The 54810-nt window shown below is 70.9% G+C and carries 58 protein-coding genes; 34 read left to right on the top strand and 24 right to left on the bottom strand.

All coding sequences use genetic code 11. The features are described 5' to 3' along the window. The coding region (locus tag DMB66_RS34645) for an ATP-dependent Clp protease ATP-binding subunit (RefSeq protein WP_125808333.1) at nucleotides 1-1760 on the top strand (1760 nt) is incomplete at its 5' end. Between the two features lie 52 nt (nucleotides 1761-1812). On the opposite strand, the gene DMB66_RS34640 is transcribed toward DMB66_RS34645, so the two are convergent. Then, entirely contained in the window at nucleotides 1813-1992 is a 180-nt protein-coding gene (locus DMB66_RS34640; protein WP_125808332.1) for a hypothetical protein, read from the bottom strand. A 349-nt stretch (nucleotides 1993-2341) separates the two neighbouring features. Here DMB66_RS34640 and DMB66_RS34635 point away from each other — a divergent pair, with 349 nt between their 5' ends. The 4 genes from DMB66_RS34635 (at nucleotide 2342) to DMB66_RS34615 (ending at nucleotide 6412) form a co-directional block, all read left to right on the top strand. After that, the gene (locus DMB66_RS34635) at nucleotides 2342-3367 is read left to right on the top strand and encodes a hypothetical protein (RefSeq protein WP_199752790.1); all 1026 of its coding nucleotides are present in this window, start codon (nucleotides 2342-2344) and stop codon (nucleotides 3365-3367) included. 92 nt (nucleotides 3368-3459) lie between these two features. Beyond that, on the top strand, nucleotides 3460-4428 hold the full coding sequence (locus DMB66_RS34630; protein ID WP_125808331.1) for a hypothetical protein: 969 nt from the start codon (nucleotides 3460-3462) through the stop codon (nucleotides 4426-4428). An 826-nt stretch (nucleotides 4429-5254) separates the two neighbouring features. Then, nucleotides 5255-5632, top strand: a complete 378-nt coding sequence (locus DMB66_RS34620; RefSeq protein ID WP_092549981.1) for a helix-turn-helix transcriptional regulator — start codon at nucleotides 5255-5257, stop codon at nucleotides 5630-5632. A 108-nt stretch (nucleotides 5633-5740) separates the two neighbouring features. Next, nucleotides 5741-6412, top strand: a complete 672-nt coding sequence (locus DMB66_RS34615; protein ID WP_233625051.1) for a class II aldolase/adducin family protein — start codon at nucleotides 5741-5743, stop codon at nucleotides 6410-6412. A 63-nt stretch (nucleotides 6413-6475) separates the two neighbouring features. On the opposite strand, the gene DMB66_RS34610 is transcribed toward DMB66_RS34615, so the two are convergent. From DMB66_RS34610 to DMB66_RS34590, 5 genes are all read right to left on the bottom strand, one after another. Beyond that, complete coding sequence (locus tag DMB66_RS34610) at nucleotides 6476-7156, bottom strand: hypothetical protein (RefSeq protein ID WP_125808329.1); 681 nt, start codon at nucleotides 7154-7156, stop codon at nucleotides 6476-6478. Beyond that, the gene (locus tag DMB66_RS34605; protein WP_125808328.1) at nucleotides 7149-7637 is read right to left on the bottom strand and encodes an RNA polymerase sigma factor; all 489 of its coding nucleotides are present in this window, start codon (nucleotides 7635-7637) and stop codon (nucleotides 7149-7151) included. Before DMB66_RS34605 ends, DMB66_RS34610 begins: the two co-directional genes overlap by 8 nt. 67 nt (nucleotides 7638-7704) lie before the next feature. Then, nucleotides 7705-8484, bottom strand: coding sequence for a DedA family protein (locus DMB66_RS34600; RefSeq protein ID WP_125808342.1), 780 nt, complete (start codon nucleotides 8482-8484; stop codon nucleotides 7705-7707). A gap of 96 nt (nucleotides 8485-8580) precedes the next feature. Then, nucleotides 8581-11079: a polynucleotide kinase-phosphatase gene (locus tag DMB66_RS34595; RefSeq protein WP_125808327.1), complete on the bottom strand. Its 2499-nt coding sequence runs from the start codon at nucleotides 11077-11079 to the stop codon at nucleotides 8581-8583. Further along, entirely contained in the window at nucleotides 11076-12509 is a 1434-nt protein-coding gene (locus DMB66_RS34590; protein ID WP_125808326.1) for a 3' terminal RNA ribose 2'-O-methyltransferase Hen1, read from the bottom strand. The genes DMB66_RS34595 and DMB66_RS34590 overlap by 4 nt, the downstream gene beginning before the upstream one ends. A gap of 96 nt (nucleotides 12510-12605) precedes the next feature. Here DMB66_RS34590 and DMB66_RS34585 point away from each other — a divergent pair, with 96 nt between their 5' ends. Together DMB66_RS34585 and DMB66_RS34580 are read left to right on the top strand one after the other, a co-directional pair. Continuing rightward, on the top strand, nucleotides 12606-13088 hold the full coding sequence (locus tag DMB66_RS34585; RefSeq protein ID WP_125808341.1) for a SigE family RNA polymerase sigma factor: 483 nt from the start codon (nucleotides 12606-12608) through the stop codon (nucleotides 13086-13088). Beyond that, nucleotides 13085-14116, top strand: coding sequence for an LCP family protein (locus tag DMB66_RS34580; RefSeq protein ID WP_125808325.1), 1032 nt, complete (start codon nucleotides 13085-13087; stop codon nucleotides 14114-14116). Before DMB66_RS34585 ends, DMB66_RS34580 begins: the two co-directional genes overlap by 4 nt. A 9-nt stretch (nucleotides 14117-14125) precedes the next feature. Here the strand turns inward: DMB66_RS34580 and DMB66_RS34575 are convergent, their stop codons facing one another. Beyond that, nucleotides 14126-14314 (bottom strand): hypothetical protein, encoded by a 189-nt coding sequence (locus DMB66_RS34575; protein WP_199752789.1) that lies wholly within the window; start codon nucleotides 14312-14314, stop codon nucleotides 14126-14128. 186 nt (nucleotides 14315-14500) lie between these two features. Here DMB66_RS34575 and fbaA point away from each other — a divergent pair, with 186 nt between their 5' ends. Beyond that, nucleotides 14501-15526, top strand: coding sequence for a class II fructose-bisphosphate aldolase (gene fbaA, locus DMB66_RS34570; protein ID WP_125808323.1), 1026 nt, complete (start codon nucleotides 14501-14503; stop codon nucleotides 15524-15526). A 104-nt stretch (nucleotides 15527-15630) separates the two neighbouring features. Further along, nucleotides 15631-16161 carry a hypothetical protein gene (locus DMB66_RS34565; RefSeq protein ID WP_233625049.1) on the top strand — a complete coding sequence of 177 codons (531 nt, stop codon included), beginning with the start codon at nucleotides 15631-15633 and terminating at the stop codon, nucleotides 16159-16161. Nucleotides 16162-16170: 9 nt separating this feature from the next. On the opposite strand, the gene DMB66_RS34560 is transcribed toward DMB66_RS34565, so the two are convergent. Further along, nucleotides 16171-16689, bottom strand: coding sequence for a TetR/AcrR family transcriptional regulator (locus tag DMB66_RS34560; protein WP_125808322.1), 519 nt, complete (start codon nucleotides 16687-16689; stop codon nucleotides 16171-16173). 62 nt (nucleotides 16690-16751) lie between these two features. Here DMB66_RS34560 and DMB66_RS34555 point away from each other — a divergent pair, with 62 nt between their 5' ends. Continuing rightward, nucleotides 16752-17237 carry a GNAT family N-acetyltransferase gene (locus DMB66_RS34555; protein ID WP_125808321.1) on the top strand — a complete coding sequence of 162 codons (486 nt, stop codon included), beginning with the start codon at nucleotides 16752-16754 and terminating at the stop codon, nucleotides 17235-17237. Here the strand turns inward: DMB66_RS34555 and DMB66_RS34550 are convergent, their stop codons facing one another. Continuing rightward, on the bottom strand, nucleotides 17238-18431 hold the full coding sequence (locus DMB66_RS34550; RefSeq protein ID WP_125808320.1) for an LOG family protein: 1194 nt from the start codon (nucleotides 18429-18431) through the stop codon (nucleotides 17238-17240). It abuts the gene before it with no gap. 18 nt (nucleotides 18432-18449) lie between these two features. Here DMB66_RS34550 and DMB66_RS34545 point away from each other — a divergent pair, with 18 nt between their 5' ends. Continuing rightward, a complete protein-coding gene (locus tag DMB66_RS34545) occupies nucleotides 18450-19439 on the top strand; it encodes an ADP-ribosylglycohydrolase family protein (RefSeq protein WP_125808319.1) in 990 nt (329 codons plus the stop codon). A gap of 61 nt (nucleotides 19440-19500) precedes the next feature. After that, nucleotides 19501-19923 (top strand): DUF3151 domain-containing protein, encoded by a 423-nt coding sequence (locus DMB66_RS34540; RefSeq protein WP_125808318.1) that lies wholly within the window; start codon nucleotides 19501-19503, stop codon nucleotides 19921-19923. 119 nt (nucleotides 19924-20042) lie between these two features. Here DMB66_RS34540 and DMB66_RS66125 read toward each other — a convergent pair whose 3' ends face one another. Beyond that, nucleotides 20043-21797 carry a MinD/ParA family protein gene (locus tag DMB66_RS66125; protein ID WP_370319756.1) on the bottom strand — a complete coding sequence of 585 codons (1755 nt, stop codon included), beginning with the start codon at nucleotides 21795-21797 and terminating at the stop codon, nucleotides 20043-20045. A gap of 373 nt (nucleotides 21798-22170) precedes the next feature. Here DMB66_RS66125 and DMB66_RS34530 point away from each other — a divergent pair, with 373 nt between their 5' ends. Next, nucleotides 22171-22458 carry a hypothetical protein gene (locus DMB66_RS34530; protein WP_125808316.1) on the top strand — a complete coding sequence of 96 codons (288 nt, stop codon included), beginning with the start codon at nucleotides 22171-22173 and terminating at the stop codon, nucleotides 22456-22458. A gap of 265 nt (nucleotides 22459-22723) precedes the next feature. On the opposite strand, the gene DMB66_RS34525 is transcribed toward DMB66_RS34530, so the two are convergent. Both DMB66_RS34525 and DMB66_RS34520 read right to left on the bottom strand, forming a co-directional pair. Further along, the gene (locus tag DMB66_RS34525) at nucleotides 22724-23695 is read right to left on the bottom strand and encodes a hypothetical protein (RefSeq protein WP_125808315.1); all 972 of its coding nucleotides are present in this window, start codon (nucleotides 23693-23695) and stop codon (nucleotides 22724-22726) included. A 3-nt stretch (nucleotides 23696-23698) separates the two neighbouring features. Next, nucleotides 23699-24991 carry an adenylosuccinate synthase gene (locus tag DMB66_RS34520; protein WP_125808314.1) on the bottom strand — a complete coding sequence of 431 codons (1293 nt, stop codon included), beginning with the start codon at nucleotides 24989-24991 and terminating at the stop codon, nucleotides 23699-23701. A 195-nt stretch (nucleotides 24992-25186) separates the two neighbouring features. Between DMB66_RS34520 and purD the strand changes: the two genes are divergently transcribed. Then, nucleotides 25187-26428: a phosphoribosylamine--glycine ligase gene (purD, locus tag DMB66_RS34515; RefSeq protein ID WP_125808313.1), complete on the top strand. Its 1242-nt coding sequence runs from the start codon at nucleotides 25187-25189 to the stop codon at nucleotides 26426-26428. 246 nt (nucleotides 26429-26674) lie between these two features. Here purD and DMB66_RS34510 read toward each other — a convergent pair whose 3' ends face one another. Then, the gene (locus tag DMB66_RS34510) at nucleotides 26675-27127 is read right to left on the bottom strand and encodes an SCP2 sterol-binding domain-containing protein (RefSeq protein WP_125808312.1); all 453 of its coding nucleotides are present in this window, start codon (nucleotides 27125-27127) and stop codon (nucleotides 26675-26677) included. Nucleotides 27128-27257: 130 nt separating this feature from the next. On the opposite strand from DMB66_RS34510, the gene DMB66_RS34505 reads away from it, so the two are divergent. The 3 genes from DMB66_RS34505 (at nucleotide 27258) to purB (ending at nucleotide 29562) form a co-directional block, all read left to right on the top strand. Beyond that, nucleotides 27258-27800: a transcriptional regulator gene (locus tag DMB66_RS34505; protein WP_233625048.1), complete on the top strand. Its 543-nt coding sequence runs from the start codon at nucleotides 27258-27260 to the stop codon at nucleotides 27798-27800. Nucleotides 27801-27928: 128 nt separating this feature from the next. Further along, complete coding sequence (locus DMB66_RS34500) at nucleotides 27929-28144, top strand: hypothetical protein (protein ID WP_199752788.1); 216 nt, start codon at nucleotides 27929-27931, stop codon at nucleotides 28142-28144. Further along, nucleotides 28141-29562: an adenylosuccinate lyase gene (purB, locus tag DMB66_RS34495; protein WP_125808311.1), complete on the top strand. Its 1422-nt coding sequence runs from the start codon at nucleotides 28141-28143 to the stop codon at nucleotides 29560-29562. The genes DMB66_RS34500 and purB overlap by 4 nt, the downstream gene beginning before the upstream one ends. 98 nt (nucleotides 29563-29660) lie before the next feature. Here the strand turns inward: purB and DMB66_RS34490 are convergent, their stop codons facing one another. After that, nucleotides 29661-30344, bottom strand: a complete 684-nt coding sequence (locus tag DMB66_RS34490; RefSeq protein WP_125808310.1) for a trypsin-like serine protease — start codon at nucleotides 30342-30344, stop codon at nucleotides 29661-29663. 323 nt (nucleotides 30345-30667) lie between these two features. On the opposite strand from DMB66_RS34490, the gene purS reads away from it, so the two are divergent. The 4 genes from purS (at nucleotide 30668) to DMB66_RS34470 (ending at nucleotide 35137) form a co-directional block, all read left to right on the top strand. Then, nucleotides 30668-30934 (top strand): phosphoribosylformylglycinamidine synthase subunit PurS, encoded by a 267-nt coding sequence (gene purS / locus DMB66_RS34485; protein WP_125808309.1) that lies wholly within the window; start codon nucleotides 30668-30670, stop codon nucleotides 30932-30934. Then, nucleotides 30931-31644, top strand: a complete 714-nt coding sequence (gene purQ, locus DMB66_RS34480) for a phosphoribosylformylglycinamidine synthase subunit PurQ (RefSeq protein ID WP_125808308.1) — start codon at nucleotides 30931-30933, stop codon at nucleotides 31642-31644. Before purS ends, purQ begins: the two co-directional genes overlap by 4 nt. Continuing rightward, the gene (purL, locus tag DMB66_RS34475; RefSeq protein ID WP_125808307.1) at nucleotides 31641-34448 is read left to right on the top strand and encodes a phosphoribosylformylglycinamidine synthase subunit PurL; all 2808 of its coding nucleotides are present in this window, start codon (nucleotides 31641-31643) and stop codon (nucleotides 34446-34448) included. Before purQ ends, purL begins: the two co-directional genes overlap by 4 nt. Before the next feature lie 98 nt (nucleotides 34449-34546). Further along, a complete protein-coding gene (locus tag DMB66_RS34470) occupies nucleotides 34547-35137 on the top strand; it encodes an HAD family phosphatase (RefSeq protein ID WP_125808306.1) in 591 nt (196 codons plus the stop codon). Between the two features lie 99 nt (nucleotides 35138-35236). Here the strand turns inward: DMB66_RS34470 and DMB66_RS34465 are convergent, their stop codons facing one another. Beyond that, entirely contained in the window at nucleotides 35237-37399 is a 2163-nt protein-coding gene (locus tag DMB66_RS34465; protein WP_125808305.1) for a carboxypeptidase-like regulatory domain-containing protein, read from the bottom strand. A 160-nt stretch (nucleotides 37400-37559) separates the two neighbouring features. On the opposite strand from DMB66_RS34465, the gene DMB66_RS34460 reads away from it, so the two are divergent. The 5 genes from DMB66_RS34460 to amcA all read left to right on the top strand — a co-directional run bounded on the left by DMB66_RS34460 (nucleotide 37560) and on the right by amcA (nucleotide 42327). Beyond that, on the top strand, nucleotides 37560-37922 hold the full coding sequence (locus DMB66_RS34460) for a sterol carrier family protein (protein WP_125808304.1): 363 nt from the start codon (nucleotides 37560-37562) through the stop codon (nucleotides 37920-37922). Nucleotides 37923-38000: 78 nt separating this feature from the next. After that, on the top strand, nucleotides 38001-39611 hold the full coding sequence (gene purF, locus DMB66_RS34455; RefSeq protein ID WP_125808303.1) for an amidophosphoribosyltransferase: 1611 nt from the start codon (nucleotides 38001-38003) through the stop codon (nucleotides 39609-39611). 101 nt (nucleotides 39612-39712) lie between these two features. Beyond that, nucleotides 39713-40864, top strand: a complete 1152-nt coding sequence (gene purM / locus DMB66_RS34450) for a phosphoribosylformylglycinamidine cyclo-ligase (RefSeq protein WP_125808302.1) — start codon at nucleotides 39713-39715, stop codon at nucleotides 40862-40864. 166 nt (nucleotides 40865-41030) lie between these two features. Beyond that, complete coding sequence (amcB, locus tag DMB66_RS34445; RefSeq protein ID WP_125808338.1) at nucleotides 41031-42134, top strand: cyclophane-forming radical SAM peptide maturase AmcB; 1104 nt, start codon at nucleotides 41031-41033, stop codon at nucleotides 42132-42134. Then, nucleotides 42103-42327, top strand: coding sequence for a multiple cyclophane-containing RiPP AmcA (gene amcA / locus DMB66_RS34440; RefSeq protein WP_125808301.1), 225 nt, complete (start codon nucleotides 42103-42105; stop codon nucleotides 42325-42327). Before amcB ends, amcA begins: the two co-directional genes overlap by 32 nt. A gap of 203 nt (nucleotides 42328-42530) precedes the next feature. Here amcA and DMB66_RS34435 read toward each other — a convergent pair whose 3' ends face one another. Both DMB66_RS34435 and DMB66_RS34430 read right to left on the bottom strand, forming a co-directional pair. Further along, nucleotides 42531-42749, bottom strand: a complete 219-nt coding sequence (locus tag DMB66_RS34435; protein ID WP_125808300.1) for a DUF3073 domain-containing protein — start codon at nucleotides 42747-42749, stop codon at nucleotides 42531-42533. A 179-nt stretch (nucleotides 42750-42928) separates the two neighbouring features. Continuing rightward, entirely contained in the window at nucleotides 42929-44008 is a 1080-nt protein-coding gene (locus DMB66_RS34430; protein ID WP_125808299.1) for a Glu/Leu/Phe/Val dehydrogenase, read from the bottom strand. A gap of 551 nt (nucleotides 44009-44559) precedes the next feature. Between DMB66_RS34430 and DMB66_RS34425 the strand changes: the two genes are divergently transcribed. Together DMB66_RS34425 and DMB66_RS34420 are read left to right on the top strand one after the other, a co-directional pair. Beyond that, entirely contained in the window at nucleotides 44560-45399 is an 840-nt protein-coding gene (locus DMB66_RS34425; RefSeq protein WP_125808298.1) for a hypothetical protein, read from the top strand. A gap of 301 nt (nucleotides 45400-45700) precedes the next feature. Continuing rightward, a complete protein-coding gene (locus DMB66_RS34420; protein ID WP_014687221.1) occupies nucleotides 45701-45910 on the top strand; it encodes a BldC family transcriptional regulator in 210 nt (69 codons plus the stop codon). 73 nt (nucleotides 45911-45983) lie between these two features. Here the strand turns inward: DMB66_RS34420 and DMB66_RS34415 are convergent, their stop codons facing one another. Then, on the bottom strand, nucleotides 45984-46355 hold the full coding sequence (locus DMB66_RS34415; RefSeq protein ID WP_125808297.1) for a PPOX class F420-dependent oxidoreductase: 372 nt from the start codon (nucleotides 46353-46355) through the stop codon (nucleotides 45984-45986). A gap of 18 nt (nucleotides 46356-46373) precedes the next feature. Here DMB66_RS34415 and DMB66_RS34410 point away from each other — a divergent pair, with 18 nt between their 5' ends. The 4 genes from DMB66_RS34410 to DMB66_RS34395 are packed head-to-tail and all read left to right on the top strand — an operon-like array spanning nucleotide 46374 to nucleotide 49628. Continuing rightward, nucleotides 46374-47150 carry a bifunctional 2-polyprenyl-6-hydroxyphenol methylase/3-demethylubiquinol 3-O-methyltransferase UbiG gene (locus DMB66_RS34410; protein ID WP_125808296.1) on the top strand — a complete coding sequence of 259 codons (777 nt, stop codon included), beginning with the start codon at nucleotides 46374-46376 and terminating at the stop codon, nucleotides 47148-47150. A 5-nt stretch (nucleotides 47151-47155) separates the two neighbouring features. Then, a complete protein-coding gene (locus tag DMB66_RS34405) occupies nucleotides 47156-47710 on the top strand; it encodes an RNA 2'-phosphotransferase (RefSeq protein WP_125808337.1) in 555 nt (184 codons plus the stop codon). A gap of 56 nt (nucleotides 47711-47766) precedes the next feature. Next, entirely contained in the window at nucleotides 47767-48336 is a 570-nt protein-coding gene (locus DMB66_RS34400) for a hypothetical protein (RefSeq protein ID WP_125808295.1), read from the top strand. A gap of 14 nt (nucleotides 48337-48350) precedes the next feature. Continuing rightward, the gene (locus DMB66_RS34395; RefSeq protein ID WP_233625047.1) at nucleotides 48351-49628 is read left to right on the top strand and encodes a PrsW family intramembrane metalloprotease; all 1278 of its coding nucleotides are present in this window, start codon (nucleotides 48351-48353) and stop codon (nucleotides 49626-49628) included. Between the two features lie 23 nt (nucleotides 49629-49651). Here DMB66_RS34395 and DMB66_RS34390 read toward each other — a convergent pair whose 3' ends face one another. After that, on the bottom strand, nucleotides 49652-49900 hold the full coding sequence (locus DMB66_RS34390; RefSeq protein WP_125808293.1) for a hypothetical protein: 249 nt from the start codon (nucleotides 49898-49900) through the stop codon (nucleotides 49652-49654). Nucleotides 49901-50092: 192 nt separating this feature from the next. On the opposite strand from DMB66_RS34390, the gene DMB66_RS34385 reads away from it, so the two are divergent. Beyond that, nucleotides 50093-50491 (top strand): PaaI family thioesterase, encoded by a 399-nt coding sequence (locus tag DMB66_RS34385; protein ID WP_125808336.1) that lies wholly within the window; start codon nucleotides 50093-50095, stop codon nucleotides 50489-50491. A 37-nt stretch (nucleotides 50492-50528) separates the two neighbouring features. Further along, the gene (locus DMB66_RS34380; RefSeq protein ID WP_125808292.1) at nucleotides 50529-50921 is read left to right on the top strand and encodes a hypothetical protein; all 393 of its coding nucleotides are present in this window, start codon (nucleotides 50529-50531) and stop codon (nucleotides 50919-50921) included. An 82-nt stretch (nucleotides 50922-51003) separates the two neighbouring features. On the opposite strand, the gene DMB66_RS34375 is transcribed toward DMB66_RS34380, so the two are convergent. From DMB66_RS34375 to DMB66_RS34355, 5 genes are all read right to left on the bottom strand, one after another. After that, entirely contained in the window at nucleotides 51004-51321 is a 318-nt protein-coding gene (locus DMB66_RS34375; RefSeq protein WP_125808291.1) for a hypothetical protein, read from the bottom strand. 155 nt (nucleotides 51322-51476) lie between these two features. Continuing rightward, a complete protein-coding gene (locus DMB66_RS34370; protein WP_125808290.1) occupies nucleotides 51477-52538 on the bottom strand; it encodes an SGNH/GDSL hydrolase family protein in 1062 nt (353 codons plus the stop codon). A gap of 114 nt (nucleotides 52539-52652) precedes the next feature. Next, the gene (locus DMB66_RS34365) at nucleotides 52653-53915 is read right to left on the bottom strand and encodes an RNA polymerase sigma factor (protein ID WP_199752791.1); all 1263 of its coding nucleotides are present in this window, start codon (nucleotides 53913-53915) and stop codon (nucleotides 52653-52655) included. Beyond that, nucleotides 53903-54274 (bottom strand): YciI family protein, encoded by a 372-nt coding sequence (locus tag DMB66_RS34360; protein ID WP_125808335.1) that lies wholly within the window; start codon nucleotides 54272-54274, stop codon nucleotides 53903-53905. Before DMB66_RS34360 ends, DMB66_RS34365 begins: the two co-directional genes overlap by 13 nt. A 69-nt stretch (nucleotides 54275-54343) precedes the next feature. Continuing rightward, the coding region (locus DMB66_RS34355) for a transposase (protein ID WP_148112785.1) at nucleotides 54344-54810 on the bottom strand (467 nt) is incomplete at its 5' end.

The raw sequence follows: 54810 nt of genomic DNA, 5'->3' as shown, positions 1-54810 counted from the left end.
CCTTCCTCGACGAGCTGCACACCGTCGTCGGCGCCGGCAAGGGCGAGGGCTCGATGGACGCCGGCAACATGCTCAAGCCGATGCTGGCCCGCGGTGAGCTGCGGATGGTCGGCGCGACCACGCTGGACGAATACCGCGAGCACATCGAGAAGGATCCCGCCCTGGAGCGGCGCTTCCAGCCGGTCGTCGTCGGCGAGCCCACGGTCGAGGACACGATCGGCATCCTGCGCGGGCTCAAGGGCCGCTACGAGGCACACCACCGGGTGCAGATCACGGACGGCGCGCTGGTCGCGGCGGCCGCGCTCTCCGATCGCTACATCAGCGACCGGTTCCTGCCCGACAAGGCGATCGACCTGATCGACGAGGCCGCCTCCCGGCTGCGCATGGAGATCGACTCCCGGCCGGTGGAGCTGGACCAGCTGCAGCGCCAGGTCGACCGGATGCGGGTGGAGAAGCTAGCGCTGGCGAAGGAGACCGATCCCGCCTCGATCACCCGGCTGGAGCGGCTGGAGCGCGACCTCGCCGACCGCGAGGAGGAGCTGACCGCGCTCAACGCGCGCTGGGAGCGCGAACGCAGCGGCCTGAACCGGCTCGGCGAGATCAAGAAGCAGCTCGACGAGGCGCAGGCGGAGCTGGAACGCGCCCAGCGCGACGCGGAGTGGGAGAAGGCATCCCGCTTGCAGTACCAGGAGATCCCCGCGTTGACCGCCGAGATCGAGAGCGCCTCGGCGGCCGAGGAGGAGAAGACCGAGCCGCCGATGGTCAAGGAGGAGGTCGGCGCCGACGACATCGCCGAGGTCATCGCCTCGTGGACCGGCATCCCGGCCGGCCGGATGATGGAGGGTGAGACCGCCAAGCTGCTGCGGATGGAGGAGTCGCTGCAGGCCAAGGTGGTCGGCCAGGTCGAGGCCGTGGCCGCCGTCTCCGGAGCCGTACGCCGGGCCCGCGCCGGCGTGGCCGACCCGGACCGCCCGACCGGCAGCTTCCTGTTCCTCGGCCCCACCGGCGTCGGCAAGACCGAGCTGGCCAAGGCCCTGGCGGGCTTCCTCTTCGACGACGAGCGGGCCATGGTCCGCATCGACATGAGCGAGTACGGCGAGAAGCATTCCGTCGCCCGGCTGCTGGGCGCCCCGCCCGGGTACGTCGGTTATGAGGAAGGCGGCCAGCTCACTGAGGCAGTGCGGCGCCGGCCGTACTCGGTGGTGTTGCTGGACGAAGTGGAGAAGGCCCACCCGGACGTCTTCGACGTGCTGCTGCAGGTCCTGGACGACGGCCGGCTCACCGACGGGCAGGGCCGTACGGTCGATTTCCGCAACGCGATCCTGGTGCTGACCTCCAACCTCGGCTCGTCGATCATCTCCGACTTCACGCTGGGTGAGGAGGAGCGGCGCGAGGAGGTCATGGCGACCGTGCGGGCGCACTTCAAGCCGGAGTTCCTCAACCGGCTCGACGACATCGTGGTGTTCCAGGCGCTGACCGCGCGGGACCTGGCGGCCATCGTGGACATCCAGCTCGGCCGGCTGCGGCACCGGCTCGCCGACCGCCGGCTCGCCCTGGAGGTCAGCGAGACCGCGGTGCTGTGGCTCGGCGAGCGGGGTTACGATCCGATCTACGGGGCGCGCCCGCTGCGCCGGCTGGTGCAGTCGTCGATCGGCGACTCGCTGGCCCGGGCGCTGCTCGCGGGCGAGATCGTCGACGGGGACACGGTCCTGGTCGACCTGAACGACGCCAAGGACGGCCTGTCGGTCCGCCGGGCCTGAGCAGGGCATAAAGAAGAGGGGCACCCGTCGGGTGCCCCTCTTCTTCGTTCTGTCAGCTGGCCCGTGCCTGCCGCTGCCGGTAGGCGTGGGTCATGAGAATGTCCGTGAAGGCGTGCTCGCCGTCGGACGACCAGATCCTGATGCCGTCGCGGTGCAACTGGTACCGGACGTCGGTATAGCTGGTTCTCGTGTCGTCATGGTGCACGACGGTCAGGGTGTCTGCGTGTGGCATGGGACTCACCGGTCCTTGTCGAGTCTGGGGCGGCCGCGGCGTGGTCACGCGGCCGGCGCAATCGGGAAGGTGCCCGTATCCGGTCTGCCTTGGCCCCGGCGTTCATCAGGCGGGGGCGGCGACCCGGTCGGGCAGGGGGCGTCACCGGAGGACTCTGCTGCCTTCGGCGCGCCACGAGGTGGAAGTGTATGGGTCGCGTTCGACTTCTGTCGTCCCCCTGAACGAGCGACCTAATTCGTGCGATTTCGTCCTACATCGGGCGATGTTGCCACAGGTTGTGGGCCGGTGTCGGCCGGTCGACGGATCTGGCAGCCGCCCGATACCGTGGTGGATCTAGGAGGTAGCGCCCGTGTCTGCTCCGATGTACCCCGGAACGCCCGCACCGCCAGCGCGTCCGACGGTCGTCACCGTCTCGTCGTATTTGCTCTACCTCTGCGCGGCCGCCTCGATCATCTCCGCGATCCTCTCGCTGACCACGGTCGGAACGATGCGGCGCGTCTACGGCGACCTCTACGCCGACACCACCGGCGCCGGGACGGAGAGCATCATCGTGGCGGCCAGCGTGATCGTCGTGGTGATCAACATTCTCTTCGCCGCCGGCCTGGCGATCCTGGCGATCTACAACAACCGCGGCCGGCAGCCGGCCCGGATCACCACCTGGGTGCTCGGTGGCATCTACCTCTGCTGCAGCGGCTTCGGCCTGCTCGGCAACGCGGCGACCAGCGGGATGACCATGGACGGCGGCAACTCCGGGCCCAGCGCCAGCGAGATCGAGTCGCGGCTCTCCAGCGAGTTGCCCGGTTGGTTCACGCCGCTCACCACGCTGCTGACCGTGGTGGTCGTGCTGGCGCTGCTGGCCGCGGTGATCCTGCTGGCGCTGCCGGCCGCGAACGCGTACTTCCGCAAGCCACAGCTGGCCTGGGACCCGCTGAACCCGTACCCGGGATATCCGGGGCAGCCGCAGGCCTACCCGGGCTACCCGAGCCAGTCGCCGTATCCGACGTACCCGGGCCAGCCCTACCCCGGCCAGCCGTATCCGGGCCAGCCGTACCCCGGCCAGGCCGGCCAGCCGCCCTATCCGCAGAGCCCGCCGCCCGGCGGCGTGGGGGAGGCCACACCGCCACCCCATTCCGGTACGGGTGGGCAGCCGCCCTACCCGCAGAGCGCGCCGCCCGGGGGCACCGGGGATGCCACACCGCCGCCCGGTTCGCCGCCGCAGACCGACGGAACCGGTTACGGACCCCCGCCGGGCCCGACGAGTGGCGAACCACACACCGGCAGCGTGCCACCCACCGATCCGTGGAGCGCGCCGCCGCCCCCGTCGCCCCCGTCCCCCGATGACAAGCCGGGCCGGTCGCCGACCGATCCCGCCTGACCCCCGCTCTCGTCGCGCGCCGCTGGGTATCCCCGGCGGCGCGTCGCGCGTCCGGGTAGGTTCGTCCGCAACGGATCACCCGGGAGACGTCCATGTCGTACGCAATGCAGCCGCCGGCAGTCGCACCGGCCCCTACCAGCGCACCCCGCCGGCCCGCGTCGGTGGCGTCGGCCTCGGCCCTGCTGATCCTGATGGCGGTGGCCGGCCTCGGGTATGCGATCGCCACGTTGGCGATCGCCCCGGGCACGGTCGACCGGTTCCGCGCCGCCGCCGCCGGCGGAGACAGCGTGGACGTTGACGGCTTCGTCACAGTGGTCTGGATCGGGGCCGCCCTCGGCGCCGTGCTCGCCGTGATCCTCTTCGCGCTCTACGTCGTGCTGGCGCTGGGCCTGCGGCGCGGCAGCAACGCCGCCCGGATCGCCACCTGGGTGGTCGCCGGGCTGGGCCTGCTGGCCGGCTGCGCCACGACGGCGACCGTGGCCGTGGAGCGCAGTGGTGACCCGGTGCAGGGCTCTCTGTCCGCCGCGCTGTCGGATGCCTACCCGGGGTCGTGGATCTCGCTGAACGTGGCCCTGGCGGTCGCACAGATGCTCGGCTACGTCCTCGTGGGCGTGCTTCTGCTGGCGAGCCCGGGCCCGTTCTTCGGCCGCGCGCCGAAGCCGCTGCCGCCGGACCCCTTCGCCGCGCCCGGCTACGGCGCTCCGGGTGCCGCGCCCGGTTACGGCCCTGCGGGTGCCGCGCCTGGCTATGGCCCTCCTGGTGCCGCGCCTGGCTACGGCCCTCCTGGGGTCGCGCCCGGCTATGGCCCTGCGGGTGCCGCGCCCGGTTATGGCGCTCCGGGCGGGGCCGCTCCGGCCTATGGCGCTCCGGGCGGACATCCGGCCCCGCCGGATGGTTACGGCCCGCCACCAACGGGTGGTTACTCGGTGCCACCAACGGGGGGTTTCGGGTCGCCGCACCCCTCCGCGGCGGCGCCGCCGCCGGGTTCGCCGGGCGTCCCGCGGACCGGACCGGGGCAGCCGGGTCCGGATGATGAGTACTGGTCGCGTCCCTCCAGCTGACGGGCATCCCCGCATCGACGGTGGTATGTCACCCGAACGGGTACCGTTGACGGACGAGGATGTGCCGACTTTCGCTGTCTGGTCGCTTTCGGCTTGCCGGTCGGTGGGGGTTTTGCCGCTGTACGGGCAGTCGTGGCGCGATGACAACGGTGTCGGTGCGTACTCGTTCGATGACCGTCGTTGTATGCCGCCCCGGGCGGGGTGTGGCGGAAAGGTGCTTTGAGCTGCGTCTATACCTACCTGAAACAGGTCACCCGAGGTCCTTCAGTTAACAATATTTACTGTTAGGGCTGGGCTTTGCCGTGGGTCAATAGTTCCTTTCCGCCCCGGCGGGGCAGAACGTTCCGGTTTTGGGGCAGCCAGTACGCTCGATGTGATGGAAGACCATCACGACCTGCGTAAATTCATCACTGAATTGCCCGTCGCGCAGCGTTGTGTCGTGCTTTCATCGGGTCGTGAAGTTGACTGTGATGTCGACCCACGGCGTGTGACTGTGCAGTACAGAGCAGTTCCGACGACCGGGCGGGCGTCGGACGGTCTCCGAACGGATCGCGAATCGACAATGTGGGGCGGCTCACTCCGGGGGCGGGGATCGAGAGCTCGACGGCGTTGACCAGCGACCTGACGGCGGCTGAGGCGTTGCAGGAGGCAGAGACCGAAGTCGGTGTCGCGGAAATGGTTGATCGGAGTGCGGACGCTGCCCGTGCGGGGTGCCGGACAGACGTACCGATCGGCCTACCGTTCGACCGATCTCGGCCTTACGGCCTGAAAGTTAGCCGGTTCGTTCCTGCGCACATGCAGGAGAATCGATGCAGTTGGTGGAAGGATGGAGATCGTGGGAACTGCGTTGGCGGAAATGACAATGCCTCAGATCTCGCCGCTTGCCGGCGAGCCAATTGAACGTGCCGATGCCGAGCGACTGGCGGGAGTGCTCAAGGCACTCGCCGACCCGGCTCGGCTGCGGCTGCTCAGCCTCATCCAGTCCGCTACGGACGGTGAAGCGTGCGTCTGCGACCTGACGGCCCCGCTGGGGTTGTCGCAGCCGACGGTTAGTCACCACCTGCGGATCCTGACGGAGGCCGGTCTGCTCGAGCGCGAGAAGCGCGGCGTGTGGGCGTACTACCGGCTGGTTCCGTCCGCGATCGCTACCATCGCGGACTTGCTGACCCCGCCTCGCAAGCGGGCCACCAAAAAGGCTCGCTGAAGTAGACCCGACAAAGCCTGGCGTCACCGTTAATGGGGCGTGACGCCAGGCGGGCCACCTCCATCAGGATCCACCCCCCGGACCCGAGGAGTTGACGGGTTGAACTACGTGCCCGGCGATCTGCGCGACCAGCTCGCGCACGTGGGCTATGACGTGGTCCAGGCGGGACTGGTGTGCGGCTCCGGCGGCAATCTGTCCGCCCGGATTCCCGACGAGGACGCCTGCTGGGTCACCGCGAGCGGTGCCTGGCTGGACAGACTCGGCCGGTCCAGCTTCGCCCCGGTACGCATCTCCGACGGCGCGCCCGCGACCGTCGGCACGCTGCCGGCGCCACGCATAGTGCCCACCAGCGAGATCGCCCTCCACCTGACGTTGTATCGCGCCCGCCCGGACGTGAACTCGGTGGTCCATCTGCACCCGCAGACGGCGCTGCTGCTGGATGCGCTCGGCGAGCACATCCGCATCGTGACAACCGACCACGCCTTCTACCTGAAGCGCGTCTCCACCGTGCCGTTCCGCCTGCCGGGCAGCACCGAGGTGGCGGCGCTGACGGCGGCGATGGCGGCCGACGGCACAAACTGCCTGGTGCTGAGCCAGCACGGCTGCGTGGTCATGGCCGACTCGGTCGAGCTGGCCCACAAACGGGCCCGATACCTGGAAGAGGCCGCGGCGCTGACCTACCGGGCGCTGACCCTGGGCCGGCTGGAAAACCTCCGCGAAGTCCCGGAGGAGTTCTTGGACCGGCTGGCCACGCTCCCACCCTCAGCGATCTCCGTCTGACAACCGGGAAGCGCCCCCGCAGCCGGCTCATCCGAACCAGCCGCGGGGGTGCCGGTGGCGGCCCTACGAATGGCGGGTGAGCCTGGCGAAGGCGGCGCGCCCGACAGCCGACGGATCGGCTTGGATCCGGACGTAGACGAGTTTCGGCTTGGGTGCCCGCACGCTCACCTTGATCGGTGTCGGCTTGTCGCTGCAAGTCACCGGGTGCTCGAAGGTGTCGGGAGCGGGCGAGGTTGTCGTGGCCGGCGCAGCAGCCCAGATCTGGGCGCGAATCGTGCCTTCGCCCACGCACACCACCTCGACCACATAGCCGCCGTTCTTGTTCGTGCTGCTGGCTGATCCACTGAAGCCTTCGGAGCTTCGGACCGGACCCTTGCTACTCGAGATGATCTGCGGCTTGCCCTCAAGCTTGCGTTTCTCGTTGTCCACGCGGTCGATCCCGAGTGCGACAGCCGCCGCAGCCGCCAGGTGGTCGAGCTGGGCCTTGGACAGTGCCGACGGCGACGGGCTGGGCGTGGCCGGCGGCAGGGCGGTCCGGTCGGTGTCGACCAGTGCCGCCACCGTCGCGCTGCCGGCCACCGCGATCACCACGCCGGCGGCCACCGCGGCGACGCTGGTGCGTCGTCGTCGCCGTACCGCTCGCAGCGCCTCCGCCGATCCCGGTGGGCGGATGTACGTCAGATCCTCGGCGCGCATGAGGGCGAAGGCCGCCCGGGTCTGCTCCTCAGTCAGTTCCTCAGGCATGCGGTACCTCCGTGTATGCCGGGCCGAGCCGTGCGGCGAGCGTGACGCGACCACGGTGCAGCCAGGACCGGACGGTTCCCTCGGGCACCCGCTCGCGGTCGGCGATCTCGGCGATCGGAAGATCGGCGAGGTAGCGCAGCACCATCGCCCGGCGCTGGGCAGCCGGCAGCGTGGCCAGGGCCTCGACCAGCGCAAGGCGTTCGGGCCCCGGCCCTTCGACGATCGGTTCACTGCGCTGGCGGCTGTGGAACGCACGCATCGTGCGGAGCCGCCGCCAGCGGCTGGTCGCCAGGTTCCAGGCGACGCGGCGGACCCAGGCGGCCGGGTCGTCGTAGCCGGAGACCTGCCGCCACCGGGCGAGTGCCCGGCAGAAGGCCTCCTGGACGACATCCTGCGCCTCGTGCCGGTCGCCGAAGTAGGCGTGCACCTGCACGGTGAGATCGGCGTAGTGCGCCGCGTAGAAGTCGTCGAAGTCCGTCATCGACAACTACACGCGGCGGCGATTCACATTGCTGCGACCTGCGGGGGAGAAAGTTTCTCGGCCTGGCCTACGCGGAGTGGCGAGGCTTGTGGTTGCGGTGGTCGTCCTCGTGGTCGTGGTGGTCGTGGTCGACGATCGCCTCGGCGATGCCCACCACGCTGGCCGCCGCCACGACGCCGATCGCCGTCGCCGGGCCGGGCTCCGCGGCGGCGTTCTTCTTGGCCTTCCGCTCGCGGAGCATCTCGATGATGATCGGGAGCACCGAGATCAGCACGATCAGCGCGACCACCGGCAGGATGTAGCGGTCGATCTTGTCGCCGATGGCGTCGTAGATCTGCTGGGCCAGCAGGTAGCCGATCAGGATGATGCCGTCGCACCAGAGGATCGCGCCGACCACGTTCCAGATGAAGAACTGGCGGGCCGGCATGCCCAGGGTGCCCGCCACCGGGTTGAGGAAGGTGCGGACGATCGGGATGAAGCGGGCCAGGACCACCGCCTTGGCCGGGCCGAACTTCTCGAAGTAGTACTCCGCCTTCTCGACGTACTCGCGCTTGAAGAGCTTGCTGTCCGGGCGCTCGAACATCCGCCGGCCGTACTTCGCGCCGAGCAGGTGGCCCAGCTGGGCGCCCACGATGGCGCACAGCGGCGCGCCGATCAGCAGGCCCACCAGCGAGATGCGGGTGCCGTCGCCGAAGATCGAGTCGGCCACCGGCGAGGCCGCCACCCCGGCCAGGAACAGCAGCGAGTCGCCGGGGAAGAAGAACCCGACCAGCAGGCCCGTCTCCGCGAAGAGGATCGCCCAGACGCCGATCAACCCGAAGGTCTGCAGCAGGTCCTTCGGGTCCATCGGGTTGAGGGCTAGCTGCTCGGAGAGCGCACGGATGTCCACGAGGAGCCAGGGTACCGGCCGCTGCCATGCCGGTACCTGTATGCATGCTGTGGATTACAGCCGAGGATCGACCGGCTCCGACTCCGCCGCGAGGATGGCGAAGACCAGCTCATGGACCCGCCACACCGGCGCGCCCGCGGCGAGCCGGTCCAGCGCCGCCAGGCCCAGGCCGTGTTCGCGCAGCGCAAGGCCGCGTTTGCGGCCCAGCGACCGCTGCCGCAGCCGTTCGAGCTGCTCCGGGCGGGTGTACTCCGGGCCGTAGATGATCCGCAGGTACTCCCGGCCACGGCACTTCACCCCCGGCTGCACCAGCCGGCCCTTGGCGTCGGTCACGGCCAGACCGGCGTACGGCTTCACCACCATCCCCTCGCCGCCCGCCGCGGTCAGCGCCAGCCACCAGTCGGTCGCGGACTGTTCCGCGGCCGGATCGCTCAGGTCGACCACCATCCGCCGGGTCGGCGTGAACAGCGCCGGGTCCGCAGCGACCAGCTTGTCCGCGATGTCCAGGTGCCAGCCGTGGTCCTTGTCCCGGTACGAGACGCCCGCCCCGGCCAGCACCGCGAACGGCGCCAGCGTCACCCCGGTCAGGCCGTCGGTCGGCTGCACGTAGGCGCGGTATGCGGCCGAGTAGCCGTCGATCTCGGTCGCCCGCAGTTCCAGCCGCTCGCGCAGCGCCGTGACGTCGAGGCCGCGCCCGGCGGCCCGGGCCAGCACCGACAGCGCCGCCGGCAGCGCCGCCCGTCCCGCGGCACCGACCCCCGCATACCGCTCGCGGATCAGGCCGCCGGCCTTGGCGGACCAGGGCAGCAGCTCGGCGTCGAGCAGCAGCCACTCGGTGTCGAGCTCGGCGAAGAGCTTCTCCGCCGCCACGCGCACGCCGGCCAGCAGCGCGGTGTTGCGCTCGGCGTCGAAGAACGGCCGGCCGGTTCGGGTCCAGATGGCGTCGCCGACGCCCGAGCGGGAGACGCGGACCACCGCCCGGGAGCCCATGTGCTTCTCCTCACACACGACCGTGCCGACCCCCGCCGCCCGCAGATCCGCGAACGCCGTCGCCGGGTGTTCGAGGTAGCCCTCCAGCGTCGAGGTCGAGCACGGCGCCATCGTCGGGGGCAGCCAGACCAGCGTCGCCGGGTCCAGCGCGAAGCGGCTCATCACCTCCAGCGCGGCGGCGGCGTTCTCCGCGGCGACCGTGGTGCGGCCGTACCCATAGTCGAGGTGCCGTCGGCCGGTGACGTCGGCCAGGTCCAGTCCCTCGTCGGGCTTGGCTCCGGCCGCGACCAGCGGGCGGACCGGGGCGTAGTACTCCCGGGCCGCGGGCACCGACACCAGCTCGCGGGCCGGCCAGCGCAGGGCGGTCAGCTTGCCGCCGAAGACGCAGCCGGTGTCCAGGCAGATGGTGTTGTTGATCCACTCCGGTTCCGGGGTGGGGGTGTGGCCGTAGACGACCGCCGCCGAGCCGCGGTAGTCACGTGCCCAGGGGTAGCGGACCGGCAGGCCGTACTCGTCGGTCTCGCCGGTGGTCTCCCCGTAGAGCGCGAACGAGCGCACCCGGCCGGATGCCCGGCCCTGGTAGGCCTCCTTGAGGCCGGCGTGTGCCACCACCAGCTTGCCGCCGTCCAGCACGTAATGGCTGACCAGGCCGTCGATGAAGGTGCGCACCTCGGCGGTGAACGCCTCGTCCTCGCGGGCGAGCTGCTCAAGGGTCTCCGGCAGGCCGTGGGTGAGCTGGACGTTGCGGCCGTTGAGCTTGCGGGCGAGCTTCTGCTCGTGGTTGCCCGGCACGCAGATCGCCGTGCCGGCCGCGACCATGCCCATGACCAGGCGCAGCACCCCGGGGGAGTCCGGGCCGCGGTCGACCAGGTCGCCGACGAAGACCGCGGTGCGGCCCTGCGGGTGCACGGCGTTGACCGGCCGCCCGGCCCCGTCGTGGGCCAGTGCGTAGCCCAGCGTCGCCAGCAGCGTCTCCAGCTCCTCGCGGCAGCCGTGCACGTCGCCGATGATGTCGAACGGACCGGTGAGCTCCCGCTTGTCGTTGAACAGCTTCTCGTAGCGGACCGACGCGGCGGCGATCTGGTCCACCCCGCGCAGCACGTGGATCTTGCGGAAGCCCTCCCGGGCCAGCTGCCCGAGCGAGCGGCGCAGGTCGCGGTGCATGCGGTTGAGGACCTGGCGGCCGAAGGTACGGTCCGCGCGGGACTGCGTCCGCTCCCAGGCCAGCGCCTCCGGCACGTCCAGCACCACCGCCACCGGCAGCACGTCGTGCTCGCGGGCGACCTTGACCAGCCCGGCCCGGGCGTGCGGCTGCAGGTTGGTGGCATCGACGACGGTCAGCCGCCCGGCGGCCAACCGCTTGCCGACCACGTAGTGCAGCACGTCGAAGGCGTCACCGGACGCGGACTGGTCGTTCTCGTCGTCCGCGACCAGGCCGCGGAAGTAGTCGGAGGACAGCACCTGGGTGGGCCGGAAGTGCTCACGGGCGAAGGTGGACTTGCCCGAGCCGGAGATGCCGACCAGCGCGACGAGCGCGAGTTCCGGGATGTCGATCTCGGTCATGCCTGCTCCTCCTTTGGCTGCGTGGTGAAGATCGCCATCTGGGTCGGGGTGCCGCGGGTCTCGTCCTCGTCGCCGACGCCCCGGAAAGCGATCCGGTAGCCGTGCGCGGACGCGGTGCGCGCGGCCCATTCCTGGAACTCGGCGCGCGTCCACTCGAAGCGATGATCCGAGTGGCGCATCCCGGTCAGTCCCTCGTACAGCCCGTTGTATTCGACGTTCGGCGTGGTCACGATGACCGTCGCCGGGTGGGCGTGGCCGAATACCGACGCCTCGAGGGCGGGCAGCCGCGGCGGGTCGACGTGCTCGATGACCTCCATGAGCACCGCCGCGTCGAAGCCACGCAGCCGGTCGTCGCGGTAGGTCAGCGCGGACTGCCACAGCGTGACGCGGTCGCGCTGGCGTTCGGGCACCTGGTCCAGCCGCAGTCGCCGGTGTGCCAGGTCCAGCGCGCGCGAGGACACGTCCGTGCCGACGATCCGCGTGTAGCCGCGGTCCTTGATCAGGGCGCCGAGCAGCGCCCCGCCGCCGCAGCCCAGGTCGAGGACCCGGCTCGCGCCGGACTCGCTCAGCGCGGCCAGCACCGCGTCGCGCCGCTGCTCGGCCAGCGACTGCTTGCGGGCCACCGGCAGCTCGGCCTCCTCGTCGGTCACCGTGTCGGCCGGGGCGTCGATGGAGTCCGGGTCGACCCGGTCGAGCTGCTCGAGCGCGCTGGCGGCCAGCGACCGCCGGTGCGCCAGGTAGCGACGGGTGATCAGCACCTTCTCCGGGTGGTCGGCCAGCCAGCCCGCCCCGGCGCGCAGCAGCTTGTCGATCTCGTCGGGCGCCACCCAGTAGTGCTTGGCGTCGTCCAGGACGGGCAGCAGCACGTACAGGTGGTTCAGCGCCTCGGCCAGCCGCAGGGTGCCGGTCAGGGTGAGGTCGACGTACGGGCTGTCGCCGGCCAGCGGATGCCCGTCGGGCACGTCGTCCAACGGGATCGGCGTCGCCGTGACCTGCCAGCCCAGCGGCTCGAACAGCTCCGCCGCACTGCCCCGGCAGCGCAGCACCGGCACGTGGATCTCCAGCGGGATGGCCGCCTCCGCCAGCTCCGGGCGGTCCTTCGACTCGCCGCGCAGTGCGCTGCGGAAGACCTTGGCCAGGGCGCCGGCGAGCAGGCTGGACGCCGCGTACGGGCGGTCGTTGACGTACTGGCCCAGCGCGAACGACTCCGGCGCCGACTGCTGCTTGCGACCGCCGCGCGCGGCACCGAGCCGCTGTGGATCGACGTCGAGCAGCAGCGCGGCGGTGCACCGGTCGTCGGCCGCGTCCGGGAACAGCACGTGGGCAGTGCCGGTGGGCACGTCGAAGGAGTGCACCTTGTCCGGGTGCTTGACCAGCAGGAAACCGAGGTCGGTCGCCGGCCGGTGGGTCGTGGTCACGGTGAGTAGCACCGCCTGATGATGGCAGTGCCGGCACCGGGCAGCGAGTGATTTGACGGCCGCGCAATGATTCGGGTGCTCGGACCCGTCGTAGGAGCGGAGGTGCCTGTGACCTACGAGGAGTTCGCCGACAGCCGGCTCGGCGCGCTGCTGAGGTATGCCGTCATGCTGACCGGCGACCTGCACACGGCGCAGGATCTCGTGCAGGACACGATGGTCCGCGTCCAGCTCAACTGGCGGCGCGTCGCCGGCAGTGACTCCCCGGACGGTTACGTCCGAAAGATGCTGACCAACCAGTTCATCGACCTGCGCCGCGGCTCCTGGCTGCGGCGGGTGCTGCTGCGAGCCGAGCCCGATCCGGTCCGTGCGGTGCCGTTCGACCACGCCGACGAGACGGCCGAGCGTGACCGCGTCTGGGGCATGCTGGCCAAGCTGCCCCGCCAGCAACGCGCCGCTCTCGTGCTGCGCTACTACGAGGACCTGCCGGACGCGGACATCGCCGAGGTGCTCGGCTGCGCCGTCGGCACGGTCCGCTCGTCCATCTCCCGGGCGCTCGCCACGCTCCGCGCCGACCTGGTGGAGGCCCGATGAGTGACATCGAAGAGGAGCTGCGGGCCACCTTCGTGCGGCACGAGAGCCTGGCTCCCGAGGTCGCCCCGGTGCGGGCCAGGATCGACCTGGCCTGGGTGCGCGCCAAGCGCCGGCGCCTCGCCCGCCGGATCGCCGGGGTCACCGCCGTCGTGCTGATGACGGGCGCGGCCGTTCCGGTGGCCTTGGAGCAGTGGCGGCACGGCACCCCGGCGCCGGTCCCGCTGGCCGGCGAGCTGACGCCGGCGCCGGCCGGTCCGATCGACGTGCTCCTGCTCGGCAGCGACAACAGGCTGCGCTGGGAAAATCCCGCCGAGCGGCACGCCGACACGGTCATGATGATCCACGTGCCGGCCGACCGGAGCCGGACCTACCTGATCAGCCTGCCCCGGGACGGCGAGGTACGGCTGCCCAGCGGCCAGCTGGCAAGGCTCACCGAGACGCTGTATCACGGCGGGCCGGCCCTCACGGAGAAGATCGTCACCGAGCTGACCGGGGTCGACTTCGACGCCCGGGTGACGGTTGACCTGCGTGCCCTGCGCGCGGTCACAGCGGCCGTGGGCGGCGTGGACATGTGTCTTCCCGAGGCGATCAAATCGGTGCACAGCGGCAAGAAGTTCCCGAAGGGCTGCCAGCACGTCGGCGCCGATGACATCTCGCCGCTGCTGCAGGCCCGCTACAACCTCAAGCACGGCGGCTACGACCGCGAACGCACAGCCCAGCGCTTCCTGCGCGCCCTGGCCGGCAAACTCACCGGGAACGGCACGCTCGCCGACCCCGCGCGGTTGCAGGCGTTGGTGCGGGCCGCCGAGGACGGCATCGACATCGACGGCGACATCGGCGCGCTGTTCGCCGGGGCGGCTTCGCTCGGCTCCGCGGAGGTCGTCGGAGTGAGCGAGCCGAGCTTCAACGGGACCGCCGTCGGCCGCGAGCGCATCTATCCCAAGGTCGGTCCGGCGCTCTACGCGGCGATCCGCGGCGACGCGCTGGAGGCCTGGGTGGTGGGCAATCCGCGATTTGTGATGAAATAGGGCAAACGGTCAGCGATCGTCGTCATCGAGCTGGACCACGTGGCGCTGCTCCAGGGCGTCCCACTCCGAGACCTCGGCCGACGAGCTCGCGGGCTCCGGCTCGCTGTCGTCCAGCGCACCCGGGTCCGCGGGTGTCGCCTGCTCAGCGGCGTCGGCCTCCGGTGTTTCCAGGTCGCGCTCGTTGTCCGGGTACGTCATCGCCGAACTTCCCTCCATGCCACGGGGACGATCCCATCTTGCGGCATCCCCGCCCGCGCGGTGCGCAAACCGGTGTAGGGATAACGGGGCGATTTCCGTCGCCGTCCCTCGCTGCGGAATACTGCCTGCTGGAGGACAGCGCGGTCCTGCCCTCTGCTTCCGTACCGAGATCAAGGAGCGCACCCGATGCCCATCGCTTCCCCTGAGGTCTACGCCGAGATGCTCGACCGCGCCAAGGCCGGCGCGTTCGCGTACCCCGCGATCAACGTGACGTCCTCGCAGACCCTCAACGCCGCACTGCAGGGCTTCGCCGAGGCGGGCAGCGACGGCATCGTCCAGATCTCCACCGGCGGCGCCGAGTACGCCTCGGGCCCCACCATCAAAAACATGATCACCGGCGCCGTGGCCCTGGCGGAGTACGCGACCGAGGTGGCGAAGAACTACCCGGTCAACATCGCGCTGCACACCGACCACTGCCCGAAGAACAAGCTCGACTCGTACGTGCGCCCGCTGCTCGCCCTCTCCAAGGAGCGGGTCGCGAACGGCCTGGCGCCGCTCTTCCAGTCGCACATGTGGGACGGCTCGGCCGTGCCGGTCGAGGAGAACCTGCAGATCGCCGAGGAGCTGCTCGCCGCGGCCGCCGCCGCGCACATCATCCTCGAGATCGAGGTCGGCGTGGTCGGTGGCGAGGAGGACGGCGTCTCCGCCGCGATCGACGACAAGCTGTATTCGACGGTCGAGGACGGCCTGGCCACGGCCGCCGCGCTGGGCCTGGGCGAGAAGGGCCGCTACATGACGGCCCTCACGTTCGGCAACGTGCACGGCGTCTACAAGCCCGGCAACGTCAAGCTGCGCCCGGAGATCCTCAAGGAGATCCAGGAGGCGGTCGGCGCCAAGTACGGCAAGGAGAAGCCGTTCGACCTGGTCTTCCACGGCGGCTCCGGCTCGCTGCTGTCGGAGATCCACGGCGCCCTGGACTACGGCGTGGTCAAGATGAACATCGACACCGACACCCAGTACGCGTTCACCCGCCCGGTCGTGGACCACATGCTCCGCAACTACGAGGGCGTGCTGAAGATCGACGGCGAGGTCGGCAACAAGAAGCAGTACGATCCCCGCGCCTGGGGCAAGCTGGCCGAGGACGGCCTGGCGAAGCGCGTCGTCGAGGCGTGTGAGCACCTGCGTTCGGCGGGCACCGCGCTCGGCAAGTGAGCTCTCGATGACGGCCGGTCCCCATCGGTGGGGGCCGGCCGTTCTCGTGTTGCGGCGCTACGCAGAGGCGTGGGTACGATCGTCGTCTTGTCCGGAAGAGGGCGGTGATCGTGCTCGGCATCGAGGGGTATGAACCCGACTGGCACCACGACGCCGAAGCCCTAGCAGCCCTACACAGAGCACGGTTTTCCCGGCTCATCGGCCGTGAGCTGGTCGCCGGCTGGCTGATGTGGGACCTCTCCGAGCGCGGCTGGTTCGCCGACGGCCCGGTGGTGCTCGGCTTCGGCGGCACCAACGTCGAAATCACCCACCGCAAGTTCGATGAGTGTGCAATCACCTGGAACCGGGTCGACATGAGCGCGCCCATCGACTGGTATGCCACCGGCATCCAGCTCGACTGGCGGGCCGACCCGCACGCCGCGCTGCGCAACGCCCGCGGCCGGGTGCTGCGCGAGGTCAACATCGTCGAGCGGACCACGGTCGCGGAGTGGCGACCCCGGGTCCTGCACGCGGTCGAGTTCCTCTTCGAGGGGGCCCGGCTGGCGGTCTTCAACGCGATGGACGAGAACGGGCTGACCGACGTACCGGAATTGGATCTCCCGGTGAACAGCTGGCGCCGCGTCCACGTGGCCTGACCGCCGGAGCTACCGCCGGCCGCCGTTGATGTGGATCTCCACCGCCGCCGACGTGCGCTCCACGTCGCCGGTGGCGAGGAGGTCCAGCAACGCTCCGCGCAGCACCGCGAGGGTGAGAGTGGCCGCCCGCTCGGTCCCGGGTCGCCCGGCGGTCAGCACGTCGAGCCAGTCCCGCACCGTGGCGCGGGCGAAATCGGCCCACGGCCCGCCGGGATCGACGAGCGAACGGACGTACGCCTCGGCCCAGAGCACGAGCAGCGGCCGGTGTTCGAGCGCGGCCAGCCACCGCCAGATCTCCGCCACCCGGTCGCCGGCGGCCGGCAACCGGGCCAGCATCGCCAGTTCGTCGCTCCTGGCCCGGTCGAGGAGCGCGCGCACGAGCCCTTCCTTGCTGCCGAACAGCAGCAACAGCACCCGGGGACTCGAACCGATGGCTGTGGCCAGGGGTCGCAGCGACATATCCGCCAGTCCGTGGGTCAACACGTGGTCGTAGGCGCGTTCCAGCAGCTCAGCACGTCGGGCCGACACTACGCTATCCTGACTGAAACAGTCGTTTCAGTCAACTTTTCGGTCAGCTTTTGGAGGAGTCCATGAGCGCGGTCATCCGGCGCCTGGATCAGCCCGGGGATCTGGGCTGGGTGATCTCGGCCCACGGCGAGGTCTATGCCCGCGAATACGGCTGGGACCGCAGCTTCGAGGCGCTGGTCGCCCGGATCGTCGCGGACTTCGCCTCCGGTCACGACGCCGAGCGGGAGGCCGCCTGGCTGGCCGAGGTCGACGGCCGGCGGGTGGGCTGTGTGTTCTGCGTCTCCGGGCCGGACTCGACGGCACAGCTGCGGCTGCTGCTGGTCAGCCCCGACGGCCGCGGGCACGGCCTGGGCGGCCGCCTGGTGGACACCTGCCTGGAGTTCGCCCGCGACGCCGGATACCGGACCGTGCGACTGTGGACCAATCATCCGCTGACCGCGGCGCGCGCCATCTACCTCAGCCGCGGGTTCACGCTCGTCGACGAGGAAGCACACCACAGCTTCGGCGTGGAGCTCATCGGGCAGACCTACCAGGCGCCCCTCGCGTGACTAATGTGTCAGCGCGGCCATCGCCTCGTCGATCGAGTCGGTGACCACGATCAGGTCCGACTGGTCGCCGTGCGGTGAGCGCGCCAGCAGCGGCCTCAACAGGGCCTCGACCGGCAGCGCCGACCAGTGCTCGACGCCCAGGAAGACGAACGCGCCGGACGGGCCGTCGGTGCGGTAGAACGTCTTCGTCGCCGCCTGGAACACCTCCTGCACAGTGCCGGCCCAGCCCGGCGCGAAGACGATCCCGCCGCGCGACAGCCGTAGGATCGTGTCCTCGCGAACCGCGTTGGAGAAATACTTGCCGATCTGCCCGGCGAACAGGTTCGCGGGCTCGTGGCCGTACAGCCAGGTGGGCAGGGCCAGGCCGCCATGGGTGAGCCGGCCGACCACATCGCCGGCCGCCGGCGCCGGATATGCCTCGCGCACCGCGAGGGCCGCGGCCGTGTACGGCTCGTGGTCCATGAAGCCCGGGGCGGGCGCGAGCAGATCGATGGCCGCGGAGAGCTCGTCCGCCGTCCGATCGGTGAAGAACGCACCCAGATTGGCCGCCTCCATGACGCCGGGCCCGCCGCCGGTCACGATCAACCGGCCCGCGCCGGCCAGCCGCCAGGCCAGCGTCGCGGCCATCCGGTACGCGGCCGACCCGCGCGGCTCGGCATGCCCGCCCATGATCCCGACCGCGCCCCGGGCGTCATGCCCGCCGACCCAGGCGGCCAGGGCCTTGCCCAGGGCGTTGTCGACGCCGGCGTCGTGCAGGCGCTGCCCGATGGCCTCCCGCAGATCGGGCGCTGCCCCGCCGTGCTCCAGGAAATGCTCGTAGACGCGGGTGTCGTACATGCCGGCGAAGCCGTCCTGCGCGAACCCGAACGAGAGCTCCTCGGGCGTATACAGATGCGCCGGATGGGTCGGATACGGCCGCGCCTCGAACGGCGGCACCAGATGGGCGCCGCGGGCGATCAGATCGGTCTCGACCGCCGGACCGGCCAGCCGGCACCCGACGAACAGGGTCTGCGCCACGTCGACGCCGGCGAAGTCGGGCGGGTGCTCGTCGAGCCGGAGCCCGAGCACGATCAAACCGGCAAGCGACCGCTTGGCGAGGTGAGTGTCCAACTCGGCGCGCGACTCGATCTCGAACGCGGTGGCATCAAACGGCGTCTCGCCGCCGAACACGGACTGCAGGGGATCACCGGGCATCACCGTAGGGTAGCCAGCGTGAAAAACGCGTCGGGCTCGCTCTTCGGATTGGCTTACGGGGACGCGCTGGGAAAGCCCACCGAGTTCCAGGACTACGAGACGATCGTCGCGGCCTACGGGCCGGCCGGGCCGCGCGAGCTGACCGGGAACCCGGCACTGGTGACCGATGACACCCAGATGGCGCTGGCGGTCGGCGAAGCCCTGGTCGCGGCGGTGCCGCTGACCCCGGCAAGCTTCGAACCGGTGCTCCGGCAGGCCTTCCTCGACTGGGCGATCAGCCCCGACAACAACCGCGCCCCGGGCATGACCTGCCTGCGCGCGTGCGGCGACCTCGCGGACGGCCGCCCCTGGCAGCAGGCATCGCAGATTCACTCGAAGGGCTGCGGCGCGAACATGCGCGTCACCCCGGTCGGACTGATCCCCGGCCTCACCGACACCCAGCGCGCCGGGGCCGCGCAACTGCAGGCGGGACTCACCCACGGACACGCGACCGGCCTGGCGGCCAGCGAACTGACGGCGTTCGCGGTGCGCTGGCTGAGCGACGGCCTGGCGCCGCGGGACCTGCTGCCGCGCCTGCGCGCGCACTGCGCCGACCAGCGGCGGCGCTACCACGAGGACTGGCTCGGCGAGTTGTGGCAGCGCCCGACGGTGGAGACACCGGAAGACTTCATCGCCCGCGGCTGGGACGAGAACGCCGCGGCGCTCGACCGGGTGTCCGACGCGCTGCGCCGAGGCGACCCCGGCGGCGACCCGTGCCTGGCCACCGGCGCCGGCTGGATCGCCGAGGAAGCCCTGGCCACAGCCCTGTACTGCTACCTGCTCTCGCCGGAAGAGCCGGTCACGGTGCTGCGTCGGGCCGCGGCCTCCTCGGGCGATTCGGACTCCATCGCCTGCCTGGCCGGCGGCTTCGCGGGCGCGGCCCTCGGCCTGGCGGCCTGGCCGGTGGCCTGGCAGGAGCAGATCGAGTACGCGGGCCGGCTGCGCGCGCTGGGCGAGGCGTGGGACTAGCTGTGGTGACATTCACCCTCCCGCCCCCGGCAACACCCCCGCGCCGGGGTTGAATGGTCACATGCAGAACCTTCTTCCCGAGCCGCCGGCCACCCGCCTTCCCGCCGACGCCGAGGCCGACACCGCCCTGGCCGAAGCGAAGCAGGCCGGCACCGACGACGCGTTCAAGACCGTCGCGGCCCGCTTCCCGGCATTCAGCGGCGGCTGGGCGGCGCTGGCGGAAAGCGCCCTGGCCGAAAAGCAGCCGGTCACCGCCTACGCCTACGCCCGCACGGGCTACCACCGTGGGCTGGACGCGCTGCGCCGCAACGGGTGGAAGGGACACGGGTCGGTGCCGTGGTCGCACGTGCCTAACCAGGGATTCCTGCGGTGCCTGCACGCCCTGTCGGTGGCGGCCGCGGAGATCGGCGAAGCGGACGAGGCAGCCCGCTGCGCCCAGTTCCTCCGCGACAGCGACCCGGCAGCGGCAGACGCCCTCACCTGAGTGGCCGGGTCCATTTGACGATTGGCGGTTGCCGCGAGGCCAGGCCAGGCCGGTGATTCGGCCTGGCCTGCTTGGTTGTTCGGCCCGGCCTGCCTGGTGATTCGGCCTGGCCTGTCTGGTTAGAGGCCTTCGGCTACTGCCGCGGCGATCTTCAGCCAGGAGTCGCGGGTGCCGGCGGACAGGTGGCCGTAGCGCAGGGGCTCGCCCGAGTCGATCAGCTTCTCGTAGGGCGCCAGCAGGACCGCGCGAGTGCGGGCCGCGAAGTGGCGTTGGATCGCCGGTAGATCGATGTCCTTGCGGGTCGGCGGCATCGTCACCACGCTGACCGCCTGGCGGACCAGCCGCTGCCGGCCGCTCTGCTCCAGATGGTCCAGCATGCGCGCCGCCGTCTCGGCCGAGTCGTTACGAGCCGACATCGTGATCACCAGTTGGTCGGTGGCGTCCATCGCCGCCTGCCAGTTCTGGGCCCGGACGTTGTTGCCGGTGTCCACGAAGATCAGCTTGTAGAACCGGCTGACGATCTCCCGGATCTCGGCGAACGCGCTGGCTGTGAGCATCTCGCCCGCCGTCGCCGACTCGTCCGACGCGAGCACGTCGAACATGCCCTCGCCCTGCGCCCGCACATATTGGCTCAGATCGCCGACCCGGCCGTGCGAACCCCGGAAAAGATGCAGGTCGCGCATCATGTCGCGGACGGTGCGAGCATGGAAGTCCTGCTGCGCCCGCATGCCGAGGGTGCCCTGCGTCTCGTTGTTGTCCCAGGCGAGGACGTATCCACCGCGCTTCTGCCCGAAGGTCATCGCCAGCAGCAGCACCGCGACGGTCTTGCCGGCGCCACCCTTCGGGTTGACCACGGTGACCTGCCGCAGCCCGCCGAAGTTGCGCCGGACCATCTCGACGTCCTGCTTGTATTCCTGCTCGCGCTTGCCCGGCGCCAACCGGACCAGGCCCATCGTGCCCTTCTGCAGCATGGCCCGCGCGCCCATGGTGGCGGTCGGCTCGGCCGGCTTCGCCAGCCGCCGCCGGGCGAACTCCTCCGCGGTCGGCGTGCCGTCCGAGACCCAAGGCAATTGCTGGTACGGATCGACGGGCGGCGGCTGGTTCGGTCCGGGCGGCTGCTCGCCCTGATGCGGCTGCTGAAGCTGGGGATGCGGGGCAGCGGTTCGCGGATCGATGGTCGGCGGGAACGGACCCGGCGCCGGGGGTGGCTGCCCGTTCGTCATCCACGGCTGCTGCTCCACCGGCCACTGTGCATGCTGGCCTTGGTGCGGCTGGCCTTGGTGCGGCTGGCCTTGATGTGGCTGGCCCTGATGCGGCGGAGTCGGGCCTGGGAAGGGCGGCACCGGCCCGGCTTGATTCGGCCCGGCCTGATTCGGCCCGGCCTGATTCGGCCCGGCCTGATTCGGTTTAGGCGGGATCGGTCCAGGCGGATTCGGCCTAGGCGGGGTTGGGCCGGGCGGGGGCGGACCTGCCTGGCTCGGACCTGGCTGGCTCGGGCCGGGCAGCATCGGACCGTGCTGGTTCGGACCTGGCTGGTTCGGACCTGGCTGGTTCGGACCGTGCTGGTTCGGACCGTGCTGGTTCGGTCCAGGTGGTGGTGCCGGGTGCTGCGGGCCAGGCTGGTTCGGAATCGCCACGTGGGGCGGCACAGGCACAGACGCCGAGCCGCTCTGGTGGGCAGCCGCCTGCGAGAGCGCGCCACTTTGCTGGCCGGCCTGCTGCGGGTCGCCGGGTCGAGGGCTGTTCGGGCCGACCGGCCCCGGCCGGTAGACCGCCCCCGAGTGCTGCTCGTCCACGTTCTCGGGGCTCTTTCGCGGGGTCACCGTCGGGAAGCGCGCGGGTCCGGAGCCGGACACAGCCCCATTCCGCGACACCGACCCGGAGGTCTCCGGCCCGCGCCGCGGCTCGGTCGCCGGACGTCCGTCCGTCTGCGGCGACCGCTGCGGCGGCTGCGCCCAAGGCGAATCCGCCGCCGAAGACGGCCCATCTCCGCTGGCCGTCGGGCCGGGAGGAGCAGACGGCCCGTCGGCGTGCGGCGCTCCGCTGGCCGGCGTGCCGAATGTCGGGCCGGGAGGGGCAGCGGGCGGCCCGTCGGGGTGCGGTCCTCCGCTGGCCGGCGTGCCGAATGTCGGGCCGGGAGGGGCAGCGGGCGGCCCGTCGGGGTGCAGTGCTCCGCTGGCTGGCGTGCCGAATGTCGGGCCGGGAGGGGCAGGCGGCCCGTCGGGGTGCGGTCCTCCGCTGGCCGGCGTGCCCGAGGTCGGCCTCGGCCCGGAGACCGGTGCCGCGCTGCCCGAAGCGTGCGACGGAGCGTCCGAAGTGGTCGGCGGCGGCGGAACATGGGCAGATGCGGAGAAGTGCCCCGAATCCGGCGTGGAAGGTGTGGGAGGTCCGCTGCGGGGCGGGATGTTCGGCCAGGGCTGCGCCCCGCCGGTCGCCGGCTCCTGGATCGGGCGGGGGACCTGTGGCTGGGGCGTCTGCTGGTGGTACATCGGTGGTGTCGGTGGCGGCGTCACGACCCGGTCCATCGGCCGGTAGACGCCGGGGTCACCCTGCTGCGGCGGTGCCACCGGCGGGGCCGGCTGGAGCGGGAAAGCCTGCGGTGCGTCTCTGGGCACCGGCTTGCCACCGTGCACCGGAGCGTTCAGCTCCTCCGGCGGCCAGAACGGCTCGACGTCCCGGTCGGGTTGCGTGCTGTTCGTGCCCGGGACGTAGACGCGGTCGGCGTTCTCGTCCTCCACGGATGCGACCTCCCCGTAACAAAGATTCGTACCTGAGTGCTAGTTCAGCGTCGCACAATCGGTCATCCCGCGTACACCGCCCAGGCTCCGGGCTCGGTCCACCACGAGCGCTTGCGGGTCATCGTCCCCGCCACGCCGTCGTCGAGAAACTGCAGGTCACCGTCTCGGGGCAGGACCGAAACGGCGCGACCTCGGGCTCGGCGAACCTCCACCCGTACCCTCGGCTTCTTGAAGCGCTGCTTGACCAGCACCGGGACCGCCACCGCGACCTCGACCCGGCCGTCTGCCGGGTCCGGCTGGGTGAGCAGCGGGAGGCCGTCGAACTCGGCGTAGGCGCCGGCGTTGCCGATCGCGCAGGCGATGATCTGGTCGGTGCCGTCGGAGAGCACGGCGTCGTCCACCTCGATGCGGCCACGCCACGGCACCGCCGCCCCGGCGTCGTCGGAGCCGCCGACCAGCGCGCCGTCCACGGTCACCGAACCGCCGTCGTTGCGCAGCAGGTCGAGACGGCGCACCCGGTCGCCGAGCACCGCCGCGGCGACCGCGGCGGGCTCACGGGGCAGGCCGAGCTGCGCGGCCAGGTCGGTGCGGTTGGCATGGTCCAGCGGCAAGATCGCCACCGGCGGCAGGTCGGGCACGGTGCGGTTGTCGGCGAGGTCGGCGGGGCGCTTGCTCGGCGGTGGCGCGTACCGCCGGACCAGCCGGCGCATCACCGCCCGCAGCTGGCCGTCGGTCGCTGTCGCGATGACCAGCCGCAGCTTGCTCTCCCGGTCGGGCCAGGACAGGCCGTCCGGCCTGGCCGGCGCGTCGAACCGGGCGATCACCGCGTCGATCTCCGCATCCGAGGAGGCGGTCACGGTCTCGACCCGCGCGCCGGCTGCGGCGAGCGCATCCGCGCACTTCAGCACCGGTACGCGCGGAGTCTCGCAAACCTCCGGTGCGGAGTCGGAGCCGCAGCCGCCGCAGGCCGCACCGCAGGCACCCGCGGCCGAGCCGCCACCCTCGGTCAGGCTGAGCAGGATGACGTCGTACACGGCTCAGGCCTCGCCCAGCACCGAGTGTCGCTCGATGACTTCCTCGCGGCCCGGGCCGACGCCGACCACGGAGATTCGCGCGCCGATCCGTTCCTCGACGAACTCGACGAAGCGCTGGGCATTTTCCGGCAGCTCGTCGAAGCTGCGCGCGCCGCTGATGTCCTTCTTCCAGCCCGGCAGCGTCTCGTAGATCGGGGTCGCGTGGTGGAAGTCACTCTGGCTGTACGGCATCTCGTCGTGCCGCACCCCGTTCACTTCGTAGGCCACGCAGACCGGGATCTCGTCCAGTCCGTCGTAATTGTCCAGTTTGGTCAGGGCGAAGTCGGTCACGCCGTTGATCCGCTGGGCATACCGACCCATCACCAGGTCGAGCCAGCCGATGCGGCGCGGGCGGCCGGTCGTGGTGCCGTATTCGTGGCCGACCTTTCGCAGGTAGTCGCCGATCTCGTCGTGCAGCTCGGTGGGGAACGGCCCCTCGCCCACCCGGCTGGTGAACGCCTTCAGCACCGCCACGACCCGGTCGACCCGGGTCGGCGGGATGCCGGAGCCGGTGCAGGCGCCGCCGGCGGTCGCGTTCGAGCTGGTGACGAACGGGTATGTGCCGTGGTCGACGTCCAGCAGGGTGGCCTGGCCGGCCTCGCAGAGCACGACCTTGCCGGCGTCCAGCGCCTGGGAGAGCTCGAGCGCGGTGTCGGCGACCATCGGGCGCAGCCGCTCGGTGTAGGAGAGCAGCTCCGCGATCACCTCGTCGGGCTTGATCGCGCTGCGGTTGTAGATCTTCGACAGCACCTGGTTCTTGAACGACAGGGCCGCCTCGACCTTCTGCCGCAGGATCGACTCGTCGAAGAGGTCCTGGACCCGGACGCCGAGCCGGTTCATCTTGTCCGCATACGTCGGGCCGATGCCGCGACCGGTGGTGCCGATCCGCCGGGCGCCCAGATAGCGCTCGCTGACCTTGTCCAGCGTCCGGTTGTACGACGCGATGACGTGCGCGTTCGCGCTGATCCGCAGGCGGGAGGTGTCGATGCCGCGGGCCTCGAGACCGTCGATCTCCTCGAACAGCACGGCGAGGTCGACGACGACGCCGTTGCCGATCACCGGGGTCACCCCGGGGGTGAGGATGCCGCTCGGTAGCAGGTGCAGGGCGTATTTCTCACCCTTGATCACGACGGTGTGGCCGGCGTTGTTACCGCCGTTGAACTTGACCACATAGTCGATCCGGTCGCCCAGGAGGTCTGTGGCCTTGCCCTTGCCCTCGTCGCCCCACTGGGCGCCGACCAACACGATCACCGGCACTTGACTGACGCCTTCCGTTGAAACACGTCGTACACGGAGAGGCCCGGGTACTGCCGAAGTTTACGCGACCCCGCAGCCCGCCGCCTCGCGGTTCCCACCTGTTATCCACAGCGTTATCCACAGCGCATCGCCGGTGCATTGTGGACCTGTGGACGACTGCGCACGAGATCATCCCCGGCCCGTAGGATCTGCGGCGTGCGTGTACTTCTGATCGGATCCGGCGGCCGCGAGCACGCCCTTGCCGTCGGCCTGGCCGCAGACCCCTCGGTGGAGCGACTGTTCGCCGCCCCCGGCAACCCCGGCGTCGCCGCGGTCGCCGAGTTGCGCGACGTCACCGCCGACGACCCGGCGGCGGTGGCCGCCCTGGCCGTCGAGGTCGCCGCCGACCTGGTGGTGGTCGGCCCGGAGGCGCCGCTGGTGGCGGGCGTCGCCGACGCCGTGCGCGCCAAGGGCATCGCCTGCTTCGGCCCGAGCGGGGCAGCGGCGCGGCTGGAGGGCTCCAAGGCGTTCGCCAAGGACGTGATGGCCGCCGCGGGCGTGCCCACCGGCCGCTCCGCGGCGTGCACCACCGACGCCGAGGTGACGGCCGCGCTGGACGAGTTCGGCACGCCCTATGTGGTGAAAAACGACGGCCTCGCCGCCGGCAAGGGTGTCGTGGTCACCGACGACCGCGCTGCCGCCGAGGCGCACGCCCGCGACTGCGGACGCGTCGTCATCGAGGAGTTCCTCGACGGCCCCGAGGTCTCGCTGTTCGTGGTGACCGACGGCACAGCCGCGGTGCCGCTGATGCCGGCCCAGGACTTCAAGCGGGTCGGCGACGGCGACGCGGGCCCGAACACGGGCGGCATGGGTGCTTATGCGCCGCTGTCCTGGGCCCCGGCCGACCTGGTCGAGCGGGTGATGGCCGAGACGGTCATGCCCACGCTGGCCGAGATGCGCGGGCGGGGCACGCCGTTCGCCGGCCTGCTCTACGTGGGGCTGGCCCTGACCCGCACCGGGCCCAAGGTCATCGAGTTCAACGCGCGCTTCGGCGACCCGGAGACCCAGGTGGTGCTGGCGCTGCTGGCGACGCCGCTGGGCGAGCTGCTGCACGCGGCGGCGACGGGCGCGCTGGCCGACTTCCCGGCGCTGCGCTGGCACGAGGGCTCGGCGGTGACGGTCGTCGTGGCCAGCCACAACTATCCGGGCACCCCGCGCACCGGCGACGTGATCTCCGGCGGCGAGCAGCCCGGCGTGATCCACGCCGGCACGGCCCGCCGGGCGGACGGTGCGCTGGTGTCGTCGGGCGGCCGGGTGCTCAGCGCCACGGCCACCGGCCCGGACCTGGCGGCCGCCCGCGCGGCGGCATACGCCCTGGTGGAGGGCATCACGCTGGACGGCTCCCACCACCGCACAGACATCGCGCTGAGCGCCGTCGAGGGCCGCATCACCCTCTGACAACATCCGCCTGGCCGCCCATCCGCCTGGCCGCCCGGCACGTTGGCCGGATGGCCGCCCGGCCGCCCGGCACGTTGGCCGGATGGTGACTGGGGGATGGGCAAACCGGTTGGCCCGGCGGCGGCGCAACGGCCCGGAGTCGGCTCGGGCGTCGCCTTGTCGCGGCGGGGCCGGGCTGTGTGCGTAGCTGGTAAAAATGCAACGCCCCGCCGAAATGCACTCGGCGGGGCGTGCGGAAGAGCCGGGTTAGTTCTTCGGGATGTCGAAGAGCTTGGCCACCTGGGCCGCCAGGCCGAGGTCGCCCTTCGCCTTGATCTTGCCGGTCATGAACATCATCATCGGGTTGCCGTCGCCGGTTACCACCTTGAGGAAGGTCACCGGGTCCATCGTCATGGCGAGCTTCGGCTCCCGGGCGGGCTGGTTGGTGACCGTGCAGGCGCCGTTTTCGATCACGGTCTCGTAGGTGTCCGTGCTGCCGCCGGGGCCGCCCGTGATGTTCCAGTGGATGACGGCCTGGGTGGCGCCGGCCCGGTCTGCCCGGAACAGCGTCGGCATCCGGTTGAACACCTCGTCCAGGATCTTGCTGCGGCTGTCGGAGCCCATGACCTCGGTGATCTTCGAGTCCGGGGTGGACTTGACGAGCTGCGCGAATTCCTTCGGCCCGATCGAGGCGAGGGACTCAGAGCTGAATTCAGTCATCGGTGGACCTTTCGGGATGAGCGCCAGACCTACTCGCGAGTAACCCTAGCGATAACCGCGTCGTTCCGCAGTGTCTCAACCACCCAATAAGTGTTGGACAGTGAGGTCCGTCTCTCCTAAACTCCCCAACATGTCTTTGGGAGATGCGCCGGGCCGGCGCCATGCCACGTTGCGGGCCATGGCGCACCCCGTCCGCCTGCGGATGCTGTCGCTGCTGACCGGTTCGTCGCTCACCGCCGCCGATGTCGCCCGCGAGTTGGGGCTCACCCACGCCAATGCCAGCTACCACCTGCGCAATCTGCTCAGCGCCGGCCTGATCGTGCAGGCCGGGGAGGAGCGCATCCGGGGCGGCGTCGCCAAGCGCTACCGCTACGACGCCGAGCGCGACCGCAACCGCGAGGCGATGCTCGGCCCGCACGGCGTCGACACCCAGCGTGCCCTGTTCGCGACCGTCGCCAACGAGTTGGTCCGTCGCACGGCCGAGGCCGACTGGTCCGTCGGCGGCTCGATGACCGACGCCGAGATCTGGGTCGATCCGGAGGTCTGGCGGGAGATCCGCGACCGGATCGCCCAGGCCGGCCGCGACCTGCACGACGCGGCGAGGCCGCCGCGCACCCCCGGCACCATTCGCACCAGCACCACCATCGCGATGTTCCGCATGGAGGAGCCATGAGCGTCCTCGCGCCCCTGCGCCATGCCTCGTTCCGATTCCTGCTCGCCGGCCGCACGATCAACTCGCTGGGGTAATGCGATCGCGCCCGTCGCGCTCGCGTTCGGCTGGCGCGCGTCTACTCCTACGACGTGGTCGGGTCCTTCGTCGCGATTCCCGTCGGTCAGGTCGCGGCCGGGCCGATCGCCCAGGCCGTCGGCGTCGAGCCGACGCTGGTCGGCGCCGCCGCCCTGATCAGGCTCGCCGTCGCCGGCATGCTGGCCAGCCGGGACGTGCGTAACGTGCGGCACCGTCCGCCCACGAGCCGGCAGGCCGCCGGGGCCGCCGTGGAAGAATCCATGGCGTGAGCATCCCGAACGTCCTCGCCAGCCGCTACGCGTCCGCCGACCTCGTCGACCTCTGGTCGCCGGAGGAGAAGATCCGGATGGAGCGCCGGCTGTGGCTCGCGGTCCTGCGGGCCCAGCGCGACCTCGGGGTCGCGCTGCCGGAGGGGGTCGTCGAGGCGTACGAGGCAGTGGTCGACGATGTTGATCTCGCGAGCATCGCGGAGCGTGAGCGGGTCACCCGGCACGACGTGAAGGCCCGCATCGAGGAGTTCAGCGCGCTCGCCGGGCACGAGCACATCCACAAGGGCATGACCTCGCGGGACCTCACCGAGAACGTCGAGCAGCTCCAGGTCCGGGCCTCGCTGGAGCTGATCCGCAGCCGGATCGTCACCACGCTGGCCCGGCTCACCGAGCGGGCGCTGGAATACAGCGACATCGTGCTGACCGGCCGGTCGCACAACGTCGCGGCCCAGGCGACCACGCTGGGCAAGCGGTTCGCGAGCGCGGCCGAGGAGCTGCTGATCGCGTACGAGCGCCTGGACGACCTGCTCGGGCGCTACCCGCTGCGCGGCATCAAGGGCCCGGTCGGTACGGCCGCCGACCAGCTCGACCTGCTCGACGGCGACGCGGAGAAGCTCGCCGAGCTGGAGCGCAAGGTCGCCGCGCACCTCGGTTTCGAGCGGGTGCTGACCAGCGTCGGCCAGGTCTACCCGCGCTCGCTCGACTTCGACGTGGTGTCCGCGCTCGCCCAGGTGGTCGCGGCGCCGTCGTCGCTGGCCACCACGATCCGGCTGATGGTCGGCCAGGAGCTGGTCACCGAGGGTTTCAAGGCCGGCCAGGTGGGCTCCTCGGCGATGCCGCACAAGATGAACACGCGCTCGTCGGAGCGGGTCAACGGGCTGGCGGTGATCGTTCGCGGCTACCTGTCGATGATCGGCGAGCTGGCCGGCGACCAGTGGAACGAGGGTGACGTCTCCTGCTCGGTGGTGCGCCGGGTGGCCCTGCCGGACGCGTTCTTCGCGACCGACGGCCTGTTCCAGACCTTCCTGACCGTGCTCGACGAGTTCGGCGCCTACCCGGCGGTCATCGCCCGCGAGCTGGACCGCTTCCTGCCGTTCCTCACCACCACGAAGCTGCTGGTGGCCGCCGTGCGTAAGGGCGTCGGCCGGGAGGTGGCCCACGAGGTCATCAAGGAGCACGCGGTGGCGGTGGCTCTGGCGATGCGCGAGAAGGGCATCGCGGAGAACGACCTCTTCGACCGTCTGGCGGCCGACGATCGCCTGCGGCTGTCGCGGGCGGAGATCGACGCCCTGGTGGCCGACCGTGCGGCGTTCGTGGGCGCGGCCCCGGCCCAGGTCCGGGCGGTGGCGGAGCGGGTGGCCGCGATCGTGGCGGCCCATCCGGAAGCGGCGAAGTACGCGCCCGCCCCGATTCTCTGATCCTTCGGTGGAGCCGTCAGGGAGCGGCGGAGCTAGTCTCGCCGCCCCCCGACGGAGTCTTAATTGCGAACTTGCCTGGGTTTCCGCTGCGGGTTGGCTCAGACGCCCGCGACCGAGGTGATCCACGCCCGGTTGGCGGCGACGCTGCCGTAGTACTGCCGGCTCTGGCCGTCCGCGAGCGAGGCGACGCCGACCTGGGCGCCGTTGTAGACCTGCGGGCCGCCGGAGTCGCCGCGCCACGCGTTGCCGCTGATCGCCGTCGAGCCGATCGCCCGGCCGCCGTACGCGTCGGCCTGGTTCGTCGAGGTCACCCGGACCGTGGCGGTCTTCAGGGTGGTCGACGCGTCGCAACCGCTGTAGCAGGTCCGGCCCCAGCCGTAGATCGAGTTCGTCGAGCCCACCGGCGGGTACGCGCTGGACAGCGGCATGTAGGTGGTGGTGACGGGACTGCTCAGCCGCATCAGGGCCAGGTCGTTCTGGGTGCTGGTGGAGCTCACCGAGCGGGTGATGCCACCGGACGTGCGGTTCACGCTGCCGACCCGTACGGACATCGTGCCGGCGATGCAGTGCTTCGCGGTCAGCACGTAGTTGGCCGAGATGATCGTGCCGGAGCAGGTGAAGCTGCCGTCGCTGAGGACCGCGGCGGCCCAGGGCGCGGAGGCGACGGTGCTGCCGCCGATGATCTTGTCCGGCCCGGGCTCGACCGCGCTGGCGGCCGCGGGGACGGCCAGCACGCCGGTCAGGGCGGTGGCCAGAGAGGCGACGACGATGCGGATGCGCACGCCGGGCTCCTTCCGAGATTCCTGTCGATGGGGGGATTCATCGAACTTGATCTACAAGACGCTATGGCGAGCGGTGACTCCCGGCAAGACTCCAATTGACACCTATCACGGTGGGATGGGGCTCGCGCCGCAGGGTGATCAACCGACGCCTCTGAGTGATCTTGTCGTGGCGGAGATCACGGTCGAGATTCGCTGCTCAGCGGCCATTGCGTCAGCCTGCCGACACCGGCCGATGGGCCCATCGCGGGCAGTACAAGGTAGGCTTTGGCCGCTCGCCCCTTAGAGGGCCACCCAACTGCGCACCTACACAGTCAGGAGTGCCCGTGGCTCGCGTCGTCGTCGACGTCATGCTCAAGCCGGAGATCCTCGATCCGCAGGGCCAGGCAGTCGCCAACGCGCTGCCGCGGCTCGGTGTCAGCGCGATCTCCTCCGTACGCATCGGGCGCCGGATCGAGATCGAGTTCGACGGTGAACCCGACCTCGAGACGGCCCGCGAGATCGCCGACAAGCTGCTCGCCAACCCGGTCATCGAGGACTTCTCGATCCGGGTCGAGCAGCCTGCCGGTGACGCCGCTCAGATGAGCGCGTGACCATGCGGATCGGAGTCGTCACCTTCCCCGGTTCGCTCGACGACGGTGACGCGGCCCGCGCCGCGCGGCTCGCCGGCGCCGAGGCCGTCCGCCTCTGGCATGGCGACCCGGACCTGCACGGCGTCGACGCCGTGGTCCTGCCCGGCGGCTTCTCCTACGGCGACGCCCTGCGCTGCGGCGCGATCGCCCGGTTCGCCCCGGTCATGGAGACCATCGCCGACGCCGCACGCGGCGGCCTGCCCGTGCTCGGCATCTGCAACGGCTTCCAGATCCTCTGCGAGGCCCACCTGCTGCCCGGTGCGCTCACCCGCAACCAGCACCTGCACTTCCGCAACCGCGACCAGCACCTGCGGATCGTCAGCGCGTCGACCGCCTGGACGAACGGCTTCACCGAGGGCAGCGAAATCCTGATCCCGGTGAAGAACGGCGAGGGTTGCTTCGTCGCCGACGAGCGGACCCTGGACGAGCTCGAGGCCGAGGGCCGGGTCGTCGCCCGCTACACGCGCGACAACCCGAACGGCTCCCAGCGCGACATCGCCGCGATCACCAACGCGGCCGGCAACGTGGTCGGCATCATGCCGCACCCGGAACACGCGGTGGAGGCGCTGACCGGTCCGTCGCTCGACGGCCTCGGCTTCTTCACCTCCGCCCTGCGGTACCTGGCCGGGTCGGCCGCGGGCGGGCAGCTCACAGGGGGAGCCCAGCGATGACCACCCAGCACGACACGGCACCCAGCGGCGCGGCGTCGCCGCCGGGGACGCCCAACCAGCCGCCGGCCGTGTCCGGCCTGGCCGGCAAGTCGACCGGCTTCGCCGCCACCGACGTGCTGATCAACCAGTTCGACGGCGGCCCGGACACGGTTGAGCGCGCGCTGAACACCGGCGAAGAGCTGCAGCCGCACACCGAGCTCGGCCTCAAGGACGACGAATACGACCGGATCCGGCAGATCCTCGGCCGCCGTCCGACCGCCTCCGAGCTGGCGATGTATTCGATCATGTGGAGCGAGCACTGCTCGTACAAGTCGAGCAAGGTGCACCTGCGCCAGTTCGGCGAGAAGGCTCCGAAGAACACCCGGATGCTGGCCGGCATCGGCGAGAACGCGGGCGTCGTGCAGATCTCCGACGAGCTCGCGGTCACCTTCAAGGTCGAGTCGCACAACCACCCGAGCTTCGTCGAGCCCTACCAGGGCGCGGCGACGGGCATCGGCGGCATCGTCCGCGACATCCTGGCCATGGGCGCCCGCCCGATCGCGGTGATGGACCCGCTGCGCTTCGGCGCCGCGGACCACCCCGACACCGCGCGCGTGCTGCCCGGCGTCGTCGCCGGCATCGGCGGGTACGGCAACTGCCTGGGCCTGCCCAACATCGGCGGCGAGATCGTCTTCGACCCCTGTTACCAGGGCAACCCGCTGATCAACGCGCTGAGCATCGGCGTGCTCCCGGTCGAGCGCCTGCAAAAGAAGGAAGCGGCCGGCGTCGGCAACGTCGTCGTGCTGCTCGGCGCCCGCACCGGGCGGGACGGCATCGGCGGCGTCTCCGTGCTGGCCTCGGCGACCTTCGACGAGGGTGCCGAGCAGCGCCGCCCGTCGGTGCAGGTCGGCGACCCGTTCATGGAGAAGCTGCTGATCGAGAGCTGCCTCGAGCTGTACGACGCGGGCCTGGTCGTCGGCATCCAGGACCTCGGCGGCGCGGGCCTGACCTGCGCGCTCACCGAGACCGCCGCGGCGGCCGGCACCGGCATGCGGGTCTACCTGGAGCGGGTGCCGCTGCGCGAGGCCTCGATGTCGCCCACCGAGATCCTGGCCAGCGAGTCGCAGGAGCGCATGCTGCTGATCGTCGCGCCGCACAAGCTCGACGAGGTGCTCAAGGTCGCCGAGAAGTGGGGCGTCTGGGCCACCAACATCGGCGAGGTCACCCCCAGCGAGACCGACGGCCAGCCCGGCCGCCTGGTGATCAGCTGGAACGACCACATCGTCGTGGACGTGCCGCCCGGCTCGCTCGCCGACGACGGCCCGGTCTACGCCCGGCCGATCCGCGAGCCCGCCGACCTGATCCTGCTGCAGGCCGACCGCGCCGAGACGCTGCCGCGTCCGTCCACGCCGGACGAGTTGCGCGCGACGGTGCTGCGCATGATCGCGTCGCCGAACCTGTGCGACAAGAGCTGGGTCACCGAGCAATACGACCGGTACGTGCTCGGCAACACCGTGCTCGCCCAGCCCGAGGACGCCGGCGTGCTGCGCATCGACGAGCGCACCGGGCTCGGCGTGGCGCTGGCCGTGGACGGCAACGGCCGGTACGCACGGCTCGACCCGTACGAGGGCGCCCGGCTGGCGCTGGCGGAGGCGTACCGCAATGTCGCCGTCACCGGCGCCGAGCCGATCGCGGTCACCGACTGCCTGAACTTCGGCTCCCCCGAGGACCCGGCCGTGATGTGGCAGTTCGCCGAGGCCGTCCGCGGCCTGGCGGACGGCTGCCAGCAGCTCGGCATCCCGGTCACCGGTGGCAACGTCAGCTTCTACAACCAGACCGGCGCGGCCGCGATCCACCCGACCCCGGTGGTCGGCGTGCTCGGCGTCTTCGACGACGTGGCCCGCCGCGTCCCGATGGGCTTCCCGTCGCCGCCGACCACGGAGGGCGACCTGCTCTTCCTGCTCGGCGACACCGCCGTCGAGCTGTCCGGCTCCGAGTGGGCCTGGGTCACCCACGGCCACCTGGGCGGACGCCCGCCGAAGGTCGACCTCGCGCACGAGCAGGCGCTCGGCCGGCTGATGGCGCGCGCCTCGGAACGCGAGCACGTCGTCGCGGCGCACGACCTCTCCGACGGCGGTCTTGCCCAGGTGCTGGTGGAGTCCTGCCTGCGGCACAACGTCGGCGCGCGGATCATGCTGCCGGAGCACGTGACGGCCAACACGCCGTTCGTGTGGCTGTTCAGCGAGTCCGCGGGGCGCGCGCTGGTCGCGGTGCGGCGCGGGCGTGACAAGGCGTTCCTGGCGCTGGCGGCCGAGCACAACATCTCCTGCGTGCAGATCGGCGTCACCGCACAGGAACCGGTCCTCGACATCCACAACGAGTTCACCATCGGCCTGGACGAGCTGCGCGAGTCGTTCACGGCCACGATGCGCAACCTCTTCGGTGGACCGGCCGAGGGCATCATCCGCCCGGCCGCCGCCGCTGCCGCTGTCGCCGAGCCGGGTCAACCGGCCGCTGAGCCGGTGCAGGCGGTCGCCGAGCCGGTCGTTGAGCCGGTCACCGAGCCGGTCGTTGAGCCGGTCCAGTCGGCTGGCGACGCTGCCACGGAGGGCGATCGGGAGGGTGGCAAGTCGGTGACGCTGGAGATCAGCGAAGCCGGTGCCAAGCCGCATGACACGGCGTCCGGCCCGGCCGACGAGGTCGCGGGTCTCCCGACCCGGTCCGAGACGGATCCGGCGGCAGCCGTGCCGGGCGGTCCGATCGACTCGGGAACGGCGACGGAGCCGGCGAAGCCGGATGACGCCGAGCCGGAGCCCAAGGGCTGACAGCGACAACCGCCACAGCACAAACAAACAGCGCGCCACGGCTGGGCACCCGCCCGGACGTGGCGCGCTGTCGTTGCCCGGGTATATATCCTGCTGCGGTGCTGCTACCCCTGCCTGCCGGCGAGTTCCGGGCCTACCTGTTCGACTGCGACGGGACCATCGCGGACTCCATGCCTGTGCACTACCTCGCCTGGCAACAGGCGCTGAAGGAGTGGGGCGCGGTCCTGCCCGAGGACCTCTTCTACGCCTGGGGCGGACGGCCCGTCGTCGACATCATCGCCGACCTGAACGAGCGTCAGGGCCTGGCCATGCCGGTCGAGATCGTCGCGGCCCGCCGGGAGGTCCTCTTCCAGGAGCTCCTGCCGACGATCAGTGCCGTGCCGGGGGTGCTGCAGCACATCGACGACGCGTACCGGCGGATTCCCTTCGCGGTCGTCTCCGGCAGCACCCGCGAGTCCGTCACCGCCTCGCTCCGCACGCTGGGCCTGCTGGAGAAGTTCGACGTGCTGGTCTGCGCCGGTGACTATGCGCGGGCCAAGCCCGACCCGGCGGCCTTCCTGCTGGCCGCGGAGTTGCTCCAGGTGGCACCGCACTCCTGCCTCGTCTTCGAGGACACCGATCTGGGCATCCAGGCGGCCGGCTCGGCGGGCATGGCGTCGGTGCGCGTCCCGCCGCCCTGGGAGCGCTGATCCAGGCCTCGCCCGGCGGGCACTGATTCGGGCGAGGAGCAAACGAAAGGCCGGCCCGTCGGAAACGGGCCGGCCTTTGGTGTCGCGTGTCGCGGTGGGTCAGTCCTCGACCCACTCGTTGGGCCGGCGCTGACCCGGGTGGCCGCCGTTCGGCGGCGGCTGGTGCGGCGGACCGCCGCGGCGGCCGCCCTGCTCCGGACCGCCGTAGTAGCCGTTCTGGTCCGCGCCTGCGGCATAACCGCCCTGGTCGACGTAACCGCCGTGCGGCGCCTGGTCGTAACCCTCCGGCCGACCGTACGTCGCCCGCGGGTCGTAACCAGCCTGGTCGCCGCCGTAGCCGTTGGCCGGGGCACCGGCCGGATCGACGTAGCCGCCGCCTGCGGGGGCCCCGTAGGTGCCGGCACCCTGGGCGCCGTACGTGCCGCCGCCCTGGGGAGCGCCGTATGCGCCGCCCTGGGGAGCGCCGCCGTAGGTGCCACCACCGGCGGCGGGCGGGCCGTAGCCGTTGCCGCTGTCGATGCCGCCGTCCGCGCTGTCCCAGCCGCCGTAGGCAGCCTGGTCGGCCGGCGCGGCCGGTGCACCGTAGGCGCCGCCCTGGTAAGGCGCGGCCTGACCCTGGTCGGCATAGTCGTCGGCGCCCTGGGCGTAGGCCTCGTTCTGGCCGTATGCCTGCTCCGCGCCGCCGTATCCGGCCTGGACGCCGTAGCCGGCTTCCTGCGGGTAGCCGCCACCCGGTTCCGGCCGGTACATGCCGGTCGGCTCGTCGTAGCGCTGCGCGGGCTGCTCGTAGCCGCCCTGCTCGGCGCCGTAGCCGACCTGGTCGTATCCGGTCTGCTCCGCATAGCCGGCGGGCTGTGGGGCGCCGTAGCCGTTGCCGGCGTAGCCGTGGTCGTCCTGCTCGGCGTAGCCACCCTGCTGTGCCGGCACCGGGGCGCCGCCGAACTGGGTAGCGGTGCCGTAGGCCGGGCCGCCCTGCGCCGCGCCGTACGCGCCGGCCGCTCCGGCTGCGCCCGCCGCTCCGGCCGTGCCCCAGCCGCCGGGGGCGTTGTAGCCGCCGCCCGGGGGCATCGGCGCGCCGTACGGGTCCGGGAACTCGTCGACCGGCGGCGGGGTGTGGTGGATCATCGTCGGGGCGTCGCCCAGCGACGGCGCGCCCGAGCGGGGCGCGATCATCGTGGCGTCGCCACCCCGGCCACCGACCGGTGCGGCGAGACGGGTCTCGTCGGCGCCGCCGTACTGGCCGGACGGGGCCGCGGCCGGAACCGCACCGCCGGCCGGCGCCGCGCCGCCCTCCTCAGCGTCCTCGTTGGACTTGCGGCGCATCAGCACCAGCACGATCGCGCCGATGCCGGCCGCCACCAGCAGGCCGCCGAGGATGAGGTAGAGCATCGAACCGGAGCCCTCGTCCGTGCCGGACTTCGGCGCGGCGTCGATCGCCGCGGCGGAGTCGTCGGCCGCGGGTTCGCTCGCCTCGTCGGTGACCTCGTCAGCCGGCGTCGAGACGCTGGCCGAGGGGGATGGGCTGCTCGACGGCGACGCCGTAGCCGACGCCTTGATGGTTAGCGGTACGTTGACCGATTTACCCGCTTTGCCCTGAACGGTTACTACGGGGGAGCTGGTATAGCCCGCCTTGGCGGCCCCGACTAGTAGTGCACCGGTGGCGATCGGCTTGCTCTCCGAGGAGGTGAATGAGAATCCGCCGCTGCCGTCGGTGTTGGTCTCGAACTGGCGGCTCTGGCTGTCCCGTAGGGCCACCAACGCGCCGGCCACGGCCTTGCCCTCCTGGTCCTTGACCCGGCCGCTGACCTGGCGCACGGTCTGCGGCTCTTCGGGGCCGTTCACGACGATGTTCGCGGTGCTGCTCTTGTTGCCGCCCAACGGCCCGTCGATCGTCCCGGTGACCCTGATCTGGATGGTCTTCTTCTCGCCCGCGGCGACCTGCACCGCGGTCAGCGTCGCGGTGCGGGTCACACTCTCCTCGGGCTTGAGCGTCTCGTTGCCGCCGCAGGTGCCGCCGCAGTTCCTGGTGTTGCTGGCATTGAAGGCCACGCCGATCGTGATCTCGTCTTCCAACTCGGAAGCGGGGGCCGTGATCGTGTAGGTGATGTTGACCGTCTCGCCGGAGGGCATGCTGCTCGGCGCGGCTATCGACACGTTCGGTGGGGCGGCCGAGGCGGCTGAGGGCGCGGCGACGAGGACGCCGCCGATCAGCGCCAGGAACGCACCGGCCTGGAGAGCTCTGGCTCGTAGGTGCGTTGTCACGTCCACCGCCTTCCGGTCGCACGGTCCCCAGGCTGCCTTGGTATAGCCCAATAGATCCCGTGACGAGTACACACCGTCGGCCACTATGCCCTGTCGCGGGTCCTTAGCGCGACCCAGGGCCGAGAGGATCTCAATTCGCCCAGGGTCGTATTGTCCCGACGTGTCTCCTGCGCACAATAAATCCGAGTCCGTCGGCGCCGCGTTGGACGCGCTGGATCAAGGCGTCGAACCCGATCGAGCGGTGCTGCGTGACGCCGTGCGGGCGCTGCTGGCCGAGCTCGCGCGGACAGCGCCCGGCCGATCGGTGGAGGTCCGTATTCCACCTTTCGGTGCGATTCAGTGCGTCGCCGGGCCGCGGCACACCCGTGGCACACCGCCCAATGTGGTGGAGACCGACCCGATGACCTGGCTGCTGGTCGCCACCGGGCGCCTGACCTGGGTCGACGCGGTCGCCTCCGGGCGAGTGCGAGCCAGTGGAATACGCACAGATCTCACGTCGTACCTCCCTGTGCACCCGGGTTGAGTGGTCTTCGTCTCGCGTACACTTGGCCGTCGGAACAGACCAGCAAGTCCGAGCAGATCAGCATGAGGGAGCAAGCGCGTGCCCCGAGGCGACGGCCGGTTGACCGACGATCTCGACCCCCAGGACCGCGGACCCCAGGATGCCTGCGGCGTCTTCGGGGTCTGGGCCCCGGAGGAAGAGGTCGCGAAACTCACCTATTTCGGGCTTTTCGCACTTCAGCACCGGGGTCAGGAGGCGGCGGGCATCGCCGTCAGCGACGGCTCGGGCGTGGTGGTCTACAAGGACCTCGGCCTGGTCTCGCAGGTCTTCGACGAGCCCACCCTGGCCAGCCTGCGTGGGCACCTGGCCATCGGCCACACCCGGTATTCGACGACCGGCGGCTCGAACTGGGAGAACGCCCAGCCGACGATCCGGGCCACCACCGCCGGCACGACGATCGCGCTGGCGCACAACGGCAACCTGGTCAACACCGCCGAGCTCGCTCGTGAGGTCGCCGAGCGCGGCCTCGAGGCCGACATGGGCACCTCCGACACCGCGCTGGTGACGACGCTGCTGGCCAGCCGCCCGGACCTCTCGGTCGAGGCCGCGGCCCTGGAGGTGCTCCCGCGGCTGCGGGGCGCGTTCAGCTTCGTCTTCATGGACGAGAGCACGCTGTACGCCGCCCGCGACGCGCAGGGTGTGCGCCCGCTGGTGCTCGGCCGGATGGAACGCGGCTGGGCCGTGGCCAGCGAGACCGCCGCCCTCGACATCGTCGGCGCCAGCTTCGTCCGCGAGGTCGAGCCCGGTGAGATCATCGCGATCGACGAGCACGGTCTGCGCTCGACCCGGTTCGCGGCGCCGGAGCCGAAAGGCTGCCTCTTCGAGTACGTCTATCTGGCCCGCCCGGACACCACGATCGCCGGGCGCAACATCTACTCGGCCCGCGTCGAGGTGGGCCGCAAGCTCGCCAAGGAGCATCCGGTCGAGGCCGATCTGGTCATCGGCGTGCCGGAATCGGGCATTCCGGCCGCCATCGGCTACGCGGAGGCCTCCGGCATCCCATACAGCGCCGGCTTCATGAAGAACGCCTACGTCGGCCGCACCTTCATCCAGCCCTCGCAGACCATCCGTCAGCTCGGCATCCGGCTGAAGCTCAACCCGCTGCGCGAGGTCGTGCGCGGGAAGCGGATCGTCGTGATCGACGACTCGATCGTGCGTGGCAACACCCAGCGGGCCCAGATCCGGATGCTGCGCGAGGCCGGCGCGCTCGAGGTGCACGTCCGCATCTCCTCGCCGCCGGTCAAGTGGCCGTGCTTCTACGGCATCGACTTCGCCACCCGCGCCGAGTTGATCGCGAACGGTCTCGAGATCGACGGCATCCGCCGCTCGATCGGCGCGGACTCGCTCGGCTACGTTTCCCTGGACGGCCTGGTGCAGGCGACCGAGCAGCCGAAGACGCGGCTCTGCATGGCCTGTTTTGATGGGCAGTATCCGATCGAGCTGCCGGCCGGTCATCTGATCGGAAAGCACGTGCTCGAGGGCGTGGGCAAGCGCGCCGCGCTGCCGGACGCCACTTCGCAGGCCGTGAATGCTGCGGTAGCCGGCCTTGAGCAGGATTATGAGGACGAGCAGTACGCCGAGGGTGAGCGGGAGATCGCGAAACCCCTGGTGGGCAGCCCGGGCGGCGTCGACGCCCTGCGTCGCCCGTAATCTCAGGCCGCTCACCGGAACCACCAGCACCACCAGAGACGTCGTAGACAGCGGCACCGAAAGTTGCAACCGCGCGGGCACCGCGCACTAAGGGGAGAACCGTGACGCACGTGTCCGAGCGCAACAGTGCCGGCTCCAGCGGTGCTGAGGGCGCCGACCACCAGCCGTGGTCGGCGGGTGCCGGGCGGCCCGGCCGTAAGCGTTCGGTGACCTACGCGGACGCCGGCGTCTCGATCCACGCCGGTGACCGCGCGGTGGAGCTGCTGAAGTCGAAGGTCAAGAAGACCACCCGCCCCGAGGTCATGGGCGACCTGGGCGGCTTCGCGGGCCTCTTCAAGCTCAACACGCAAAAATACAAGAGCCCCATCCTCGCCTCCTCCACGGACGGCGTCGGCACCAAGCTGGTCATCGCCCAGCAGCTCAACATCCACGACACCATCGGCATCGACCTGGTCGCCATGGTCGTCGACGACCTCGTCGCCTGCGGCGCCGAGCCGCTGTTCCTGCTCGACTACATCGCCTGCGGCGAGGTCGTGCCGGACAAGGTGGCGGAGATCGGCGCCGGCATCGCGGACGGCTGCCGATACGCCGGCTGCGCCCTGCTGGGTGGCGAGACCGCCGAGCACCCGGGCGTGCTGCGCCCGGACGAGTATGACGTCTCGGCGACCGGCGTCGGCGTGGTCGAGGAGAGCGAGATCCTCGGCGCGCACCGGGTCGAGATCGGTGACGCGGTCATCGCGATGCGCTCGTCCGGCCTGCACTCCAACGGCTTCTCGCTGGTGCGCCACGTGCTCCTCGGCGCCGGCCGGATGCGCCTGGACACGGTGGTGGACGACTTCGGCAAGCAGCGCACCCTCGGCGAGGAGCTGCTCACCCCGACCAAGATCTACGCCAAGGACTGCCTCGGCCTGATCGAGGAGACCGACGTCCGCGCGTTCTCGCATGTCACCGGCGGTGGCATCCCCGGCAACCTGGTCCGGATCCTGCCCGAGCACGTCGACGCGGTGGTCGACCGCTCGTCCTGGCGGCCGCAGCCGATCTTCGACCTGATCCAGGCCAAGGGCCGGATCGAGGACTCGGAGATGGAGGCCACCTTCAACATGGGCGTGGGCATGTTCGCGATCGTCTCCTCCGACGACGCCGACCGCGCGATGGCCTACCTCACCGGCCGCGGTGTCGAGGCGTGGCAGGTCGGTGAGGTCATCGAGGGCACCGGCCAGGTGCAGATGATGGGCCAGTACACCCGGGGCTGAGCCGATTCGGCCGCGAGCGGGGCATAGCCCTCCCTTGGTATGAAATGATCCGCGTGTGTCGATACGTTGGCACACGCGGATCTTTTTAGGCCGGAAGGGTGGACGACGCCGCATAGCCTGACGACGGACGGGGGTGGATGCACCGGTGACACAGCTGTGGAGCGGGATGCGGGGCATCTCGACGGTCCCCACCTACGTCGTGATGCAACCCACCACGCTCTGCAACCTCGACTGTTCCTACTGCTATCTTCCGTTCCGCAAGGTCGACCGGAAGATGCCCGTCGAGGTCGCCCAGGCCGTCGCCGCGTCGGTGAACCCCTGGTCGCGTACGGGCCGATTCTCGGTCGTGTGGCACGGCGGTGAGCCGCTCGCCGCCGGCCGGGAGCACTTCGCCGCGCTGCTCGCGCCGTTCGCGGCGGAGGTCGAGCACCATGTGCAGACCAACGCCACGCTGATCGACGACGCCTGGTGCGAGTTCTTCACCGAGCACGGGATCCGGGTCAGCGTGAGCGTGGACGGGCCCGAGGCGCGCAACGGCGACCGGGTCACCCGAGGGGACAAGCCCGCCTACGACCGGATCATGCGCGGCATCGACGCGCTGCGCCGGCACGGCATCCCGTTCTCCGCCCTCTGCGTGGTGGCCCGCCCCGAGCCGGGCCTGGCCACCGAGCTGTACCTATACTTCCTCGAGCTGGGCTGCGACGTCCTCGGCATCAACATCGAGGAGCTTGAAGGCGTCAACCTGCGCGACAACCGGCACCCGGCGGCCGACGTGACGGCCTTCTGGGCCGAGCTGGTCGGTGCCTGGCGTCGCGATCCCCGGATCCACCTCCGCGAGGTCGAGTGGTCGCTGCGGTATGCCGCGGCGGTCCTGGACGGCACGGCCGACACCGTGCTGCCCCGGAAGCTCGACCCGATCCCCACGGTGGCCGAGGACGGCTCGGTGGTGCTGCTCTCACCGGAGTTGGCCGGCTTCTCGGATCCCCGGTACGGCGACTTCTCCAGCGGTAACGTGCTGACGACCCCGCTGGCCGAGATCCTGGACCGGGCCACCGGGACGCCCTGGATCCGCGAGTTCCTCGACGGCATCGAGGGCTGCCGCGCCCAGTGTCCCTACTTCGGCTTCTGCGGCGGCGCGCATGCGGCGAACCGCTACTTCGAACACGGCAGGTTCGACGTCACGACGACGGAGCATTGCCGGAACAGCAAGATTCGCCTACTGGAGGGAGTGCTGGACCATGCCCGAGATCACGAGCCCACGGCTGTCTGACCGCGTGGAGACGGATCCCGTGACGGCACGGGTGCAGGAGACCCGATCCGGGCTGGCCGCGCTCATCGAGGAGGCGGAGGAGGCCCGGCAGCGTCGCTCGGAGAGCACGACGAAGGACGGCTCGGCGGTGTGCGCCTGGAACCACTTCGAGAACATCCCGACGTTCTACAACTGGAACAACCGCCCCCGTTGAGGACGGGCTCCGAAGCCCACGCGGACAGCCTCCGCGTGGGCTTCATTCCCGTCGGAATGACCCCGGAACGACCACGACACACGGAAGCACGCGGAAAGCCGCGTGCTCTGTGCAATCGAGGGCTATTCAGGACCTACCGTGAGTTGCAGACAGGCCCAGGTCAGCGGCTTGGCCTCCGCCGTCCTGAATAATCCTCGTTCGGGTCAGCGCCTTGTAGGCGACCAGGAATCCTGGTCGTCGTCCGCGTCGTCCTCGTCATCATCATCGACGAGTTGATCATCGTCGTCGTCGAAATGATGGTCGGACTTACCACCGGCACCCGCCAGTTCGCGCTGCAAGGCGGTGAGGTCGGTGTTCGGGGAGTGGTACTTCAACTCCCGGGCCACCTTCGTCTGCTTGGCCTTAGCACGGCCGCGCCCCATGGCTCGACCCCCTCGCACAGAATTCGGGGCAGCCCGAAGGCGGGCCCCGATGACGTCAGGCATCTCTCGTGGGTCTTACGGTACATGGACGATGCCGCCTTCGGCACCTCGGGTTGCGTGTACCACCATCGCGCGTCGTTGCGTGTCACAGACCCGACGGGCGATGGCGTCTAAAACCCTCATCTCAGGTAGATACTGCGCAAACGGCCCACCTCGGCCATCCGGCGCTCGGCGAGCCGGTCGGCGGCGACCGCCGGCGGCACCCCCTCGTCGTCGGCGAGGCGCAGGATCTGCCCGGTGGTGTCGAAGATCTTGGTCGCCCGCAGCTTGGCGCGTTCGAAGTTGAAGCCCTCGATCTCGTCGGCCACCTGGATCACGCCGCCGGCGTTGACCACGTAGTCGGGCGTGTAGAGGATGCCGCGCTCCTCCAGGAGCTTCTCGATGCCCGGGTGGGCGAGCTGGTTGTTGGCGCCGCCGGTGACCACCTTGGCGCGCAGAGCGGGCACGGTGTCGTCGTCCAGCGCGCCACCGAGGGCGCAGGGCGCGTACACGTCGATGTCGCCGGTGATCAGAGTCTGCGTGTCGGCCACCAGGTCGATCTGCGGGTACGTCGTCCGGGCCCAGGACAGCGCGGCCTCATTGACGTCCGTGGCGACGAGCGAGGCGCCGTCCTCGATCAGATGACCGGCCAGGTATTTGCCGACCTTGCCCAGCCCGGCGATGCCGACCCGGCGGCCGGCCAGGGTGGGGCGGCCCCAGGTGTGCTCGGCCGCGGCCCGCATGCCCTGGAAGACGCCCCAGGCGGTCAGGATGGAGGAGTCGCCGGCGCCGCCGTGCTCGACGCTGCGACCGGTCACGTAGCGGGTCTCCCGGGCGATGACGTCCATGTCCGGGACGTACGTGCCGACGTCGCAGGCGGTGTAGTAGCGGCCGTTGAGCGTTTCCACGAACCGCCCGTACGCGCGGAGCAGCCCTTCGGTCTTGATCTGCGCGGGGTCGCCCCAGATCACGGCCTTGCCGCCGCCCAGGTCGAGCCCGGCGAGGGCGTTCTTGTACGCCATCCCGCGGGAAAGATTCAGCACGTCGGTGAGCGCTGTCGCCTCGCTCGCGTACGGGTAGAACCGGGTGCCGCCCAGCGCGGGCCCGAGGGCCGTCGAGTAGATGCCGATGATCGCCTTCAAGCCGGTCTGCCGGTCCTGGCAGAAGACGACCTGTTCGTGTCCGGTGGCGTCGTTGCCTTCGGTGTCGAACACACTCATCTGTGCTTCTCCTGGTAGTGATGGGGCCCTCGTGAGGCCTGCGGCCGGCGGGGGTGGGCCGGATAGCACCGAGCCTAGACCGGAACACACCGCGCCTGCCCGCATAGGGAGGTGCCCGCATCGGAGCGGGTCGTGGCGTCGATGGACAGCTGTTCATGTCTCGCCAATAGCTGCGCTACCACCCCATTTATTGCGGCCGGCGCCAACCCGGGAAGCTGCCAATGGACGCTGGATCAGGCTGACCGCCGTCGGTCGGAGCCGACCTTTTCTCCTTATGGCATGCGCATTCGCGGACGGCCGATGCGCGCCTATCATGCGATCGCCTCGAACACGGGGTAGAAGAAATGACGGGCAGGACGCCAATACTCAGGCGCCGGATGCTGGCCGCAGTTCCGTCCGCCGGTCGTCACGCAGGCGAGCGACACAGAACCTCCCGCAGGCGCTCCGGCGTCGTGCGGCGGCCTGGCCCGAGGACGTGGCAGGGGCGCTGAGACCACAACCCGCAGCGCGCGTGACGGCGATTGCCGCCGATTTCGTGAAAGGATCGCGCGGTGCCGTCATTGTTCGCGTCGTACCTGCGGGTTTACGAGCCGCTGACCGCCTTCGACCGGGACCGCCAGGTTTTCTGGCGCCGGTACGCGCGGGAGGGCCGGGCGCTCGGCCCGGTGGAAGGCCCTGTCCGCCAGCGCACCGCGGTCCTGGAGGCCCTGGGCGCGGGCTGGACCCGCCTGCCCGACCTGCCGGACGAGGCCTATGTCCTGGAGTGGGGCGACTCGCTGCTGGTCTGCCCGTGGAACCTGCGGCTGCGGGTCGCCGAGGCGGCGCTGAACGCCCGCGACGGCGTGCCCAGCGTGCTGGCGGACGCGTTCGTGCCGCCGGTGCTGGCCGGCCAGGCGAAGGCGATCGTGGAGGACTGGCGCAGCGGGGCGAAGGTGCTTGAGCGTGGGGTGCCCCGGGTGCATGAGCAGATCGCGACGTGGGGCGTGCCGTTGCGCTGGTTCGTCTTCGTCGACCTCGACGAGCGTGAGATCAGCCTGAGCGGTGGCCGGCGCACGCTGCGCTATCGCACCGAGATCTCCAAGGCTCGGCGCCGGGCCCACCGGGCCGTCTCGGTGCTGCGCAAGTCGCTCGGCGACGCCCCGATCACCGAGGCGGTGGAGGAGGGCACGCGGTGGCTGGAGGAGTTCCACCCGCGGTCGATCGTCGAGCTCGACTACGGCGGCCTGACCGGGCTGCTCGGCGAGGACGCGCTGGCCCAGGATGATTCGCCCGGCCTGGTGGCGGCCGGTATCTCGGCACTCTCGCGCGGCGACGCCGACGCTGCCACCGAGGCCTACGAGAAGCTCGTCGCCCGGTGGCGCGCGGTGCAGTTGCTCGAACGCTGCAACTGATCGCCGGCCGTCGGCGTTGACCAGGGAATATGGGACGAACGGGCACGGAACACCGTCCGATGGAGCGCTCCCAAGGCGAACACTCTTCGTGATCATCCTCGCGCGAAGCGTGATATTCGGTCCAAACAAGACACTTTCTGGCGTAGAAAACAGGTAAAAATCGGGCATGCTTCAACCGTCTATCTAGGGACGTTCGGCCGTTCGGCCCATGTCGGACATCGGGGACTAGCCGGACCATGAGAGACGCACCGGCCGGCGGGACCCCGGCCGATGTCTTTAGGTACCTGTGGAGGAGTGACCGATGGCATCGCGTACCCATGATCCTGAGCCGCTACTCACGCCGGCCGAGGTGGCGTCGATGTTCCGCGTCGACCCGAAAACCGTCACCCGGTGGGCCAAGGCGGGCAAGCTCAGTGCGATTCGCACTCTGGGCGGGCACCGTCGCTACCGTGAGTCGGAGGTTCGCGCCCTGCTGCAGGGGCAGATCCCCACGCAGCGTCAGGGCGACTGAAACCGCAGTCGACCGAAAGATCGATAAAGGGGCGAATGCCGTCGGCAGTCGCCCCTTCTTCGTCTTGTCAGACCTATGAAACGAGGACCGCGACCGTGCCGTCCTCGCCCCGGCGCAGTTTGCTGCCCAGCAAGCTCAGCCGGCCGATCAGACCGTACTTCCGCTTGAGCCCCTCGCCGATCCGGCGCCGGTCGGCGGTGTCGCCGATCTGCGCGTGGGCCTCGATCGCCTCGCCGCGCACGTTGCCGCGCATGTCGCACGCCGCCAGCGTGACGCGCCCGCTGTTGCGGATCCGCTTTACCTTGCCGGTGGCCACCGGCGTCCAGAACGCCAGCCCGGCTCCGTCGGGCACGACCCAGAGCGGGGTCGCCACCGCGCGGCCGTCCCGGCGGAACGTCGTCAGAAGGACGTACTTTTCGGCACCGAGTTGCTCAAGCGTCGCCATGGACCAAGGGTAGTGCCAATGGCTCAGCCGCAGATCGGCGACGTGTTCGGGGAGATGATCCGGGACGCGTACGCGGTGCGTACCGGAATCGGGCCGCGACCGCTGGCCGGCGGCCGCGTGCCGCGGCCGGTCATCGAGATCATCGAACGCGACGACGGGCTGGTCAACGGCGCGCCCGCGGACCACTACCTGGCCGAGCCGGCCGAGTGGCAGCCCCATGACCACCGCGCGCTGCGCCTGGTCCGCGGCGCGGTGCTGGACATCGGGGCCGGCGCCGGCCGGACTGCGGTCGAGCTGCAGAAGCGCGGCATGGCGGTGACCGGGCTGGACACCTCGGCGGGCGCGATCGAGGTGGCGCGCAAGCGCGGGCTGCGGGACACCGTGCTCAACACCGTGGACGCGTACGCCCACTCGGCGAGCCGCTACGACACGTTTCTGCTGCTCGGCAACAACCTCGGCCTGATCGAGGGGCCGGAGCGGGCGCCCGCGTTCCTGGCCGCGCTGGCGGAGCTGGCCCGGCCGGGCGCCCGGATCATCGCGCAGGGCACCGACCCGTACGGCACCACGGACCCCGTCCACGTCGCCTACCACCAGCGCAACCGTGACCTGGGACGGCTCGGTGGCCAGTTGCGGCTGCGGCTGCGCTACCGCCTGCTGGCGACGGAGTGGTTCGACTACCTCAATTGCTCGGTCGCGGAGCTTGACGGGCTGCTCGCGGGCACCCGGTGGCGGCTCAAAACGGTCGACGCCGATGACCGCCCCTACTACCTTGCCGTCATGGAGCTTCAACCTTGACCGCGATGCTGACCGGCGAGCAGGTGCGGCTCAGTAAGCGCCTGTCGCTCGTGCTGCGGCACCGGCCCGAGACGGCCGGCCTGACCCTCGACGCGAACGGCTGGGTGCCGGTCGCCGACCTCCTCGCCGCCCTGCGGATCTCCCGCGCCGACCTCGACGTCGTGGTGGAGAACAACGACAAGTCCCGCTTCGTGATCGTCGCCGGCGCCGACGGCATCGAGCGCATCCGGGCGAACCAGGGGCACTCCCGGCGGGTGCGGGTCGATCTGGATCTGCCGGCGGCTCGCCCGCCCGCCGTCCTCTTTCACGGCACGCCCCGCGGCAACCTCGCCCCGATCCTGCGGGAGGGGCTGCGTCCGCGCAGCCGTCAGCACGTCCACCTCTCGCCCGACGTGGCGACCGCGCTGCTGGTCGGCCGCCGCCGTGCCCCGGATGTGGTGGTCCTCGAGGTCGAGGCGGCCGCCATGGCCGAGGCCGGGCACGTGTTCCACCGCAGCGAGAACGGCGTCTGGCTGACCGCCGGCGTGCCGTCGGCGTTCCTTCGCGAACGTTCGGAGTAAACGGACAAAACGTACTAGGCCGGGCTAGCGTGCGGGTCGCCCGTTAGCGTATTGGTATGGGGTGGGTTACTCGGCGTCAGCTGACGGACCTTCTCGGTGCGCTCAGCCTCGTCCTGGCCCTGGCCGCACTCGCCTTCGGCCTGCCCGCCCTGGACCGGGCGCTGCCCGCCGACCGCCCGGTGTCGGCCGACCGCCCGTACGCCGTCGGCGGTGGTGTCACGGTCGTCCCGCCGCCCGGATCGCGGATCGACGTCACGGAGACCCGGCCCACCGACGACGAGGGCACGGTCCTGTTCCGGATCGGCCCGGTGCGCTACCTCATCACCGTCCGGAGGTTCGACGGCGACCTGCCGACCGCGGCCGACCGGCTGCGCCAACGGATCACCGGCACCACGGGCTACCAGGTCACCGGCACCGAGCTGACCATCGCCACGGTCTCCGGCCTGGCCGGCCTGCAGGGCGGCTACACCGCACCCGGCCGCGGCGGCCGGTACGCCGTCTTCGTCGCCGACGGCCGCACCATCGAGGTCACCGTCAGCGGCGCCGATCTGGACCTGGGGCGCACCCTGCCGGCGATCGACGTCAGCACCCGGACGCTGCGGTATGACCCGGCGGACGCGAAATGACGGCGGAGTCCCGATTGCGTAGCGACCGCACCGCACCCGTCCAGCCCGGCGCCGACCCCGGCACCGGGTTGATCCGGCTGCCCGCGTTCTGGATCGTGCTCTCGGTGGTGCTGGCCGGCGGCGTGCGGATCGCGATGATCGCGGGCCGGTTCGCGGGCGCCTACCCGCTGGCGACGCTGACCGCGGTCGGGTTGTTCGCGCTGCTCGCCATGCCGTTCTGGTTCACGGTCAGCGAGCTCGACTTCCTCGAGCGGGAGCCGCCCGCCCTGCTCGCGCTCGCCTTCGCCTGGGGTGGCCTGGTGGCCACGACGGTCTCGATCCCCGGCAGCGCGGCCCTCGACGACCTCGTCGCGAAGCTGGGCTCGCCGCACCTGGCCGCCGACTGGGGCGCCGCGCTGGCCGCACCGACGGTCGAGGAGATCGCCAAGACCCTCGGCGTCGTCGCGATCGTGCTGGTGGCCCGCGCCCAGGTCAACAGCGTGCTCGACGGCGTCGTCTACGGCGCGATGGTGGGCCTGGGCTTCCAGATCATCGAGGACATCGTCTACGCGCTGGGCGCCGTCGCCCTGGCCGGCCGCGGCGACCACATCGAGCCGGTGATCACCACGTTCCTGCTGCGCGGTTTCCTGTCCGGGGTGTGGAGTCACACGCTCTTCGGCGCGCTGGCCGGCGCCGGCATCGGCTACCTCGTCGTGCGCGCCGACCGCACCTGGCGGAGCCGGCTCGGCGTAGCGATGCTCGCCGTCGTCGGCGCGTGGGCCTCGCACGTGCTGTGGAACTCGCCACTCTTCCGCGACGGCCTCGGCAACGGCGCGCTCGCCCTGCTGGCGGTGCTGCTCTTCAAGGGGCTGCCGCCGCTGGTGCTGACCATGCTGCTGGTCCGTGCCGCCCACGACCGGGAGGCCGACTACTACGCCGGCCAGCTCGGCAAGCTCGACGATCCCGAGTTGATCACCCCGGGCGAACTGGCGGCACTCAAATCCGGATCACGGCGGGCCACGGCCCGCTGGCACGCCCGGACCAGTGCGGGCCTGCGGGCCCGGGCGGCGGTACGGCGATTACAACGCGCGCAGGCCCGGCTGGCCGTCGAGCTCAGCCGTGGCACCACCGACCTGGGCCGGTGGTGCCACGAGGTGCGCCGGCAGCGCCGCATCCTCGCCGCCCTCGGCCACCCGGAGGCGGTCGCGCCCGAGGGCAAGGGCGCGTGGCGGCGCACCGCCTCGACGGTCTTCACCACGGCCCTCGCCATCGCCGTGCTCTGGGCCGCCATCAGCACGCTCGGCGGCGGCTGACGGCGTCCCCGGCGGTCCAGCGCTCAGACGGTCGGCGGGAGGCCGCCGTCGCCGTCCACGACGGCATCCGGTGTGCCGTCCTCGTTGAGGTCCACCATCGTGATGTCGACCTTGCCGTCGCCGTCGGTGTCGAACTGGAACAGGTCGGCCTTGCCGTCGCCGTCGGTGTCGGAGACCCAGACGTCCGGCTTGCCGTCGCCGTTCGTGTCGGTCGCCAGCAGATCAACGCGGTCGTCGCCACGGGTCTCGACGATCTCCTTGGGCTCGCTCATGGTGTCTCCTCAGGTGATGCGTCGAAGCGGATCTGACCAACGTAGGGCCCGGGCCGCCCCCTCGCGACTCGAGACCGGTCTCGACCATAGAGATCCGGTGCCAGTGGTCGCTCCCACAGGTGTGATCGGTATCGCTGGCTTGGCGGGAACTCGCCGGTAACGTTGCCCGACGTGACTACTGCGGCGGACGGCATGAGGCGGCTCTTCGGCAGCGGGGGTGCCGGTGCCCTGGGCGAGCGGATGGGCATCGAGATCACCGAGGCGACACCCGAGCGCGTGGTCGCCACCATGCCGGTCGAGGGCAACACCCAGCCGTACGGCCTGCTGCACGGCGGGGCGTCGTGCGTGCTCGCGGAGTCGATCGGCTCGGTCGGGGCGGTGCTGCACGGCGCGACCGTGGACCGGCCGTTCGCGGTCGGCGTGGACATCAACGCGACGCACCACAAGGGCGTGCGCTCGGGGGTCATCACCGGGGTGGCGACGCCGGTGCACCGGGGCCGGACGGCGGTCACCTACGAGGTCATCATCACCGACGAAGACGGCGACCGGGTGTGCACGGCACGCCTCACCTGCCTGCTTCGGGGTGCCTGAGCGGCGGTTCTTGACGTATCCGCGTACCTTTTCCCACGTGACGGAAATACCACAGCACGCCCTCGACGACGCGACGCAGGTGCTGCATTGCGCGCTCAGCGGCGACAGCGACGCTGTGGTGGGCACCTTCGACGCGGTGGTCGACCGGTCGGGTGTCGTGGGGGCATACGACGTGGCGTGGTGTCTCGCCGCGACGATGGTCGGACAGAACGTGCCCCGCGGCGGCGCCTGGACCCTCGACTTCCCCGGGATCGACGACGCGCGGTACGACAAACGCTGGGTGGCCCGGTTCGTCAGCGCGTACGTGAACGGTGACATCTTCACCGGCGAGGCCCTCTTCGGCGCGGCCATCGCCGACGGCCAGCTGCCGGACTGCCTGCTCGCGCTGGCCGGCTCGACGGTGGCGACCCTGCGGCACCGGGCTGCCTGACCGAGCCCGGCCCGCCTGAGTCAGCTCAGGCGGGCCGGTCTTTCAGGTCTTGCCGCAGTTCCTCAGGTCTTGCCGCAGTTCCTCAGGTCTTGTCGCAGTTCTTCAGGTAGAGAGCCTTGGCGTACTGGGCCGCGGCGGCCTCGTTGTACATGGTCGCCTGGGACATGTACCAGCCGTTGTCGGCCAGGGCCTTCTTCGCCGCGGTCATCCCGGACCAGCGGATGTCGGCATCCACCTCGGACAGCCCGCGCGCCTTGAAGTTGCGCCGCATCTGCATCTTGCCCGCCCGGAAGTTCTCCGCGGCTTCCTCGGCCTGGCGCATGCAGGAGAACCCCTTCTCGCTCAGCGCCTCCGCCATCGCCCAGGCCGCCTGTTCCTCCGCGTTCTTGAACTTCAGCACGTCGTTCCTCCCGTGAACTTGGTTCCCGGATAGCTGTACGGAACGCACGGCTGTCGCGCCAGGTCCCCCCGCAGACTGCAAGAAAGGTCAAACTGCCTCCGCGTCCGCCGCGGTGGGTGCAGGACCTGGGCGAAGTTCCCGGTGCCGACCAGCGGCTAGAGGTTCATCAGGTTGCCCGGACCGGTCCACTTGCCGACCAGCCGCGTGCGGATTCGCATCTTGCCGGCCACCCGTACCCGGTAGGCCCGCTTCACCGTCCGCAGCGTCTGCCAGGTGCGTACCCGGCGGTGCACGCCGTCGATCTCGGCGGTGACGGTCCGCAGCTGCCAGGTGCGGCACTCGGTCCGGTGCTGCACCCGCCCGTTCAGCACGACCTTGGCGGCCAGGCAGCGGTGCGTCGACTGCATCGCGTACGGGTTGGTGCCGATGTTGGCCTTCATGTGGAACACCTTGGCCATCGCCTGGTACCAGTTGTAGGCCATCTTCGAGTAGCCGAACTGGTTCGGGTGGTGCAGGTCGTGCAGGTCGATACCGCCGACCGTGGACTGGTCCACCACGCTGATCAGCGGGTCGTTCTTGGCCGCGACCAGGCCCGGGATGAGCTGGTTGTAGATCCGGTCCTCGGCCAGTTCCCGCGGCACCCGCGAGCTGATGATCTGCGCGACGAAGATGTACGCCTCTGGCCGAACCGCCCGGATCTGGTCGATCATCGCGGACAGCTTGTCCGCCGTGGCGTACGCCCCGTCGCCCCGGGTGATGTTGTTGGTGCCGGCGTGCACCAGCACGATGTCCGGGCTGGCCGCGGCGAGCCAGCCTTCGATCCACTCGGACAGCTCGCCGATGTCCCACCCGCCGTGACCCTCGTGCTCGTTGTCGCTGTCGGCGCCGCTGCTCTCCGAGCCGACGTAGTCGATCCGCATGCCACCCCGCTGCAGCCGCTCGGCCAGGTCGATCCGGTACGAGCTCCGGGTAGGTGCGCCGGTGCCGAGGGTGATCGAGTCACCGAGCGCCATGACCCGCGGCGTGTCGAAGTCGGCGGCCCCGCCGCCGGTGGCCTTGCCCTCGGGCGCCAGGTCCTTGGCGGAGGCGGTGGTGGTGGCGACCCGGTCAGCCGCCGCGAACTGCGCGCGGGCAGCGTCCGGCACCCCGAGGCCGGCTGCCAGCGAGGCCGCCAGCACACCGGTCATGACCTTGGCACCCAGGCGCCGCGTACCCATCGACTTCCGCCCCACAGATTCCACGACGAGCCCCCCATTCGTCCGGCAAAGACATCTGGAAGATCGGTGCGGGCGGGACCGGTTGGAGATCCGTCAGGTAGCCATGGGTTGTGATCACGGTGCAGGCGCCGGGCCGGGCCCCGGCGCGCCGTCGGGTGCGCCCAGCGCGGCCGCCCGCGCCGCCAGGTAGCGCTGCTCGGGCAGGCTCAGCGTCAGCCGGGCCGCCGTCAGGTAGGCGGCGCGGGCGGCCGGCAGATCACCGCACTTCTCCAGCAGGTGGGCGCGCACCGCCGCCACCCGGTGATGGCCGCGCAGCGCCGGATCGTCCTCGGCCAGGTCGAGCTGCGCCAGCGCCAGCACCGGGCCGTGCACCTCGGCCAGGGCGACGATCCGGTTGAGCTGCACCATCGGGCCGGGGCTGAGGGCGTGCAGCATCCCGTACAGCTGAAGGATCTGCGGCCAGTCGGTGTCCTCGGCGCGCGTCGCCTCGTCGTGCACCGCCGCGATCGCGGCCTGCAACTGGTACGGGCCGATCGGCGCGCTCGCGAGAGTCGCGGTGAGCAGCGCGACGCCCTCGGCGATCGCCGCCGCATCCCAGCGGGAGCGGTCCTGCTCGGCGAGCGGCACCAGCGCACCGTCGGCCAGCGCGCGCGCCGGCCGCCGCGCGTCGGTGAGCAGCATCAACGCGAGCAGACCGGCCACCTCGCCGTCGTCCGGCAGTTGCGCCCGCAACAACCGGGTGAGCCGGATGGCCTCCGTGCTCAGCTCGGCCCGGTGCAGCCGCGCCCCGGAACTCGCGGTGTAACCCTCATTGAAGATCAAATACAACACTTGGCGTACGGCGGTCAGCCGCGTCTCGCGTTCGGTCGGCGGGGGCAGGCTGAACGTGGCCCCACTGTCGCGGATCTTCTGCTTCGCCCGGCTGATCCGCTGCCCGACGGTCGCCTCCGGCACGAGCAACGCCCGGGCGATCTCGGCGGTGCTGAGACCACCGACGGCGCGTAGGGTCAGCGCCACCTGCGACCCGGTGCTGAGGGCGGGGTGGGCGCAGAGCAGCAGCAGCGTGAGCGAGTCGTCGACCGCCGAGACGGGGACGGGCTCAGGCCCGTACCGCATCGCCTCCTCGCGCCGGCGCCGAGCCGTCTCGCTGCGCAGCAGTTCGATCCGGCGCCGCGAGGCGACGGTGATCAGCCAGCCCCGCGGGCTGGCCGGCACGCCCTCGGCGGGCCACTGCTGCGCGGCGGCGAGCAACGCCTCCTGGACGGCGTCCTCGCAGGTGTCGAAGTCGCCGAAGCGGCGCACGACCGCGCCCAGGACCTGCGGCGCGCACTCGCGCAGCAGGTCCTCCAGGGCGGCCGGAGCGCTCAGAACTCCCAGCCGCTCATGTCGAGCACCGGCCGCACCTCGACCTCCGTGAACGCGGCGTCGGGCACCTTCGCCGCCCAGCCGATCGCCTCGTCGAGGTCCTCGCAGTCGATCAGGTAGAAGCCGGCCAAATGCTCCTTGACCTCGGCGAACGGCCCGTCCGAGGCGACCGTCCGGCCGTCGCGGACCGAGACCCAGCGGGCCAGCGAGGGGTCGGCGAGACCCTCGGAGGCGACACGGACACCGGCCTTGGCCATCTCGTCGGTGAGCTGCAGGTGTCCCCGCCCGAACTCCATGCGCTGCTCGTCGCTCAGCTTCTCCCAGACAGCCAGCGAACGCTCGTTGGACTGGATCAGGATGAGGTACTTCATCGGGGCCTCCACGCGTCTGGCGAAATTCTTCCACCGGAGACGTCGAAACCGGCGGCTCAGCTTCTACACCTAAGCCCCTGGCCAGAACTCCTTCCCGTAACCCTGGGGTAGCCAGGGCGAGGTCCAGGGTGCTGCGGTGGCCAGGTTCTGGGTTTCGGTGCGGTGCTGGAAGAATGTGTGGGCTTGTTGGATCCGGTCGCTGATCGTGGCGGTTGCGGTGTTCGCGATGTGTTGTTTCATCGTGGCCCAGATCCGTTCGACCGGGTTGTCCTGAGGGCTGTATTTCGCGCCTTCGATGATCTGGATGCGGGGATGCGCGGCGAGCCAGCGTTGGGTGATTTTGGAGTGGTGGGTGCTGCCGTTGTCGCAGATCACGGCGATGGCCGGGGCTTGCGGGTAGGCGTCGAGGAGTTGCTGCAGGAAGTAGCAGAACACCACGGAGACGTTCTTGACGCTGACGTGGTGATGCACGGTGCCGGTGAGCAGGTTGACCGCGCCGTGCACGGTGCGTCGCACGTTGGTGCCGGGGGTCAGGA

It is taken from the genome of Actinoplanes sp. ATCC 53533 (assembly GCF_003947245.1).
Note: the sequence above shows the minus strand (reverse complement) of the source record. Positions and strands in the feature narration are given on the sequence as shown.

Bases quoted from the DNA above. Each gene is read 5' to 3' on its own strand.
- DMB66_RS34640 (WP_125808332.1), bottom strand. From the start codon at position 1,992: ATGCCACACGCAGACACCCTGACCGTCGTGCACCATGACGACACGAGA.
- DMB66_RS34630 (WP_125808331.1), top strand. From the start codon at position 3,460: ATGTCGTACGCAATGCAGCCGCCGGCAGTCGCACCGGCCCCTACCAGC.
- DMB66_RS34620 (WP_092549981.1), top strand. From the start codon at position 5,255: ATGGAGATCGTGGGAACTGCGTTGGCGGAAATGACAATGCCTCAGATC.
- DMB66_RS34610 (WP_125808329.1), bottom strand. From the start codon at position 7,156: ATGCCTGAGGAACTGACTGAGGAGCAGACCCGGGCGGCCTTCGCCCTC.
- DMB66_RS34605 (WP_125808328.1), bottom strand. From the start codon at position 7,637: ATGACGGACTTCGACGACTTCTACGCGGCGCACTACGCCGATCTCACC.
- DMB66_RS34600 (WP_125808342.1), bottom strand. From the start codon at position 8,484: ATGGACCCGAAGGACCTGCTGCAGACCTTCGGGTTGATCGGCGTCTGG.
- DMB66_RS34595 (WP_125808327.1), bottom strand. From the start codon at position 11,079: ATGACCGAGATCGACATCCCGGAACTCGCGCTCGTCGCGCTGGTCGGC.
- DMB66_RS34580 (WP_125808325.1), top strand. From the start codon at position 13,085: ATGAGTGACATCGAAGAGGAGCTGCGGGCCACCTTCGTGCGGCACGAG.
- DMB66_RS34575 (WP_199752789.1), bottom strand. From the start codon at position 14,314: ATGACGTACCCGGACAACGAGCGCGACCTGGAAACACCGGAGGCCGAC.
- fbaA (WP_125808323.1), top strand. From the start codon at position 14,501: ATGCCCATCGCTTCCCCTGAGGTCTACGCCGAGATGCTCGACCGCGCC.
- DMB66_RS34555 (WP_125808321.1), top strand. From the start codon at position 16,752: ATGAGCGCGGTCATCCGGCGCCTGGATCAGCCCGGGGATCTGGGCTGG.
- DMB66_RS34550 (WP_125808320.1), bottom strand. From the start codon at position 18,431: ATGCCCGGTGATCCCCTGCAGTCCGTGTTCGGCGGCGAGACGCCGTTT.
- DMB66_RS34540 (WP_125808318.1), top strand. From the start codon at position 19,501: ATGCAGAACCTTCTTCCCGAGCCGCCGGCCACCCGCCTTCCCGCCGAC.
- DMB66_RS34510 (WP_125808312.1), bottom strand. From the start codon at position 27,127: ATGACTGAATTCAGCTCTGAGTCCCTCGCCTCGATCGGGCCGAAGGAA.
- DMB66_RS34505 (WP_233625048.1), top strand. From the start codon at position 27,258: ATGTCTTTGGGAGATGCGCCGGGCCGGCGCCATGCCACGTTGCGGGCC.
- purL (WP_125808307.1), top strand. From the start codon at position 31,641: ATGACCACCCAGCACGACACGGCACCCAGCGGCGCGGCGTCGCCGCCG.
- amcB (WP_125808338.1), top strand. From the start codon at position 41,031: ATGCGGGGCATCTCGACGGTCCCCACCTACGTCGTGATGCAACCCACC.
- amcA (WP_125808301.1), top strand. From the start codon at position 42,103: ATGCCCGAGATCACGAGCCCACGGCTGTCTGACCGCGTGGAGACGGAT.
- DMB66_RS34435 (WP_125808300.1), bottom strand. From the start codon at position 42,749: ATGGGGCGCGGCCGTGCTAAGGCCAAGCAGACGAAGGTGGCCCGGGAG.
- DMB66_RS34430 (WP_125808299.1), bottom strand. From the start codon at position 44,008: ATGAGTGTGTTCGACACCGAAGGCAACGACGCCACCGGACACGAACAG.
- DMB66_RS34420 (WP_014687221.1), top strand. From the start codon at position 45,701: ATGGCATCGCGTACCCATGATCCTGAGCCGCTACTCACGCCGGCCGAG.
- DMB66_RS34415 (WP_125808297.1), bottom strand. From the start codon at position 46,355: ATGGCGACGCTTGAGCAACTCGGTGCCGAAAAGTACGTCCTTCTGACG.
- DMB66_RS34410 (WP_125808296.1), top strand. From the start codon at position 46,374: ATGGCTCAGCCGCAGATCGGCGACGTGTTCGGGGAGATGATCCGGGAC.
- DMB66_RS34405 (WP_125808337.1), top strand. From the start codon at position 47,156: ATGCTGACCGGCGAGCAGGTGCGGCTCAGTAAGCGCCTGTCGCTCGTG.
- DMB66_RS34400 (WP_125808295.1), top strand. From the start codon at position 47,767: ATGGGGTGGGTTACTCGGCGTCAGCTGACGGACCTTCTCGGTGCGCTC.
- DMB66_RS34390 (WP_125808293.1), bottom strand. From the start codon at position 49,900: ATGAGCGAGCCCAAGGAGATCGTCGAGACCCGTGGCGACGACCGCGTT.
- DMB66_RS34385 (WP_125808336.1), top strand. From the start codon at position 50,093: ATGAGGCGGCTCTTCGGCAGCGGGGGTGCCGGTGCCCTGGGCGAGCGG.
- DMB66_RS34370 (WP_125808290.1), bottom strand. From the start codon at position 52,538: ATGGGTACGCGGCGCCTGGGTGCCAAGGTCATGACCGGTGTGCTGGCG.
- DMB66_RS34360 (WP_125808335.1), bottom strand. From the start codon at position 54,274: ATGAAGTACCTCATCCTGATCCAGTCCAACGAGCGTTCGCTGGCTGTC.